Source organism: Bartonella machadoae, from assembly GCF_022559585.1.
Taxonomy (GTDB): domain Bacteria; phylum Pseudomonadota; class Alphaproteobacteria; order Rhizobiales; family Rhizobiaceae; genus Bartonella; species Bartonella machadoae.
This window is the reverse complement of the sequence record NZ_CP087114.1, coordinates 166237-223907: the sequence shown is the minus strand read 5'-3', so window position 1 is coordinate 223907 and position 57671 is coordinate 166237. Positions and strand designations below refer to the sequence as shown.

The 57671-nt window shown below is 38.3% G+C and carries 35 protein-coding genes and 4 pseudogenes (1 of these 39 running past the window's edge); 10 read left to right on the top strand and 29 right to left on the bottom strand.

Features of this window, described 5'->3' with window-relative positions; genetic code table 11:
• The first annotated feature begins 190 nt into the window (after positions 1–190).
• The 4 genes from ugpB to LNM86_RS01120 all read left to right on the top strand — a co-directional run bounded on the left by ugpB (position 191) and on the right by LNM86_RS01120 (position 4417).
• The gene (ugpB, locus tag LNM86_RS01135; RefSeq protein WP_241438088.1) at positions 191–1516 is read left to right on the top strand and encodes a sn-glycerol-3-phosphate ABC transporter substrate-binding protein UgpB; all 1326 of its coding nucleotides are present in this window, start codon (positions 191–193) and stop codon (positions 1514–1516) included.
• Positions 1517–1621: 105 nt separating this feature from the next.
• Positions 1622–2506: a sn-glycerol-3-phosphate ABC transporter permease UgpA gene (ugpA, locus tag LNM86_RS01130; protein WP_241438087.1), complete on the top strand. Its 885-nt coding sequence runs from the start codon at positions 1622–1624 to the stop codon at positions 2504–2506.
• A 10-nt stretch (positions 2507–2516) separates the two neighbouring features.
• Positions 2517–3368: a sn-glycerol-3-phosphate ABC transporter permease UgpE gene (gene ugpE / locus LNM86_RS01125; RefSeq protein WP_241438086.1), complete on the top strand. Its 852-nt coding sequence runs from the start codon at positions 2517–2519 to the stop codon at positions 3366–3368.
• Between the two features lie 2 nt (positions 3369–3370).
• Positions 3371–4417: a sn-glycerol-3-phosphate import ATP-binding protein UgpC gene (locus tag LNM86_RS01120; RefSeq protein ID WP_241438085.1), complete on the top strand. Its 1047-nt coding sequence runs from the start codon at positions 3371–3373 to the stop codon at positions 4415–4417.
• A 99-nt stretch (positions 4418–4516) separates the two neighbouring features.
• On the opposite strand, the gene LNM86_RS01115 is transcribed toward LNM86_RS01120, so the two are convergent.
• From LNM86_RS01115 to LNM86_RS01090, 6 genes are all read right to left on the bottom strand, one after another.
• Entirely contained in the window at positions 4517–5239 is a 723-nt protein-coding gene (locus tag LNM86_RS01115) for a glycerophosphodiester phosphodiesterase (RefSeq protein WP_241438084.1), read from the bottom strand.
• A 179-nt stretch (positions 5240–5418) separates the two neighbouring features.
• Positions 5419–6972 (bottom strand): glutamine-hydrolyzing GMP synthase, encoded by a 1554-nt coding sequence (guaA, locus tag LNM86_RS01110; RefSeq protein WP_241439037.1) that lies wholly within the window; start codon positions 6970–6972, stop codon positions 5419–5421.
• 133 nt (positions 6973–7105) lie between these two features.
• The gene (locus LNM86_RS01105; RefSeq protein ID WP_241438083.1) at positions 7106–8392 is read right to left on the bottom strand and encodes an RsmB/NOP family class I SAM-dependent RNA methyltransferase; all 1287 of its coding nucleotides are present in this window, start codon (positions 8390–8392) and stop codon (positions 7106–7108) included.
• Between the two features lie 1071 nt (positions 8393–9463).
• Entirely contained in the window at positions 9464–10963 is a 1500-nt protein-coding gene (gene guaB, locus LNM86_RS01100) for an IMP dehydrogenase (protein WP_241438082.1), read from the bottom strand.
• A 148-nt stretch (positions 10964–11111) separates the two neighbouring features.
• Positions 11112–12683, bottom strand: a complete 1572-nt coding sequence (locus LNM86_RS01095) for a phospholipase D family protein (protein ID WP_241438081.1) — start codon at positions 12681–12683, stop codon at positions 11112–11114.
• Between the two features lie 425 nt (positions 12684–13108).
• Positions 13109–14494, bottom strand: coding sequence for a sigma-54-dependent transcriptional regulator (locus tag LNM86_RS01090; protein WP_241438080.1), 1386 nt, complete (start codon positions 14492–14494; stop codon positions 13109–13111).
• A gap of 253 nt (positions 14495–14747) precedes the next feature.
• Here LNM86_RS01090 and omp10 point away from each other — a divergent pair, with 253 nt between their 5' ends.
• Positions 14748–15107: an outer membrane lipoprotein Omp10 gene (gene omp10 / locus LNM86_RS01085; protein ID WP_241438079.1), complete on the top strand. Its 360-nt coding sequence runs from the start codon at positions 14748–14750 to the stop codon at positions 15105–15107.
• Positions 15108–15363: 256 nt separating this feature from the next.
• Here omp10 and LNM86_RS01080 read toward each other — a convergent pair whose 3' ends face one another.
• Both LNM86_RS01080 and galU read right to left on the bottom strand, forming a co-directional pair.
• Positions 15364–16356 carry a KpsF/GutQ family sugar-phosphate isomerase gene (locus tag LNM86_RS01080; protein WP_241438078.1) on the bottom strand — a complete coding sequence of 331 codons (993 nt, stop codon included), beginning with the start codon at positions 16354–16356 and terminating at the stop codon, positions 15364–15366.
• A 40-nt stretch (positions 16357–16396) separates the two neighbouring features.
• Positions 16397–17287 carry a UTP--glucose-1-phosphate uridylyltransferase GalU gene (galU, locus tag LNM86_RS01075; RefSeq protein ID WP_241438077.1) on the bottom strand — a complete coding sequence of 297 codons (891 nt, stop codon included), beginning with the start codon at positions 17285–17287 and terminating at the stop codon, positions 16397–16399.
• 266 nt (positions 17288–17553) lie between these two features.
• On the opposite strand from galU, the gene LNM86_RS01070 reads away from it, so the two are divergent.
• Positions 17554–18810, top strand: coding sequence for a lytic murein transglycosylase (locus LNM86_RS01070; protein ID WP_241438076.1), 1257 nt, complete (start codon positions 17554–17556; stop codon positions 18808–18810).
• Between the two features lie 15 nt (positions 18811–18825).
• Positions 18826–19893, top strand: coding sequence for an SGNH/GDSL hydrolase family protein (locus tag LNM86_RS01065; protein ID WP_241438075.1), 1068 nt, complete (start codon positions 18826–18828; stop codon positions 19891–19893).
• A gap of 114 nt (positions 19894–20007) precedes the next feature.
• Here LNM86_RS01065 and LNM86_RS01060 read toward each other — a convergent pair.
• Both LNM86_RS01060 and LNM86_RS01055 read right to left on the bottom strand, forming a co-directional pair.
• Positions 20008–20648, bottom strand: a pseudogene (locus LNM86_RS01060) (integrase); the annotation flags it as partial.
• Between the two features lie 184 nt (positions 20649–20832).
• Positions 20833–22857, bottom strand: coding sequence for a M3 family metallopeptidase (locus LNM86_RS01055; RefSeq protein ID WP_241438074.1), 2025 nt, complete (start codon positions 22855–22857; stop codon positions 20833–20835).
• Between the two features lie 346 nt (positions 22858–23203).
• Between LNM86_RS01055 and mgtE the strand changes: the two genes are divergently transcribed.
• The 3 genes from mgtE to ppa all read left to right on the top strand — a co-directional run bounded on the left by mgtE (position 23204) and on the right by ppa (position 27835).
• Entirely contained in the window at positions 23204–24580 is a 1377-nt protein-coding gene (gene mgtE, locus LNM86_RS01050; RefSeq protein ID WP_241438073.1) for a magnesium transporter, read from the top strand.
• Positions 24581–25411: 831 nt separating this feature from the next.
• Positions 25412–27238, top strand: coding sequence for a translational GTPase TypA (typA, locus tag LNM86_RS01045; RefSeq protein ID WP_241438072.1), 1827 nt, complete (start codon positions 25412–25414; stop codon positions 27236–27238).
• Positions 27239–27304: 66 nt separating this feature from the next.
• Entirely contained in the window at positions 27305–27835 is a 531-nt protein-coding gene (gene ppa / locus LNM86_RS01040) for an inorganic diphosphatase (protein WP_241438071.1), read from the top strand.
• A gap of 41 nt (positions 27836–27876) precedes the next feature.
• On the opposite strand, the gene LNM86_RS01035 is transcribed toward ppa, so the two are convergent.
• The 19 genes and pseudogenes from LNM86_RS01035 to LNM86_RS00950 form a co-directional block, all read right to left on the bottom strand.
• A complete protein-coding gene (locus LNM86_RS01035) occupies positions 27877–28197 on the bottom strand; it encodes a DUF167 domain-containing protein (protein WP_241438070.1) in 321 nt (106 codons plus the stop codon).
• Positions 28198–28220: 23 nt separating this feature from the next.
• Positions 28221–28514: a YggT family protein gene (locus LNM86_RS01030; RefSeq protein WP_241438069.1), complete on the bottom strand. Its 294-nt coding sequence runs from the start codon at positions 28512–28514 to the stop codon at positions 28221–28223.
• Positions 28515–28862: 348 nt separating this feature from the next.
• Positions 28863–29423 (bottom strand): invasion associated locus B family protein, encoded by a 561-nt coding sequence (locus tag LNM86_RS01025; protein WP_241438068.1) that lies wholly within the window; start codon positions 29421–29423, stop codon positions 28863–28865.
• A gap of 110 nt (positions 29424–29533) precedes the next feature.
• Positions 29534–30058, bottom strand: coding sequence for an RNA pyrophosphohydrolase (locus tag LNM86_RS01020; RefSeq protein ID WP_241438067.1), 525 nt, complete (start codon positions 30056–30058; stop codon positions 29534–29536).
• A 31-nt stretch (positions 30059–30089) separates the two neighbouring features.
• Positions 30090–31400, bottom strand: a complete 1311-nt coding sequence (locus tag LNM86_RS01015) for a S41 family peptidase (RefSeq protein ID WP_241438066.1) — start codon at positions 31398–31400, stop codon at positions 30090–30092.
• Positions 31390–32673, bottom strand: coding sequence for a murein hydrolase activator EnvC family protein (locus LNM86_RS01010; protein ID WP_241438065.1), 1284 nt, complete (start codon positions 32671–32673; stop codon positions 31390–31392). Before LNM86_RS01010 ends, LNM86_RS01015 begins: the two co-directional genes overlap by 11 nt.
• Positions 32674–32769: 96 nt before the next feature.
• Positions 32770–33252 carry a 23S rRNA (pseudouridine(1915)-N(3))-methyltransferase RlmH gene (gene rlmH, locus LNM86_RS01005; RefSeq protein WP_241438064.1) on the bottom strand — a complete coding sequence of 161 codons (483 nt, stop codon included), beginning with the start codon at positions 33250–33252 and terminating at the stop codon, positions 32770–32772.
• A gap of 1 nt (position 33253) precedes the next feature.
• Positions 33254–33697: a ribosome silencing factor gene (rsfS, locus tag LNM86_RS01000; RefSeq protein WP_241439036.1), complete on the bottom strand. Its 444-nt coding sequence runs from the start codon at positions 33695–33697 to the stop codon at positions 33254–33256.
• A gap of 41 nt (positions 33698–33738) precedes the next feature.
• On the bottom strand, positions 33739–34332 hold the full coding sequence (locus LNM86_RS00995) for a nicotinate-nucleotide adenylyltransferase (protein ID WP_241439034.1): 594 nt from the start codon (positions 34330–34332) through the stop codon (positions 33739–33741).
• Positions 34333–34361: 29 nt separating this feature from the next.
• Positions 34362–35618 (bottom strand): glutamate-5-semialdehyde dehydrogenase, encoded by a 1257-nt coding sequence (locus LNM86_RS00990; protein ID WP_241438063.1) that lies wholly within the window; start codon positions 35616–35618, stop codon positions 34362–34364.
• A 49-nt stretch (positions 35619–35667) separates the two neighbouring features.
• Positions 35668–36807: a glutamate 5-kinase gene (proB, locus tag LNM86_RS00985; protein ID WP_241439033.1), complete on the bottom strand. Its 1140-nt coding sequence runs from the start codon at positions 36805–36807 to the stop codon at positions 35668–35670.
• Between the two features lie 5 nt (positions 36808–36812).
• Complete coding sequence (gene obgE, locus LNM86_RS00980; protein WP_241438062.1) at positions 36813–37835, bottom strand: GTPase ObgE; 1023 nt, start codon at positions 37833–37835, stop codon at positions 36813–36815.
• Positions 37836–38005: 170 nt separating this feature from the next.
• Positions 38006–38734, bottom strand: a complete 729-nt coding sequence (locus LNM86_RS00975) for an RlmE family RNA methyltransferase (protein ID WP_241438061.1) — start codon at positions 38732–38734, stop codon at positions 38006–38008.
• Between the two features lie 33 nt (positions 38735–38767).
• Positions 38768–40069, bottom strand: a complete 1302-nt coding sequence (locus LNM86_RS00970) for a Ppx/GppA phosphatase family protein (RefSeq protein WP_241438060.1) — start codon at positions 40067–40069, stop codon at positions 38768–38770.
• 882 nt (positions 40070–40951) lie between these two features.
• Positions 40952–41548, bottom strand: coding sequence for an invasion associated locus B family protein (locus LNM86_RS00965; RefSeq protein ID WP_241438059.1), 597 nt, complete (start codon positions 41546–41548; stop codon positions 40952–40954).
• A pseudogene (locus LNM86_RS13060) lies at positions 41545–42600 on the bottom strand (Vomp family autotransporter); the annotation flags it as partial. The gene LNM86_RS00965 and the pseudogene LNM86_RS13060, both read right to left, overlap by 4 nt.
• Positions 42601–42852: 252 nt before the next feature.
• Positions 42853–52200, bottom strand: a pseudogene (locus tag LNM86_RS00960) (hypothetical protein); the annotation flags it as partial.
• A gap of 1510 nt (positions 52201–53710) precedes the next feature.
• Positions 53711–54197, bottom strand: a pseudogene (locus LNM86_RS00955) (YadA-like family protein); the annotation flags it as partial.
• Positions 54198–55178: 981 nt separating this feature from the next.
• Positions 55179–57671 carry the 3' end of a Vomp family autotransporter gene (locus LNM86_RS00950; RefSeq protein ID WP_241438057.1) on the bottom strand. The gene runs 11880 nt beyond the window's last position, so only the last 2493 of its 14373 coding nucleotides appear in the window; its start codon lies off the right edge, out of view — the gene reads right to left on this strand; its stop codon occupies positions 55179–55181.

Genomic DNA, 57671 nt, shown 5'->3' with positions numbered 1-57671 from the left:
TATCATTATTAATATACAATCATTCTGATAAAGGAAAAATTGTAGGTTTCAACAAATTCGTTTGACCTTTTGGTGGTTCCTGTTTAAATGAATCAACATATTTCTGAAACAAAACTGTCATGGCATGTTCATGTGTAATACTATAAATCTGGGGAAACCCTGTATTTCATCACTTCAAAAAGGGGGATCCATGAATCGTTTTTATCTTTCTATAGCAACATTTACGGTTGCTATCAGCATGGCAACAGTGGGTTTTGCGCAAACAACAATTAGTTTTTGGCATTCCATGAGCGGTGAACTAGGAAAACAAACTGAACATCTTATTAACGACTTTAATGCCAGCCAATCTGATTACAAAGTTGTTCCTTCATTTCGTGGTGAATATGAAGAAGGCATGGTTTCACTCATAGCAGCATTTCGCGGAAAGCAACAACCCGTTCTTGCCCAAATTTATGAAATTGGTACCGGAACAATGATGGCTGCCAAAGGTGCTGTTTATCCCATTTATCAACTTATGGCTGATACAAAACAAGAATTCGATCCTACTGATTATTTACCTGCTATCAGTGGTTACTATTCTGATGTTCAGGGGCGAATGCTTTCTATGCCATTCAATGCTTCAACACCAATCCTTTATTATAATAAAGATATCTTTAAAAAAGCAGGACTTGATCCCGAGACCCCCCCTAAAACATGGCAAGATGTAGAAAAATTTTCCAAAAAAATTCTTGAAACTAAAGCGGCAAGTTGTGGTTTTACAATGTCTTATGCCTCTCAATGGATTGGTATAGAAAATTTTTCGGCATTACATAATGTCCCTTTTGGAACAAAAGAAAATGGTTTTGGTGGACTCGATTCAAAGCTTACCTTTAATGGGCCTTTACAGGTGCGCATGTGGACTGATCTTAAAAAATGGTCTGATCAAGGTATTTTCCGCTACGGTGGTCCTGCCGGCGCATTAGATTCAACACCAATGTTTATGACACAAAATTGTGCCATCTTCATGCAATCTTCAGGGTCTCGTGCTGGAATCCTTTCAGAAGCGCAATTCAATGTTGGATTTGCTCTACTGCCCTACTATGATGACGTAAAAGATGCGCCTCAAAATTCAATTATTGGTGGTGCCTCTATTTGGGTTTTGAAAGGCCATACCTCTAAAGAATATGAAGGCGCTGCTGCTTTTCTTAAATATCTCTCAAGAGCAGATAATCAAGCTAAATGGCACCAGATAACAGGTTACCTTCCAACAACAAAGGCTGCTTATGAACTGAGTAAAAAACAGCATTACTACGATAAAAACGCCGGTGCCGATATTGCCATTAAACAGATTAATCTTAACCCACCAACTGTTAATTCAAAGGGCATAAGATTTGGTAACTTACCACAAATTCGTTCTATTCTTGATCAAGAATTAGAAGCTGTCCTTAGTGGTTCAAAGACACCAAAAGCTGGATTAGATGAAACCGTTAAACGTGGTAATAAACTCTTACGTGAATTTGAAAAAGCCAACCATTAAGGTGTCGTTGTTATTATAAATATCAAAAATTTAACCAAACAGTCAGACCCTTTTCGTTCTTTTTTATTCACTCTTCTAAACTCTTTGTATTAAAGAACCCTCTGAATGCAAGAAAAACAAGTATATTTTAAAAACAGTTTGCTTTCCTATTGGCTGCTTTTACCTCAACTCATTGTGACTTTTTTGTTTTTCTTGTGGCCTGCTGCTCAAGCAATAAAATCGTCTTTCGAGCGTGAAGATCCTTTTGGATTTACAACAACCTTTATTGGTTTTGAAAATTATGTAACAATTCTCTCTGATCCAGCTTATCTAAAATCACTTCTTACAACTGCAATCTTTTCTATTTCGGTTACTGCCGTTTCAATGTCGCTATCGCTTCTTTTTGCTGTCTGCGTTGATCGTGTCATCCGCACAAAAAAAGCTTATACAACGCTTTTACTTTGGCCTTATGCTGTTGCTCCAGTATTAGCAGGTATTTTATGGTTGTTTATCTTTCATCCAACTATTGGCGTCATCCCTTTTCTTTTAGAGAAAATCGGTATCGTATGGAATTATCGTATCAATGGCACTCACGCAATGATCCTTATTGTGATTGCAGCCAGCTGGAAACAAATTTCTTATAATTTTCTTTTTTTTCTTGCCGGACTCCAGTCTATTCCACGTTCCCAAATAGAGGCAGCCGCAATTGATGGTGCTAGCCCTTTTAAGCGATTTTGGACTGTGGTTTTTCCACAGATTTCACCAACAACTTTTTTTCTTCTTATCGTCAATATTAACTATGTTATGTTTGATACATTTGGTATCATTGATAACATAACCTCTGGTGGTCCTGCGCGTGCAACAAGTACCCTCGTCTACAAAGTGTATGATGATGGTTTTAAAAATCAAATAATAGGTGCATCAGCAGCACAATCAACAATATTAATGTTGATGGTTATTGTTTTAACGTTTATTCAGTTTCGCTGGATTGAACGTCGTGTGCAATATTAGGAAGCGAATTATGGTTGAAAATCGCCCTATTCTAAAATTTCTCACCCATCTCATTCTCATTGTTGGTATTCTTATTATTTGCTTTCCAGTTTATGTTGCAATCATTGCGTCAACCCATAGTTCAGCAGCATTTAGCTCAGAAATACTCCCTCTTTTACCGGGAAAGCACGCTCTAGAGAATTATAAAATGATCTTTGGTGATGGTCTTGCGCAACTTGGCTTGCCAAAGCTGTGGCCACTTTTAATAAACTCACTCATTATGGCACTTGGTATTAGTATTGGAAAAATTATTATTTCGCTCTTTTCTGCTTATGCAATTGTTTACATGCGCTTCCCTTTTCGAAAAACTGCTTTTGCTCTTATTTTTATCACTTTAATGCTTCCCGTCGAAGTGCGTATTATTCCAACATATGCAGTTGTCGCACAATTAGGCATGATAAATACCTATGGTGGTATGATTATTCCACTTATTGCATCAGCAACTGCTACATTTTTATTTCGACAGTTTTTTTTAACTGTTCCTGATGAACTCTTAGAGGCTGCTCGTGTTGATGGGGCTGGACCATTTAAATTTTTTAAAGATATTCTCCTTCCTCTTAGCAAAAGCAATATCGCCGCTTTATTTATTATTATGTTCATTTATGGGTGGATACAGTATCTTTGGCCTCTTATCGTGACAACTGATCAAAATCATCAAACTATTCTTATTATTCTAAAGCAACTTGTCGTAGAATCACTTCAACATGATCCTCAATGGAATATCCTTATGGCAGTATCGGTCGTTGCAATGGTCCCACCTGTTCTTGTTGTTATCTGCATGCAACAGCTTTTTATCAAAGGCCTTATTGAAACGGAGAAGTAACTGTGGCCATAATCCAGTTATCAAATATAAAAAAACAGTATGAAAACGGTATTCTGGTCATTGAGGATTTAAACTTAACGATTGCTGATAGCGAACTTCTTGTTCTTGTCGGCCCTTCAGGATGTGGTAAATCAACTTTGTTACGTATCATTGCAGGACTTGAACAAGTGACCTCAGGTGAACTCTATATTGATAACGAACGTATCAATGATCGAGAACCTGCTGATCGTGATATTGCTATGGTTTTTCAAAATTATGCCCTTTATCCCCATATGACAGTACGTGGAAACTTAGAATATGGTCTTAAAAATCGTAAAACGCCTAAAGATGAAATAAACAGACGTATTGCACACGCTGCAAAACTTTTACAAATTGAGCCATTCCTTGATCGTAAACCACGACAATTATCAGGAGGACAACGCCAACGTGTTGCAATGGGGCGCGTGATTGTCCGTCAACCACGGGTCTTTCTTTTTGATGAACCTCTCTCAAATCTCGATGCGAAATTACGGGCACAAATGTGTATTGAGATTAAAACTCTACAGCGTTCACTAGGCACAACAAGCCTGTATGTCACCCATGATCAATTAGAAGCCATGACTCTAGCCGATAGAATCGTTGTTATGAATAATGGCGCTATCGAGCAAATTGGAACACCAATGGAAATTTATGATTCCCCAGCAACAATATTTGTTGCTGATTTTATTGGTTCTCCCCCTATGAATTTTCTTGATCGCCAAACCTTAGAACAACACTTAGGTCATTCATTACCTTACAATGAAAAAACTGATCTTTTGGCCTTCAGACCAGAAGTCATCTTATTGGGAGAATATCCAGATCAAGGACCTGTCTTTCATACAGAAATTGAACTTATCAAACCTGTCGGAACAGGATGCCATGTCTTAACACGTTGGAATGATAATATTTTTACCATTGAAATAAAAGAGCGACTTACAAACGATTATGGTAAAAAACTCAGTTTCACCGTTGCTCAGCAAAATTTTCATACTTTTAATAAAACCAATGGAAAACGCACAAATAGTAACTAGAGTGAAAATCTTGATCGTATAAGAAATCTCATTAAATATTTCTTACATTCAACTCTATTTTTTAAAAAAGGCACTCTTTTGTATTATAGATGTATGCTTTTATCTCTTCGACCGCAATTGTAATGCTAAATCAGGTTGATCTGTTGTGATGTAATGTACAGGCATATCAAGCCAATACGATAACCGTGCTCTTCCATTAATTGTCCACACCCCTACAGTAAAACCAGCATCAAGCGCAGATTCAATAAAATGCCGTGAGACAGTGGAGCCATTTAAACTCAGATCAGAATACCCCAATTGTTTCCACTCAGAAAAATGATGATACATATCACCTTCAAAGCTATCAATGCATGGACCAGATGGTATTCCTGCTTCAATAAAGGGACGAAGACTTACAGGATCAAAACTAATTGCCGAAACCCGATTTTCTAAATTTCGATTTTTTATCAACGTAAGTGCTTTTTGAGATAAAATCATTTCACGTTCAACTTCACCACATGTTTTGATTTCAAGATGTAGTGCAACATTGGTTGGTGCTAAAAGATCAAGCAGTTCTTCTAATAAAGGAGGACATTCACTACTTCCTTTTACACAAAGTTGTTTGCGCGTTTCATTATCAATATCGTGAATATATCCTTCTTTGCCAACCAATTGTTCTAAATGAAAATCGTGAAAGACAACCACTTCACCACTTTTAAGCAGATGAACATCGCATTCAACTTCATCTACTCCCAATGCAATTGCATGACGAAACGCAGAAAGGGTATTTTCAGGATAAAGATGCGCTCCACCACGATGGGCAACAATTTTTTTCTTAGACATGCAAAACTTCACACTTCTCAAATTTCAATCATTGGTTAATTTATAATCAAGGAATGTTTTTTAAAAATCATCCCAGATCAATAACAATCTTTTTTAAATTCTCTTTTCCTGATGACTCCACTCAAATATAAAATTTTAAAATAACGCTCTCTTCTTAAAAGCTTTAGATTTTATTTCAATCATTCCCATTCAATAGTACCAGGAGGCTTTGAAGTTATATCATATACAACACGGTTAATACCTCTTACTTCGTTAATAATGCGTGCTGCTGTTTTGCTTAAAAACTCCATATTATAGGGATAAAAATCAGCAGTCATTCCGTCTACAGATGTTACAGCACGAAGAGCACAAACAAATTCATACGTGCGCCCATCGCCCATCACACCAACTGTCTGCACAGGAAGGAGAACAGCAAAAGCCTGCCAAATTTCATCATAAAGACCAGCTTTACGGATTTCATCAAGATAAATAGCATCTGCCTCACGTAAAATTTCTAATTTTTCACGCGTTACTGCACCTGGACAGCGAATCGCAAGACCGGGACCTGGAAAAGGATGACGGCCAATAAACTGCTCAGGTAATCCTAATTCTCGCCCTAGCGAACGAACTTCATCCTTAAACAGCTCACGCAAAGGCTCTACAAGTTTCATCTGCATCCGTTCTGGTAATCCACCTACATTATGATGACTTTTAATAGTTACTGACTCACCAATTGCTGAAACACTCTCAATGACATCTGGATAAAGCGTGCCCTGCGCTAAAAACTCTGCGCCTCCAATCTTTTTCGTCTCCTCTTCAAAAACTTCAATAAAAAGACGACCAATCGTTTTGCGCTTTTTTTCTGGATCTGTTTCTCCTTCTAAAGCATTGAGAAACAGATTGGCGGCATCAACATGAATAAGCTCTATATTATAATGATCTCGGAATAATGTAAGAACTTCTTCCGCCTCATTCTTGCGCATCAACCCATGATCAACAAAAATACAGGTCAGTTGATCTCCTATTGCTTCATGAAGAAACACAGCCACAACGGATGAATCCACACCACCGGAAAGACCACAAATAACACGGTTTTTGCCAACTTTTTTCCGTATCGTAGCAATTGCCTGCTCACGATAAGAGGCCATTGACCAATTACCTTTAAGACCAGAGATTTTATAAACAAAATTTTGCAAAAGCTTTGCACCATCCGGTGTGTGAACAACTTCAGGGTGAAACTGCACTGCGTAAAAGCGTCTTTTTTCATCAGCAATAGCTGCATAGGGTGCTCCTTTTGACGTTCCTATGACATGAAAACCCTCTGGTAAAGCTGTTACACGATCACCATGGCTCATCCATACTTGATAACAAGAGCCTTTTTCCCATACACCGTCAAAAAGTGCACTCTCCTCTTGCACTTCTAAAAAAGCGCGTCCAAATTCACGCTCATCGCCAACTTCAACTTTTCCTCCAAGCTGAATACACATCACTTGTTCACCATAACAAATACCAAGAATTGGGATCCCCATTTCAAAAACTTCTATCGGAACACGTGGCGAGCCAACATCAATAACAGAATAAGGACTCCCTGATAAAATAATAGCTTTAGGTTTCTGCTTAAGACCTTCTAGAGCGGACTGAAAAGGAATAATTTCACAATAGACACCCATTGCTCGCACCCGCCGGGCAATAAGTTGTGTTACTTGTGAACCAAAATCAATAATAAGAACAGTGTCTGGATGTGCTATGCTCATAGGAAACCAATCAATCATTATAAAAGGAAACTCATAAGACTTATTATTCAATCTTTCTCTTTTCACAAGCCTATCCACTTGAGAAAAATATTTTTCTTATAAAATTTAAGATAAAAAATGCGAAAAACATATATCAATGCTTTTTTTGCAACACAGACAAAAAGAAACCGTCTGTTTTTGTTGTTGCTGGTGATAAGGTGAGACCATAATTTGAAAAGATCGGCTGCACTGGTGAAAAATGAAAATGTTTCTGCCAAAGTACACGCATATTTACGGGATAAAAATCGGGATGTTGTTGAAGAAAATGAGAAATTTGTTCCTCATTTTCATCCACAAAAAGAGAGCATGTAATATAGACTAAACGCCCATTTGGTTTAAGATAATCTATAGCCTCCTTCAAAATAGCCTTCTGTTCCGTTTGACGTTGTCTTACTTGCTCTAATGTCAAACGCCATTTCGTATCTGGCCGCCGCCGCCATGTTCCTGTTCCACTGCATGGTGCATCTAATAAAACTCTATCCATTCGACCTACTAACGGCTTTAATTCCGTTACATGACCTCGTGGCTGTACATTACAAACACCAGCGCGCCGTAGACGATCAAAAATAGGAGCGAAACGGACTTTACTGGAATCATAAGCATAAATTTGCCCCTGATTCTGCATACTGGCCGCTAAAGCCAACGTTTTACCACCAGCCCCAGCACAATAATCTAATACCTGCATACCTGCTTTTGCTTCGACAAGATAAGCAACAATCTGAGACCCCAAATCTTGTATTTCAAAGTCTCCCCTTTGAAAGGCACTTTCAACTTGAACATTGGGATGACGGTCAAACTTTTCTATTGGCGCAATTCTTAAAGCTTGCGGAAACCATGAGATTGACTGAACTTTGTTTTTTGCTAATTCCTTAAGCACCTTCTCCGGCGTTGCCTTTAAGCTATTCACGCGTAAATCTAACGAAGGACGCGTTGCTAATGCAGCTGCTTCAATGACCCAATTATCTGTACATAAAGGAAGAAGGTGCGGTTGACACCATTGAGGAATATCACCACGAATATAATCTGGCGCATCAGCTAATTGTCGTTTTTGCCATGATTGACGCTGTCTAACCCCTAAGGGCTGCGGTGCAAATCGATCTCCTTCTAATTCACTATCAATTTGTTCAATGGTCATTTTTCCAGTGTCTAATAGGGTACCAAAAACAATATCCCTCACATCATCACTCTCCATGCGCCATTGTAAAGAATAACGTCGCCTTAAAACATCATAAACAATTGTACCAATTGCTGCACGATCACTTGCTCCAGCAAAACGATGCGAAAGCCCCCAAGATTTTAAAACTTCCCCAGCAGGGCAATGTCGCGTTTCTATCTCTTGTAGAATATCTATTGCCGCACGCAAACGCCCACCTAAGCGCATTCATTTCTCCGATTTGAATTCTTATAAGTCTTTAAATAATATGGAAAATTACCTTTATAAACTTTAATTTTTTTCAAAAAAAATTTACATTAATTTACATTAAAAGATTAATGATTCTGATTATCGTTTTATAGCATTTCAAATTCTTTATTTCATATACTTATCATTCACATTCTTGTCACTTACAATATATATGATATATGCACTTCTTCTATACTGCAACGCATTGATTTATAATGATAACTTACTGTTTTGCATGTTGAATTAGACCCCCGAATATTGTAAGATTCTCTTATTTTAAATCCTCTTAGTTGAATCAATCTAAACTATATTTTTGCAAGTCATAAGCGGGGCTGTCATGTGGATAAAAAACCCTAAAGAAAGGTGTAAAAATGCCTTTAATGAATCATCTAAATACCAAGAACTTTCGCAACATTGGGAGCCGGTAAAGAGTATGATGGTGCCGGTTTATTACTACAAAACAGTATAAATTCTTAGAGTCTTTTTGCCAATATGCGTATGCAACAATTCTCAAAGCTTTATGATTTGAGAAATTCATTTTTCATAGCACTGCTATAAAAAACACGTAACAAAATATCTCCTCTCTTGAAAATGTTCTCTTTCTGAAAATCAGAAAAATACTGCTCTTTAAAGACCAGCATGCCCATAGTATTCCTAGCAAAATATTAACTTTTTAAAAAAGGCTTGGAACCTCTATTTGGCAAGACCGTTTTTACTGTAATGGCTTTACGCCAGATAATTTAAAAGGAGAAAACAATGAACAATAATGGAAAAACAACTTCATCTAAAAGCCGTCACAATACAATGCCCTCAAACACTGGAAAGAAATCCATGCCAAGTGATCAGGCGAACACTCGCCAACGCGCGTCAAAAACGGAGCGGAAGACTACAAAAAGCTAATTCCCTTCATTTCATATAACCTTTGGAAAGAATTGGAACATAAACTTCCAATTCTTTCTTTTTGGGATTCTTATACCAAATCATCAAATAGGCAGCATCAATTTTCTCGAAAGACTTTATACTCTACAATAGAACCTTAAAGCTTCCACCTCAAACAGGTCTTCGGTAATTTGGACTCTCCCGTGTAATAGCAACATCATGTGTATGGCTTTCATGGAGTCCTGCATTGGTGATACGAACAAAAGTTGCTTTTTCACGAAATTCTGCTAGATCTTTTGCTCCAACATACCCCATTGAAGCACGTAATCCACCAGCAAGCTGGTGTAAAACCGAAGCTATCGAACCTTTATAAGCTACTTGACCCTCTACACCTTCAGGAACCAATTTAAGTTCATCACGCACTTCGTCTTGAAAATAACGATCTGCCGATCCCCTTGCCATAGCACCAACAGATCCCATACCGCGATAGGCTTTAAAAGACCGCCCTTGATAAAGATAAACTTCACCTGGGCTTTCATCTGTACCGGCTAAAAGGGAGCCAATCATAGCAGCACACGCTCCACCTGCTAAGGCTTTAGCAAAATCACCTGAAGCTTTAATGCCACCATCAGCAATGATAGGAACCCCCGCTTTTTCAGCAACTTCTGCAGCACTCATAATAGCTGCAAGTTGAGGGACACCAACACCTGCTACAATTCGTGTTGTGCAAATAGAACCAGGACCAATACCAACCTTTACGGCATCTGCACCATTATCAATTAACGCCTGTGTTGCCTCAGAAGTCGCTACATTACCAGCAATAACAGCTGTAGAACACGCCATCTTTTTGATTCGTTCAACAGTTTCTAACACACGTTGTGAATGCCCATGCGCTGTATCAATCACCAGCACATCGACACCGGCATCAATGAGTCGTTCAGCCCGTTCAATCCCATCACGCCCTACACTGCTAGCAGCTCCAACACGCAAACGACCTTGGGAATCTTTGGCTGCATTTGGATTTAATTGGGCTTTTTCAATATCCTTAACGGTTATCAAACCAACACAACGATTTTGTTCATCGACAACCAATAATTTTTCAATACGGTGATGGTGTAAAAGATACTTCGCTTCACTCAGTTGAACATTTTCACGTACCGTAATTAAATTTTCATGGGTCATTAATTCATAAATTTTCTGTTTTGGATCCGATGCAAAACGCACATCCCTATTCGTTAAAATGCCAACCAATCGTCCAGCAGTCTCACCTTTAACGTCATTTTCAACAACTGGAATACCCGAAATGCCATGCGAGCGCATCAAATCTTTTGCTTTCTCAAGTGTTGCATCTGGCCCAATTGTTACTGGATTAACAACCATACCAGACTCAAATTTTTTGACCTGACGAACTTCTTCAGCCTGCTCTGTAGGAGACATATTACGATGAATAACACCAAGACCACCAGCTTGTGCCATAGCAATTGCTAAACGTGATTCTGTTACAGTATCCATTGCAGCAGAAAGTAACGGCAAATTAAGCGTAATATCAGCGGCAATACGCGTTCTAAGATCGACTTGGCTAGGCATAACAAGAGAATGACCGGGCTGTAAAAGCACATCATCAAAAGTTAGTGCCAACGCACCCGTCCCTGTTTCAACAATCTTTGCCATAGCCAAATTCCTTTTATAACAAAATACCGCAAGGTGCTTTAAATACAACTGCGGTTCTCATACGTTGCGAATTGGCAAAAAATTATGCCATGCTACAAAAAAATGAAAAGAAAAATTAAAATAATTCTCTCATTATAGTTTATAAAATCTACAATTGTGATTCAATAGGTAACCAACTTATTATTTTAGCAAACGCACGACGCCAAAAATTGCTTTCTGGCTCAGAATCAACGCTATATTGTTTTTCGTTTTCAATAAAATCCCAATAAATACGGTTATTCTCACCTAGACGCAGATGATAACTCATTTCACCTGTTGTTTCTTCAGAAAAAAGCATATCTAACCTCGCTGTAATCGGTGCACATTCAAAAAGAATGCCCATTTCCGTATTCAACGCTGCTGATCTAGGATCAAAATTTAAAGAACCAATAAAAGCAGTTTTACGATCAACTAAAAAAGCTTTGGTGTGTAAACTTGCCTTACTGGATCGAAAAAGGCGCAATCCTCGCGGATTTCCATCCGGCTTTAATTCATAAAGCTTAACACCATTTTTTAATAACGCTTTACGATATGGTACATAACCACCATGCGCCAGTGCTACATCAGTGGCCGCTAAGGAATTCGTAAGAATTTTGACATCAACACCCTTTGAAACCAATTTGCTAAAATTCTGCGTACCTAACTTACCAGGAACAAAATAAGGTGATGTAATTTGAACTGTTTTTTTAGCCTCACCTATAACTTGTGCAAGCGCCTTCATGAGCCAATTGCCTGCTTTTTTGCGCAATGCTTTTTCCGGAGGATCAGAAAGAACAACAACTTTATCTGCTAAAAATAATCGCTTTCCCGCTTGAATAAAACTGTCAAAATTAATATGCTCTTTGACATAGTCTAAATAAACTTTTGCAACTTTGGAATCGCGAAATTCTCGTAATTTATCCTTCCAATAGCGAAAGTCGCTTGCACTTTTAGGAAAAACCAAAGTATGAATTGGTAAAACGACAGCACTATTCCAAAAGTCATCAAAAATATTTTCCACCTTTTTAACCGAAGGACCGATGAGCATTAAATCTAAATCTCGAAAATGCGATTCTTCACCAGCATCAAAATAAGAATCCGCAAGATTGCGTCCTCCTACAAAAGCCACCCGACCATCTACAATAAAAGCCTTATTATGCATTCTACGTGTCACAGTGATTGCTCGCAATAGAATCTCTAAACCACGACGTAAACCACCCTTACGTGAGCGCCCTGGATTAAACATTCTTACCTCAATATGAGGATGTTTATCCAGGGCAATATAAGCTGGATCTCGCGCTTGCGCATTAATATCATCTAAAAGAAGACGCACCCGAACACCACGATCAGCTGCCTCTACTATTTCGCTTAGTAATAAGCGCCCTGTTAAATCATCGTCCCAAATATAATACATCAGATCAAGGCTACGCCCTGCCTGTGCTGCTCCTATCGCACGAATACAAAAAGCATCCAAATTACTGATGATGAGTGAAAGGGCATCTTTATCAACTCCTAATCCATCTGTTTCTTCTGCTAATTTACTCACTATACGATCAAACTTGGTTTCATCTTTCTTAACAGTCAATGCATAAGAACATTCCCCCCTAGCGTTTTTAACAAAACGCCCATATGTATAAATTGCCAACATAGACGCAATCAAAAAAAATGCGGTAAAACCGATAATAATCTGTAGCAGAGTCAAAGAACATCAACTTTCCATTTTTAGGTCATCACACCATCATCGATACGGACTATAATATTAAAATCAATAATACTATCTTAATCAGATAACAAAAAGAATGCCATCTCTTGCTAAAGAGAATATAAACTCAATATCAATGATTATAGAATTTTCGTTCCAGTAATAAAAAATTGTAAAAGCTATCTTTTATCTTTAATAAAGACAAATTTATCTAAAATTGTAAAAACTGAAACAAAAAAGAAAATTTAAAATAATTCAATTAAATAAAATCAATACTTATTAAGTATTAAAATTATATTCAATACCTAAATCTACAATAAACACCATTTCTTTTAAAGACAAAAATACCAGCCCCATCTTTATGAAAAGCTACTGTGCTCTTTCTGAAAATCATACCTCTTATAAATAAGAAGTTATCGTGGATGTTATTTCTGTTCTCGGCTTTTTATTTCCTTCGATTCTTCTATTTTTCGATAAAGCGTAGAGCGCCCAATATGAAGACGGCGAGCGACCTCACTCATATGTCCCTTATAATGTTCAACCGCTTTTTCAATAATATCATACTCCATCTCTGCAAAAGTTCGAACATGCCCATCCGCATTTAAAAATTGTATCGATTCTTGTTCATGATTTTTTTGAACATCATTCTCAATAATCTTTGGAACACTTATTGATGAATCCCCTATTAATTGAGGAAAATCACGAACAGTTAGCAATGGCCCCTCGCTTAACAAAACCGCACGAAATAGAAAGTTTTCAAGCTCATCCCGATTACCAGGCCAATCATACTGCATAAGCAATGAGAGAGCTGATCCTGATAAACCATGGACATGTGATCGCCCTGTTTCCATGACAATGTGATCAATCAAACGTTGCGTAAGCTCTGGAAAATCATCCCTTAATTCCCGCAAAGCAGGAACACTGATCGATAATTGGGAAAGCTGTTCAAACAAACTGTGCGAAAAATAATCCTCTTTAATCAGATCTGAAAGCCGCGACGTTGAAAGAGCTATAATACGAAAAGAAGGAGGATTATTCTTTGTTGCCTTTTCTCTCTCTTGAAGATAATTTGCGAAACGTTTTTGCTGTATGGGTTCAAGCCGATCAACATCACAAAGACAAAGTGTCCCTTTCTCAAGAGAAGAGACCAATGGTAGAAATTCTTTAAACCATTGGCGATTTTCTTCTTCTGGATCAACAATAGCTGAACATTGGAAGCGAACAAAAGTCCCCTCCGATGACAAACCCTCATGATGAATAATGCGTGCTAATATTTCGCGACCAGTGCCACTTTCACCTTCTATCAAAAGATTCTGTAAAGAATTCGCCGCTTTTCTCGATTGTTCTAAAACTGTTTGCATTGGTCGACTTTTTACAAAGAGATCAGAAAATCGCAAGTGATTCTCATTTTTTCGCCGAATATAAGAAACCTCACGCTTCAATGCAGAAATAAGAGCAATAATATCTAAAGTAACTCTCAATCGTAATGACGTTACTGGATAAATCCAATAATCAATGGCTCCTGCTGTTAAAGCTTTCTGGAGTACATTCTGATTCTCTTGTTGTGCTATCACAACAATAGGAACAGAAACACCAGCAACTCTAATCATTTTAATCAAATCACCTACACTCAAATCACTCATGGCAACATCAAGGAGTGCAAGCACAATATTTCTACGTCTGTGTAAAAGATCAATCGTACGTAAACCATTTTCTGCTTCAATAACTCGGTGACCAAAACCTCGAAGCATTGCAGAAAGCTCTATACGTTTTCCATAATCTTCACTCGCAACAAGAATGGGACCAACCATAATTTTAATAATCTCCTTTGAGACTACTAAACGGCTTAATGTAAAAATTGTTGTAAACCATAAGAAATATTTAGCCTCTTGTGTTTTATCTACGATATTTCATCAAGCTGTTAATTAAATACAACATTAAGGCATTTTTTTCCATTTTTTTGCTTTTCATTGATTTTCATCAATTTTTTTATATTGACTCATAGAATAATTTAATAATGTTATAGAAGCTAAAGAACAAAGTAACACAAATAGAGTAGAATAAATGAAACAGTCCTGCCGTATTTTATATCTTATGATCATCGCTTTGGTGCTAAGTGCCTGTGGTTCTTCACACTATTACGGGCAAAATATATCAACTGGAATTGATGGGAAATGGGTTGATGAAAACGGTATTATTTCTTCTTTTCATAATGGTGTTTTTGAAACACGTGCAGCGGATACAGAAGAAAAATTGTCAGAAGGTACATATAATTATGTGAGTTCCCAACAGATAGACATTGAAATACGTTCCATTCTCCGTGGAACAATATCTAAAGTCAATTGTATGATATCACGCGATGCAATACATCTTTTCTGTACACCACAGATAGGTTCACAATTTTCTCTTAAGAGAAAATTTTAGATAAAAAAGCTAAAGTTACTCTTCAAAACAGGGTATGTACACACATCTTCAGGAGGTATGAACTCTCCTCCTGATGCATGGTTTTCTCTAAAATACAAGAAAGACTGATACCGCACTTTGACAACAAAACCTGCAAATATTATAGAAGATACGGATAACTTTTTTCTGAGAAACTTGTTACGGTGCAACAAAGTTTTGTTCTTTTATTGCTGAATCTGTTTTATTCTAAAAAGCTTTATTCGATGTCTATACCAGCTTATGCTGCACCAATACGCAAAAGATCATGAAAATGAACAATTCCTACCGGTTTTTTGTTCTCAACCACAAAAAAAGCACCAATGTGATGATCATTAATAAAAGCTGTCGCTGCCCCAACCAGTGTTTTTGGTTCCAAAATTTTAGGATTTTTTGTCATCACTTCATCAACATTAAATTGTGATAAGTTCAAGTGCATGTTGCGTGCAAGATCACCATCGGTCACAATCCCAATTAACTCACTTTTTTGATTCACAACGCCAACACAACCAAAATGTTTTTCAACCAAAACATGCATCGCTTCAGTCATATTTGTTCCCTGTGCAACTAAAGGAATACAATCTCCTTCATGCATAATGTCTCGCACATATTTCAAATTTGCACCAAGAGAACCACCAGGATGATAAATTTTGAAATCTGTTGCCGTAAAACCACGCATTTCTAAAAGAGCAACAGCTAATGCATCCCCCATCGCTAATTGCATAATTGTTGAAGTGGTAGGAGCAAGTCCGTGTGGACACGCCTCCTCTATCTTTGGCAATAAAAGTACGATATCAGCTTGTCGTCCTAATACAGAGTGCTCACCCGATGTCATAGCAATAAGTGGGATGCGAAAACGCGCAGCATGATTAATAATGCCGCTTAATTCCAAAGTTTCACCAGACCACGACAAAGCAAGAATGACATCATCGGGTCCAATCATGCCAAGATCACCATGATTGGCTTCTGCAGCGTGAACAAAAAAAGCAGGCGTTCCCGTTGAAGCTAAGGTTGCAGCAATTTTTGTTCCTATGTGACCGCTCTTCCCAAGACCAGTAATCACCACATGACCATTCGCATTTCTAATCGTTTGAACAGCCGTTGCAAAAGAAGAAGAAAGACTTCCCAAAAGAGCTGTTTCAAGAGCTTTTATCCCTTGTTTTTCACTCGCAAGTGTTTTTAGTGCTGATGTAACAGCATTCTGCAAAGCTATATGAGGAACTTTTCTTGCCATAATCGAATTTGATAAATGAAATTAAATGAGAGATCTACAATCATTTTGTAATTTTAATGATTTCTAGTAATTTTTTTAATGAAGCATAAACTTGGCTATGCATATCAGCTCGTGCTAAAGAAAATGCAACATTGGCTTCAATGAAACCAGCTTTCGAACCACAATCGAAGGTCAGTCCTTCTAACTGGAAACCAAAAAAGTCCTGTTCATTGGAGAGCCTTACCATTGCATCTGTTAATTGAATTTCATTTCCCGCTCCGCGTTCTTGATTGGAGAGAATATCAAAAATTTCTGGTTGCAAAATATAACGTCCATTAATGTATAAATTCGATGGGGCTGTTCCTTTTGTTGGTTTTTCTACCATTTTGGTAATTTTAAAACCGTTTGCAATCTGTTTGCCTCGTCCAACAATACCATATTTATGCGCTTCTCTAGGATCACACTCTTGAACAGCAATAATATTTCCTCCACCGGTTTTCTCATAAAGATTGATCATCTCAGAAAGACAACCCTTCTTAGCTTGTATAAGCATATCCGGTAACAATAAAGCGAAAGGCTCATTTCCAACCAATTCACGCGCGCACCAAACAGCATGCCCTAGCCCTAAAGGCTGCTGTTGACGCGTAAAAGAAGTTGTTCCTGGTGGTGGCTGTAAACTGTGTAAATGCTCAAGCTCTTCTTTTTTCCCACGTTTTGCAAGAGTTGTATATAACTCAACTTGGGCATCAAAGTAATCTTCAATAACGGCTTTGTTACGTCCAGTAATAAAAATAAAATGTTCAATACCAGCTTCACGCGCCTCATCTACAATATATTGAATCACCGGCTTATCAACAATTGTCAGCATTTCTTTAGGAATTGTTTTTGTTGCTGGAAGAAAACGTGTTCCAAGACCCGCAACAGGAAATACTGCTTTCCGGATTTTACCCACTCTCACCTTACCCTTTCTTATTTATCGTATCATTTCCTGTTTTCAGTTAACATAGTTTTTATTAAATGGTAAAAAAGATATCTTATTGTTTTGATTGCAAATATAAAGAGATGTAAAAATATGATAATTTATTGGGAATCTTCCTGCAAAACAAACAATCCGTTTTAGTCTTTCTTATTCATTTGATAATATCATCGATAACACCAAATAAAAGAATGAAACTCTTGCACATAAAAATACTCAAATGATTGAGGGGGAATTTAAAAATGCAAAAGACAAAACCTAAAACTTTCTCTTCTCCCAAAAAATTGATAAATTGGAAAACTTTTATTATAGGTTTAGCCGCTCTTCTTTCAGCTTTTTTAATGTTTTTTACATCATTTTTACAGGCTGATAATAGTTTTAAATATTGGATTAAAGAGTTTAAAAAAACAGCCATAGCCAATAATATCTCCCCTGCTACGTTTGATATGGCTTTTAAAACCGTTACGGCAATCGATCCAGACGTTTTAAAAAAAGCTGCATATCAACCAGAATTTGTTGATCATCCATGGAACTATTTCGATAACCGTATTCATAATTTTGCAATTTTAGAGGGGCAGCGTCAAGCTCAAAAATGGAAAAACTGGCTTCCTCAAATTGAAAAACGTTTTGGTGTTGACCGTAATATTCTCCTCGCTATTTGGTCAATGGAAAGCAATTATGGAAAAATTTTAGCAAATAAAACTGTTATGCGTGATACCATTCGTTCTCTCGCAACCCTAGCCTATGCTGATCAAAAACGTGCAAAATACGCGCGCGCGCAACTCATTGCTGCAATGAAAATTCTCCAAAGTGGTGAAATTAAACGTGCACAACTTACTGGATCTTGGGCGGGCGCAATGGGACATACGCAATTTATTCCAAGCAGTTATCTCGCTTATGCTATTGATATGGATGGGGATGGACGACGTGATATCTGGAATTCTGTTCCTGATGCCCTCGCAACTACTGCTAACCTGCTCCACATGAATGGTTGGCAATCTAACCTCCTTTGGGGTGTAGAAGTTAAATTGCCAAAAGGCAAAAATCTTCCAGATCATTGGCATTCCTTTGAGCAATGGGCAAAGCTAGGCGTAAAACACGCAAATGGGCAGCCTTTACCTTCATCATCAGAACAAGCAATATTGAAATATCCAGATGGACTAAAGGGGCCTATATTCTTAGTAACAAAAAATTTCTTTGTGCTGAAACGTTATAATAATGCGGACCGCTATGCTTTAGCGGTCGCCCTTCTTGCTAACCGTATTGCTGGACAACCTGGACTCATTCAGGATTGGCAACGACCATTCAAACCCCTTACTTTTCATGAACGCAAAGAACTGCAATCGCGCTTAATGGCGCTTGGCTATTATAAAGGAGAAATTGATGGCAAAATTGGCACTGCCTCTCGAAAAGCGCTTCAAGCTTTTCAAAGGCGGCACGGCTTAACGACAAATGGATATCCAACCCATGAAGTCCTCTTTCTTCTTAGAAAACAATAATTTGGAGTAAAGTGATTGTTTTATTTACGCCAAATATATTTAATCTGCCTGTTTTTCTCTCTCTTTTTTGTGAGTGTTATACAACCCTCGCCAAGTCAAGCGACAAATTTTTTTAAGTGGTTGTTAGAACATAACAAACAAGAGCAACCACAACAACATCCGCAAATTATAGAACAAAAGAGATACAAACCACAAAAAAGGATTGTAATACAAAAAAAAACACAACAGCGAAAAGAAGAAAATGCAAAACGTATTCTCGTCATAGGGGATTTTGTCGCTTCTGCTGTTGCCGAAGCGCTTAAGATGTCTTTTATGGATAAGAGTGATCTTATCGTCATAAATCATGCAATATCAAATTCTGGTTTGGTCCGCACCGATCAAACCTCTTGGAAAAATAATATTTCTACGCTCATTGAGAATGATAGGCCTGACGCTATTATCGTGGTGATTGGAGCCAATGATAATCAACCAATAACAACGTCTCATGGCATATTCAATACAATGCAGGCAGAATGGTTCAGTCTCTATAAGCAAAGAGTTTTTGAAATTGCTGAAGTCCTTCATACTTCAGGAAAACCATGGATATGGATGGGACAACCTGCTTTTGGAGATGAGAATTTGACACAAAAAATGAAAATTCTCAATGAACTCTACAAGCAAGAAACAGAAAGGGCTGGAGGATATTTTATCGGTGTTTGGGATGGTTTTATTGATGAACAAGGGCAATTTTCTTTTTCAGGTTATGATATAAATGGAAAAGTCGTAAGATTACGCACCCATGATGGTATCAATTTTACCTCTGAAGGAAAGAGAAAACTTGCTTCTTATGTAGAAAAAAAATTGGAAAATATTTTAAATTTTCATACACTTACTCATGAAAATTCACTTTTGATCAATATCAACACTTCAAATATTCCGCAAGAAATACAAAATATTGAACGTCAAGCTCCAATAAGCCTTCATGATATGGCACAACAAAATACTGGATTACTCAATAAAATAGATCAAAACTTTATAAAAAGATCATGGCTTCCAGAAAACGGTCATCAAAAAGACCGTGCTGATAATTTTTCTTTCCCCTGATACCTTTAAAATTCAAAATCTTCGTTTGCTCTACAAATGAAGATTTTACTTATATAACCATAATGGAGGAGCAATTGGCATAAAGCGCAATCGCAGGAAAGAACATAACAACGGTATGGCCTTATATACCATTCTCTCTTTCTCATCCATTACTGGGCTCTTAATGGCTTTATGACATTGTTTTCCTAAAAGTGCGCATACTTTTTCTGTTGCTTGTAAAGCAAAATCCAATCCCAATGCGGCAGCATGTTTGAAATAAATATTGAGATGGGTAAAAATTCTATTAGCTGTCGCAGATTTTGTAGCCCAATAAGGGCAAGCGTGTCGCGTATATCTTGTTCATGTTATTTCTGAAACAGCGAGGCAGCCTCATTTAGGGAGGATATGAAGGTGAAAACCAATCTCCATCCTTATCATCTCCTTTTTGTGCTACTTTACGACTTTCAAAAGCATCCACAGCAATGGCTTTGAGATAATAAAGATTACGCAATTAACTCATAGTTTTGTTTCTCATATTTGTTAATGATGGGATCATGCCCCTCATGCAAAACAGAACACCATTGTGTTGCACATTCACGGGCTTTTTTTAAGAAACCTTTCTTAAAGCACCTAATCCCATTTCACACCACCGCCCGTGGATGGTATGTTGGTCAATCCTTTGAGCATTACCATTTTTCCACTTGTGAAGGAACAAACCATTCTTCTCTTTGACCTGCCCCCAATGTTGCAACAGCCCTTGCATTTAGGCGATTTATTAAAAGCGTTTTATACCTTTCTTTTCAGGTTTTTATCCACATGATCATCCCATTTGTGATGTGCGAGGAGAGAGTTTTAATTGATTCAATGCCAGCAGAATTGAAATGAGAGAAACTTAGGATATCGCATCTCTCATTCAACAGGAAAAACGATAAGTTATCTTTAAAATCAATATCTTATTTCTTACAACCCACGTTTTTTTATCATGGCTTCTGGTGATGGTAACCGCCCCCGAAAGGCTTTATAGAGTCCCTCTGGATCATGACTTCCCCCAGCAGAATAGATAAAACGCTTTAGGCGATCAGCAAGTTCTGAATCAAAAACATTCCCCGTTTCTTCAAAAGCTTGAAAAGCATCAGCATCAAGGACTTCCGACCACATATAAGAATAGTAACCAGCAGCATAACCATCCCCTGAAAATATATGCGAAAAATGGGTAGGACGGTGACGCATGATGATGGTATTGGGCATTTGCAACTTTTCTAATTCTTGGCGCTCAAATAGTGTTGGATCAGTTACTGTTTTTCCCTGATGAAAAGCCATATCTACAAGAGCCGATGAGGTAAACTCAACCGCAGCAAAACCAGCATTAAATTTCTGTGCGGATAAAACTTTATCCATCAATGTTTGTGGCATAGGAAGCCCTGTTTTTACATGTGTAGCATACGATTTTAAAATCTCTGGTACAGTTAACCAATGTTCATAAAGTTGAGAAGGAAGTTCAACAAAATCACGCGAAACAGATGTTCCTGATACAGATGGCCATGTTACATCAGAAAGCAAACCATGTAATGCATGACCAAATTCATGGAAGAGTGTCCGTGCATCATCAAGTGATAAAAGTGCAACCTCTTCTTTGGGGGGCTTAGCAAAATTACAAACATTGTAGATAATAGGTTTTTGTCCACCATTCAATTTATGTTGCGATTGTAAATTACTCATCCATGCACCAGATCTTTTTGAAGGACGTGCAAAATAATCACCGATAAAATGCCCTAGCAGGCTTCCATCAGATTTTCTTACTTCCCACAAACGTGCATCAGGATGCCAAAGTGGAATAGCGTTCTTTTCTTCAAATGTAATACCAAAAAGCTTTTCTGCCACCCCAAAAGCTGCTTCAATGATGCGATCAAGCTGGAAATAATATTTAATTTCAGATCCATCGAAAGAGAATTTTTCAGAACGAAGTTTTTCAGCGTAATAGCGCCAATCCCAAGCTTCTAAAGTCTCATTGCTTCCCTGATTATGTGCAAAATTTTGCAATTCTATTTGTTCGCTAGAAGCTTTAACTCTTGCACGTTCCCATACAGGGGTGAGTAGACCCATAACCGCATCAACACTTTTTGCCATAGTATTATCAAGTTTCAAATCTGCAAAAGAGTTATATCCTAATAATTTAGCCTTCTCATCACGAAGCGCTATAATCTCTAAAATAATTGACCGATTATCATTCTCGTTGTCATTCTCACCACGTTTAGACCACGCTTGAAAAGCTACTTCCCGTAAATCACGGCGATGAGAAAATTTTAAAAAAGGATCAATCATTGAGCGTGCCAATGTTAATGCATAGGCTCCCTCATGTCCTCTTTCACGCGCAACTTCCTTCATTGAAGCAATAAGGTCTTCAGGCAAACCAGACAAATCTGTTTGTTCTAAAAATAAAACCCATTCAGCTTCATCTTTTAAAACATGTTGACCAAAAGTAGCATTTAAAAAAGCAAGCTTCTCATTAATCTCAACAAGCCGCTTTTTATCCTCTTCATTAAGTTTTGCACCATTACAAACAAACTTTTTCCACCATAATTCAAGAACACGTGTTGTTTCACTATCATACATGCCTTGTTGTGATTGTTTATAAAGCACATCTACTTTCGCAAATATCCGTGCATCCATCATAATTTTCGAAGAATAGCGAGAAAGCTTTACAACAAACTCTTGTTCTAACTGTTGAATCAACGCATTACTATCTGCGCTCGAACGCAAGAAAAAGATTGAACAGGCACGATCAAGCGCTTTTCCAGAAAGCTCAAAAGGCTGTAAAAAATTCTCAAGTGTCGCTGGTTCTTGAACCGTTGCAATTGTCTCTAGCTCTTGTTCTGCTTCTTGAAGAGCCTGTTCAAAAGCGGGTCTAAAATCTTCATCACTTATTGAAGAAAAATCAGGAAGCCCTGAAAATCCCTTCCAGTCCAAAACTGCTTCTTTTGTCATAATATTCTCTCTCTCCATTATGAATTTGATGTATATAATTTACCTTTACGACACAAATTGATAATATACTAAAATTATTGTGTGCGTTGCAAAATGCTTTTCAGATTTCTCTTTTAAAAGCAAACATCCAGCATATTTTTCTTATAAGAAGATAAAAAAATGAAAATTTCTATATGTCTTATTCATGAAATTGTTTATAATCCGTAATCTATCCTTGACTTTATTTCCAATATTAACAATTGAATAACTACAATCGGGGAGGTTTTTTTTAAATCTTCCATAACTTTTGTTATACCTATCCATGATATAAATTTATATTCTCCAATCCTTCGGAAGGTACTTTGTTATGACTGAAATTAAAACGACCTTCGACTTCAAAAATTCTTCACCTGAAGTTATCGCCGAGGAATTAAAAAATCTTCATTTTGCTGACTCGATTGATATCATCAATGATCTCGATATCACAGAGCGTGTAGCTATTCTTAGCCTTTTACCTCTTGATTACACCATTGAACTGTTTGACAAACCAGAACTTGAGCAACCAGCAGCTATTCTTGAGCTTCTTCCTATTAACCGTTCAGTTGAAATTCTTGACGGTATGTCCGCTGATGCTGCTGCCGATGTTTTTCAAGAAATGGATAAAGAAACCCGTACTAGGCTTTATGCGTTGCTCAAACCTTTAACACGCGCTGAACTAAAAAAACTGACCAGTTACCCTGATCATACAGCCGGTGCGATGATGACCACAGAGTTTATAGCAATCCCCGCAAACTGGACGGTAAAAAGAACTCTGGATTACATTCGTGATGTTGAACGAACACGCGAAACTGTTTATACGAGCTATGTCATTGATCCTAAAACAGGTACTCTTCTCAAGGCTGTTTCGCTGCGTAGCCTTATCCTTGCCTCACCTGATGATCAAATTCTCAATATTTCTACACATGATACACCTATTACAATATCTCCCCTTACACATCATGAAGATATTGCACGTCTTTTTCAACGCCATGACCTTCTCTCTGTACCAGTTATCGATGATAGTAATCATGTCATCGGTATTGTGACCGTCGATGACGTACTTGATACAATGGTTGAGGAAATGAGTGAAGATGCTTATAAATTTGGGGGTATGGAAGCTCTTGATAAACCCTATATGCAAATCAACTTTCTAGGAATGATGAAAAAACGTGGTGGTTGGCTCGCACTGCTTTTTCTTGGTGAAATGCTAACAGCAAGCGCTATGCAATATTTCGAAACAGAACTTGAAAAAGTCATCACTCTCACTCTGTTTATCCCTCTCATTATGAGTTCTGGAGGAAACTCGGGTTCGCAAGCAACATCTCTTATTATTCGTGCTTTAGCTTTACGTGAGCTCACACTCAAAGACTGGTGGAAAATTATCCTCCGTGAAATTCCAGCAGGGATATCTCTTGGCCTTTTGCTTGGACTTATTGGAATGGTGCGTATTGCACTTTGGCAAGAACTCGGTATTTACAATTATGGTGAACATTGGGTTTTTATTGCCATAACAGTGGGTGCAGCTTTGGTTGGAATTGTTACCTTTGGTTCTTTATCCGGCTCCATGCTTCCCTTTATTCTTAAACGTTTTGGATTTGATCCAGCAAGCGCTTCAGCTCCTCTTGTAGCAACTTTAGTGGATGTTATGGGAATCGTGATCTATTTTTCTGTTGCCTCCTTTATTTTATCTGGAACTCTGCTCTAATATGGGAAGCAAAAACTCACCTCATACAACTTAAAATCTTTGCTCTGTAAGCAGTGTGTGAACAAAACATTGTTTTTTAAAATATAAAAAAGCACCATACATTTTAAATAAATTCTTTTAATATTGTCATAGTTCATTATTCCAAATGCTTCACTTATGAGTAAGCATAAAATATTCAATGAAGAGTCAAAAAGAAATTTTAGAGTCCAACGAATATATGTTAACGTATTCTCTAAAGAAAAAACAAAGATAACATAAAGAAAAATGGATGTTTGTTAACATTCTCATTGCCATCATTCAATATTACAAATGTTCTTGCATTAAGACCGTTTATGAAGGGCATATCACGTCCTTTCTCAAATCTCATTTATGCATACAAAACTTTCCTTCTTAACAAGATGAAAATAAATATTTTTTAATTCATAATAAAGTGCATATAAATAAATAAGAAAATGATATTATAAACGAGCAAATTACAGTATTTTTCTCTATCGTATGCCTCATATAAAATGCTTACATATTTAAAGGTTTTGGAAAAGTTCTTCAAACGAACAGAACAGCAAAAATCTTTTATACAAAATTGCAGATCTTAAAAGATTTACCCTTAAATCGATTAAAAAGCCCCGAAACTAAAGATAATACTTCAAAAAATATAATGAAATCAATAATCACTTAATTCTTTACTGTAAGATGCAGCAATTGATTGAATTGTTTTTCTTATCCCTCTTCCAAAATTATAAAAAAACATGTAAAAGGTTGTGTAAGAGTAAGGTAAGGAACGCAAAGGCGTTGCCTCAAGTGAAATTTCATTAAACGAAAAGAAGAAAATTTATGCAATTGCGTAATATCGCCATCATTGCCCATGTTGACCATGGCAAAACAACACTCGTAGACGAACTTCTCAAACAATCAGGAAACTTTCGTGATAACCAGCGTACCAGCGAACGTATGATGGATTCAAATGACATCGAAAAAGAACGTGGAATTACAATTCTAGCAAAAGTCACCTCCGTTGTTTGGAAAGATACCAGAATTAACATTGTTGATACACCAGGTCACGCTGATTTTGGTGGAGAAGTTGAACGTATTTTAAACATGGTTGACGGCGCAATTGTGCTTGTTGATGCTGCTGAAGGTCCAATGCCACAAACGAAATTTGTCGTTGGAAAAGCATTGAAAGTAGGTTTACGTCCAATTGTTGCTATCAATAAAATTGATCGTGCTGATGCACGAGCTGATGAAGTTATCAATGAGGTTTTTGATCTTTTTGCTGCTCTTGATGCAACCGATGAACAACTTGATTTTCCCATTCTTTATGGATCAGGTCGTGATGGATGGATGGCTGAATCTCCTGAAGGCCCGAAAGATCAGGGACTTGCTCCTTTGTTTGATCTTGTCACCCGCCATGTCCCTTCCCCTCATGTCGCGGAGGGACCATTTCGTATGATCGGAACTATTCTTGAGGCAGATCCATTTCTTGGGCGAATTATTACAGGGCGCATTCATTCGGGCTCTATAAAACCCAATCAAAGTGTTAAAGTGCTTGGGCAAGATGGAAAACTTCTCGAAACTGGACGTATTTCAAAAATTTTGGCATTTCGTGGGTTGGAAAGACAACCTATTGAAGAAAGTGTTGCCGGTGATATTGTAGCAATTGCCGGTCTACAAAAAGGTACCGTTGCCGATACTTTCTGTGATCCTACAGTCAATGAACCTCTTACTGCTCAACCAATTGATCCCCCCACTGTTACTATGAGCTTTCTCGTCAATGATAGCCCTCTTGCCGGAACCGAAGGCGATAAAGTAACAAGCCGTGTCATCCGTGATCGTTTGTTAAAAGAAGCTGAAGGCAATGTAGCCCTTAAAATTGAAGAATCGGCAGATAAAGATTCTTTTTACGTTTCAGGACGAGGAGAATTACAACTTGCCGTTCTTATTGAAAATATGCGCCGTGAAGGATTTGAGCTTAGTGTTTCACGGCCACGCGTTGTGATGCAAAAAGATGAAAACGGAACAACCCTTGAACCAATCGAAGAAGTTGTTATCGATGTTGATGAGGAATATTCCGGAACTGTTGTGCAAAAAATGTCCGAACGTAAAGGTGAAATGGTTGAATTACGCCCTTCTGGAGGTAATCGTGTCCGTCTTGTCTTTTATGCACCAACGCGAGGACTCATTGGTTATCAATCCGAGCTTTTAACTGATACACGTGGCACTGCCATTATGAATCGCCTTTTTCATGCCTATGAACCTTATAAAGGGGATATTAGTGGTCGCGTTAATGGTGTTATGATTTCAAATGATAACGGTGAATCTGTCGCTTATGCTCTTTTTAATCTTGAAGATCGTGGACCTATGGTGATCGATGCCGGTGTTAAAGTCTATCAAGGCATGATTATTGGTATACACTCACGTGATAACGATTTAGAAGTGAATGTGTTAAAAGGAAAAAAGCTAACCAATATGCGTGCTTCTGGAAAAGATGAAGCCGTAAAATTAACTCCCCCGCTTAAAATGACATTAGAACGTGCTCTAGCTTGGATACAAGATGATGAACTTGTAGAAGTAACTCCTAAAAATATTCGTTTACGCAAACTCTATTTAGATCCCAATGAACGCAAACGTTTTGAAAAAACACGTGCATCAATTTCAAACTAATTTTATGACTTTCTCCGTCGAATATTTTATTGTACTTAGCTTCATTACTCCAGAAAGGATGTTTCCATGAATATTAAAGAAATCCCTGTTGGGAAAAATCCACCAGAAGATATCAATGTTATTGTAGAGGTTTCTCTTGGTGGTCAACCAATAAAATATGAGATGGACAAAAAATCGGAAGCATTATTTGTTGATCGTTTTCTTCATACATCAATGGTCTATCCAGGAAATTATGGCTTTGTCCCGCATACACTTTCAGATGATGGTGATCCTATTGATGTACTTATCTGTAATACCCGTCCACTGATCCCAGGTTGTGTTATTAATGTTTGTCCTATCGGTGCTCTCATGATGGAGGATGATGGTGGTAAAGATGAAAAAATTATTGCTGTTCCTACCCCAAAATTAACAAAACGCTATATCAATATTCGTAACTATACAGATCTTCCTGAAATCACCCTTAAACAAATTGAACACTTCTTTGAACATTACAAAGATCTCGAACCTGGGAAATGGGCTAAAATTGAAGGTTGGCGGGATAAAGATTTTGCCCATGAACTCATTAAGCAAGCGATTGATCGCAACAAAAAAATATAACCACGGCAAAAAATAAAGCCTATCTTTTAAAATAGGCTTTTTTACTTTGAGAGATCATCTTCTAAAGATCGCCATATCTGCTTTAGCTTTTCCAAATGTGTTGAAAAATAAAGTTGCTTGTAACGAGATGTTGCACCGCTTTTTAGACAAATAGAAGAAGATGGAACTTTCCATTGCTTCGATAAAAATTGAATGAGAGCCTTATTTGCCTTTCCATCTTCAGGAACAGCACGGAGGCGTATAACCAAATATTGCTTTCCGTCATCCCTACACTTAACTCCCATTATTCTATCAACGGAAGCCTTTGGAGTGAGATGTACAAATAAACTCAAGCCATGATTATCATCATTTTGATAAAACATTTTCTGTATCTTACACAGTATTTTTATAGATACATGCCGGCATAAGCGCGCCACATGAAAGTACGAATAAAATAAATAATGAGAAAAACTACAATAGGTGAAATATCAATTGTTCCAAAATTTGGTAAAACCCGCCGGACACGACTTAGAATTGGCTCTGTCAATCGGTATAAAAAGCTCCCTATTAGAATAACAAAGCGCTTTCGTGCATTTATGATATTAAAGACACACAACCAAGAAAAAATGACACTTACAATTAAAATATCTATATAAATATTAAAAATGAGATCTATCACCTGAAGCAACGCATAAACCATGTTTTATTCCTCTTTTAATCAAAGAAACAAAAGGGTGTATAGAGAGCTTTCATTAAAATAAGCCTATTGATGGGACAATGGTGTCGTACTCCAATGTTCCTTTTTCCATAAATAGAAAATCCAAATACCAAAACTCTTCATCTCTATTATAATGATGGGAAACCTCATAAAAAATATGAGAAAAAAAGAACTCACTAAAACAGAAAAAACAGCGAATAATCTGAGAACCTTTAAATAAAACTCTAAAAGCCCCTTACATAATAATCTCATCGTTTTAACTGTAAGTCTGTTACAAAAAACGCTTAAATTAAAGACGACCTTTAAAGGTCGTCTTTGTTATTTTTAAAATTATTTCTGCAACGCAGTCAAACGATTAAGAGCATTGCTAAAACCATTCAACTGAACAAATAAATCATTCAAAGGTGGTTCACCTGGAGCGGCAATTGTCATAGCCATTTTCAAATGCTTTCCAGCGCGTAAAGCTGCCACGTAACTTTTATCAAAGACTATGGGAACAATACAACCTGCTGATGTGCACGTCCGAACACTGGTTTCGATAGTAGCCTTTCCTTCATCAACTTGTAAACGAACAGGCTTAGAGACTAAAACGCCAAAAGGAATCGTCAAATTACCAGATACCACACCATCAGCATTAAGAAGGACATTCATAGCTACAATAACACGACCTTGCTCATTTACTTCTTGGCGGTACATAAAACAAATCTTTTTCCCCTCTTGTATAACACAATTAACAGTCCACAAGCCGAAAGTTTCAGACAAAGAAGAGGCACCGTTTGGTAATGTAGCTGCTGCGGGTTTAGCTGCGGCAGGTTTTGAATCTGATGCAAATGCCACAGAAGAAATACTCAAGAGAGTAAAAAATATAAGTAAATTCAATAACTTTTTCATTTTATATTCCAGTTTTTTACATAAAAGAGAAACATGCTCATTATCTTTTAATAATTATACATATATAAAAACATCTTAATAAAAAAGACCTTTCTATAATTGTATAGCTTTTATAATCGCTTGAGGCTACCTCGAAATTCATTAACAACTTTCCTATAAACATGCTTTTTAAAAGAAATCACAATCGAAGGCAGCGTTTCCAGATCAATCCATTTCCACTGGTCGAATTCTGCTTTATGACCATCCGGCGGGGGATTCGTCATGATTTCAGAAAGATCTCCCGTAAATTGAAAAGCAAACCATTTTTGTATTTGTCCACGATATCTGTTGCTTAATTTACACCCAACAAGTTCTTGTGGAAAATCATAAGTGAACCAATTTTTTGCTTCCTTAATCAATTTTACAGATCGAATACCCGTTTCTTCGTAAAGCTCACGACATGCCGCATCTAATGGCTCTTCATTCTCATCAATTCCTCCTTGAGGAAGCTGCCAACGATGAGGCATTTCGGCGATAGGATGATCGGACGTCATTAAACGACGTCCAACCCAAACTTTACCTGCATGATTAAAGACAGCAATTCCAACGCATCGGCGATAAGGAAGAGCTTCTAAACTAACTTGTGCATTATCCATGCAATGATCCTCAAGCTGTATATTCCCTTTTTCACTTTAAAATATCCTTATTGGGGTCTGGTGGAAAAGCTGCATGCGCCATTTCACCCCGTAACAGCTTATAAGCTTCATGCAATTGAACATCATCCTTTGGGTCTTGTGGAACAAAAGCAGCTGAACCAGATCCTTTCTTGCTTTCTCGCTTCCCTTTGATATGCCCTTTTAATGTCGATTCACCAATCTTTACATCATAACCTTTATATTTTTCAGGAAGGGGTTGCTCTACAAGAATATCAGGTGTAATTCCAGTCCCTTGAATTGAAGTGCCTGACGGCGTGTAATAAAGCGCAGTCGTTAAACGTAAAGCACCATTTTCACCTAAAGGGATAATCGTTTGAACAGATCCCTTACCAAAAGATTGCGTCCCTAAAATCGTAGCACGACGATGATCTTGTAGTGCACCCGCAACAATTTCAGAAGCACTTGCCGAACCACCATTAATAAGCACAATGAGAGGCTTTCCATCAATAATATCTCCTGGCTTAGCATCAAATCTCGTCACGTCACTCTTCTTACGTCCACGGGTTGAGACAATCTCACCTTTATTGAGAAAAGCACTCGAAACGCTTACTGCCTGATCTAAAAGACCACCAGGATTAAGCCGTAAATCAAGAACATATCCCTTTAACTTATCTTGAGGAATTTTCGACTGAATATCTTTAATTGCGGCCTGAAGATTGCCAAAAGTCTGCTCAGAAAACTGAATAATTCTTACATATCCAATATCATTCTCAACGCGATATTTTACCGCTTTTACTTTGATGATATCACGAACAACCTTAATTTCAAGCGGCTTATCAACACCAGAACGAATAATTGTCAACGCTATGGGTGCTCCAGGAGCTCCCCGCATCTTATTAACAGCTTCATTCAATGTTTGACCATTCGTCTCTACACCATCAATTTTTGAAATGAGATCCCCTGCTAAAATACCCGCTTTTGAAGCAGGTGTATCATCCATTGGGGAAACAACTTTAATTAAGCCTTTCTCCATGGTAACTTCAATACCTAGACCTCCGAATTCTCCCTTCGTAGAATCCCGCATCTCCTTAGCTTCTTGTGCATTCATATAAGATGAATGGGGATCAAGCGATGTGAGCATCCCATTGACAGCATTTTCAATAAGCTTCTTATCATCTGGCACCGTCACATATTGCATACGGACGCGTTCAAAAATATCGCCAAATAAAGCCAACTCTTTATAAACATCATTTTCATTATTGGCAGCAACAGACTGCACCATTATCATTGAACAGGCGCCGAGCAATACCCCAGCGACCAAAAGAATAACTTTACGAATCATTTTGGTTCCTTCTCGTTTTTTCAGTCCGCCACCAAGGAGTTGGATTTACAGGTCTCCCCTGCTTGCGAAACTCAATGTAAAGCATTGGAGCCGTTTTGCCTATATCCAATGCAACACTGTTCGCAACAAATTGCATTCCCATCGTTCCAAGGGGTTCACCGGCAAGAACAAACTGTCCCTGACTTACGTTAATTTTTGACATCCCAATAAGAATGATATGATAACCATTGCCGACATTGAGAATAATTAATTGTCCATAAGAACGAAATGGCCCAGCAAAAGCAACAAGAGCATCAGTAGGAGATATAACAATGGCAGATGCTTCTGTTTCAATCATTTCACCAAAGCGCGTCATCTGTGAACCATTATGCGCATGCTGCACACGTTTTCCTAAAACAGGTAAAAGTAAAGAACCTTTTCGATTTTCAAAATTCGATTGCTCTAACAACTGTAAATTTTTCTGTAACTGTCTTGAGACATCAGAGCTCTGTTTTGATTGACGATCAAGCTCTAAAATCAACTCCTCTAAAGAGCGCGCTTGTTTAGCAAGAGCAATGTTCTTTTGTTGTTGCTCTGTAAGCTCTTCTTCTGATCTTTGTTGTAACTTAGCTTTTTTGTCTAATAAAAGCTCTAAATGCTTTTTCTGTTCTGCTTGCTTTTGCATTTTAGCCTTTAACGCTGTATACTCCGTGGTAATTGAATTGGTTAAATAGGTCAACTCCTTCAGACTTTCTGTTAAAGCGCGTGTTTTCTCTTGCATTTGAGGGATAACAGCCCCTAATAAAACAGAACTACGGACAGAAGTTAATACATCTTCAGGTCTCACTAAAAGAGCAGGAGCGGGATTTAACCCCATACGTTCTAAAATGGCAAGAACTTCCGCAAATTCTGCACGACGATTTTTCAGATTTTGTTGAACTTGCACCCGCTTTTTTATCATTTTTTTTAGCTTTTCTTCTCTTTCAGCAATATCACCTGCTACGGCACGTTCTGCTTTAGCAACCTTGATGAGTGCATCACTTAAAGCACGCTGATCTTTTTTTAAAACTTCAACTTGACGCTCAAGGAAAGCAACCCGCTCACGCGAAAGTGAAATATTCTGGTGAATCTCTTTTAACGCTCTCTGTGCTTCTTCTGCACTCCTTACTGTATCTTCAGCATGTGATATAGAAAAACAAAAAAATAGACTCAAGAACAACACGAAAAATAGCATAAATTCTTCATATAAATGTTGCACCTTTCTATGAAGAAGATTTCCCATTTGCCCAACCATTAAGCATCATCACATAAATGAGTGATGCTTTAAATGACGTCAACTAAAACAATATTAATAAATACACAAATAAGTGCTAAAAATTGTCTAAAAATATTAAACGCGATGATAAGGGTGGTTACTGGCAATCGTTACAGCACGATAAAGTTGTTCAGCAAGAAGTATACGTGCAATTTGATGCGGCCACGTCATAAAACCAAAAGACAAAAGAAAATCAGCACGGCTTCTTATCTGTTCATTATGCCCATCAGGCCCCCCTAAAGCAATGATCAAATCATGGACACCTTCATCACGATAGAAACCTAACTTTTCAGCAAAAGCAGATGATGAAATCGATTTTCCACGCTCATCAAGCACAATTAATCGGCACTTGTCAGGCAAAAATTCGATAAGCTTTCTCCCCTCTTCTTCCATGCGCTGACATGCTGTCTGCGCACGACTTTCTAATATCTCTTGTAATTTTTTGAAATGAAATCCCACAACTCCAGAACTTTTAGAAAAACGATCCAAATAATGGTGAAACAATGTGTGTTCTGCTCCCATCTTCATGCGACCAACAGCAAAAATAGAAATTTGCATGTTAATGATCTCCAAAGAGAACCGATTTTGTATTGTTTACATCAGGAGCAAGCCACATTTTTTCTAAATTGTAAAAGAGACGAATTTCTGGACGAAAAAGATGAACAATGATATCACCTGTATCAATCAATACCCAATCACCCGTATCTAACCCTTCTACACTTGCAAGACCATATCCACTGTCTTTCCAAGTGCCTAACAAATGATCCGCAATAGCAGTAACATGGCGTTGTGAATGTGCTGAAGCTATGACCATGTAATCAGCCAAAGATGATTTACCCTGAATATCAATGGAAACAATATCTTCTGCTTTGCTATCCTCTAAACTTTTGAGAATGATTTTGAGACCATCGCTTACAGAAAAGATTCTTTTTTCTGTCGCAGGTGCAATACTGTAAGAGTATTTTTGTGAAATATTTTTCAGACCAATATCCTTTCTTATTATTTAAATCATAGGGGAAAGAGAAGCAGAATCTTACAAAATATTCAAGAAAAATTATTCTCCTTTAAACGAAGTTTCGTTGAAGACTGAAAAGACAAAGGGCCATGTAAATAAGTCCAAGCCGGTGGTTTCATAAAAGGTAATCGTATACTTTCTCTCTCATCCAAACGAAAAGAACGGTAAATATGTGCCATAGGAGAAGAAAGTGCTGACATATGCGCAAAAGGACGATCAACAATTGCAATCGGAAGCATGGAGACAATAGCACGCCATCGATACCAATGATGTATCGTTGCAAAACTGTCTGCACCCATCACCCACACAAAACGGACACCACGACAATGTGTGAGAATATGAGAAATCGTATCTATTGATACTTTACTACCTATTGCCTGTTCAAAACCCGTTACACGAATCTTTGGATGATCAACGCGTTCAATACTTAGCCGCATTCTCTCATCTAAAGAAGGTAAATGTGTACAATCCTTTAAGGGGTTTCCTGGAGTTACCATCCACCATAATTGATCAAGATGTAAACGCCGAATTGCGCTTTTTGCAACAAGAAGATGTCCAGCATGCGGCGGATTAAAAGACCCACCAAAAAGACCAACAATATTGGACTTTTCAACATGTGGCATGCGATCTTTCCAAGGAAAAAACAGATTTTTCAAGGCCTAACCTGCCCATTTCCTTTAATATGATACTGAAATGATGTCAGCTGTTCAACACCAATTGGACCACGTGCATGCATTTTTCCTGTTGCAATACCAATTTCTGCTCCAAAACCAAATTCACCTCCATCAGCAAATTGCGTAGATGCATTATGAAGTAAAATAGCTGAATCCAAACGATTAAAAAATATTTTTACCACCCTCATATCCTCAGCAATAATCGATTCTGTATGCCCCGATGAATAACGTTGAATATGCGCAATGGCTCCCTCAATACCTTGAACTGTTTTGACAGAAAGAATTGCATCAAGATATTCATGCGACCAATCTTCTTCAGAGGCTAATTTAACATCTGGTAGGAGAGAAACAATATCCTCTGTTGCACGAATTTCACATCCCTTTTCTTGTAAAGCAATGAGAACAGGAAGAAACTTTTTTAATGCTTGTCGGTCAATGAGAACTGTTTCAACAGCGCCACATATACCGGTTCTGCGCAACTTTGCATTTATAACAATCTTACGCGCCATATCTAAATCTGCTGATTGATCAATATAGATATGACAGAGCCCTTCTAAATGGGCAAAGGTTGGAACACGTGCATCAGACTGCACGCGTGCAACAAGGCTTTTTCCACCACGAGGTATAATCACATCAATCGTACCATCCAATCCTTTAAGCATTTCTCCAACAGCATTCCGATCTGTCGTTCCAACCATTTGAATTGCATCTTTAGGAAAATCAGCTTTTTCCAATCCTCTCACCAACGCACAATGGAGCGCATGAGCAGAATGAAAACTATCTGACCCACCACGTAAAATTGCAGCATTTCCAGCCTTTAAACATAAAGCGCTTGCATCAATTGTCACATTTGGTCGACTTTCATAAATGATGCCAATGACACCAAGAGGTGTACGGACACGACTAATATGAAGCCCATTTGGACGTGTCCATTCATCCATCACTTGTCCAACTGGATCAGGTAAAGAAGCAATATGACGCACACTCTCTATGATTGCATCCAAACGCAATTCATCTAACTTAAGCCTATCAACCATGGCTGCATTTAAATTATTCTGAACAGCGTTCGCTAAATCTTGACGATTAGCCTGTAAAATTTCAGCTGATTGATCCTCTAAACTCAAAGCTATCGCTTCTAATGCCTTATTCTTTTGTTCAGAAGACATAACAGCTAGTTCCGCAGCAGCATGACGCGCTTTTTTCCCCATGTCTTTCATTTGTTCTTTTAAAGCCATAGTATCATCCATTCTGCAAAAGCAATAAACAAAGTAAAAGATAACTTTTTTAAGCAGAATCGGTCAAGCATCGTAAAACCATATCATTACGATGCACCATAGCAGAGCGCGCTTCATATCCAAGGATAAATGCAATTTCTTCGCTTTTACACCCCATAATGCGTACAACTTCATCTTTGCCATAACTCACAAGTCCACGAGCAATCTCAATTCCATTTATATCAACAATCGCAACCGTATCTCCGCGATTGAATCTTCCCTCAACAGCAATAACTCCTGCTGCTAATAATGATTTTCCAGATTTAAGAGCCTTCACTGCTCCCTGATCAATCGTTAAAATACCCGATGGTTCTAAATGACCAGAAATCCAAATTTTCCAAGCATTAACAGGTTTTTCACTCGCAGCAAAAAAACTGCTGCGCTCCCCCTTTTCAAGGGACGAAAGAGGATTCATACGCTTGCCTGAAGTAATGACCATCGCTGTTCCAGCGGAATTCGCTATTTTTCCAGCATCTAATTTGGTCTTCATTCCCCCACGAGAAAGCTCTGAAGCAGCTCCATCTGCCATTTTTTCGATATCACTCGTGATTGATGCAACAAAAGGGATAAATTCAGCCGTAGGATCACGATGAGGAGATTTCGTATAAAGGCCATCAATATCTGATAAAAGTATCAAAAGATCTGAACCCATCATTGTTGCTACCCGTGCCGCTAAACGATCATTATCACCATAGCGAATTTCACTTGTTGCTACAGTATCATTTTCATTGATAACCGGCACAGCTCCAAAACGCAAAAGGACATTAATTGTAGCACGTGCATTGAGATAACGCCGTCGCTCTTCCGTATCGAAAAGAGTGAGTAAAATTTGACCCGTCTTTAATCCATATTGAGCAAACGCATCGCCATATGTTTTGGATAATTCAATTTGTCCTAAAGCAGCACACGCCTGACTCTCTTCTAATTTCAAAGCTCCCTTAGGGAGCTGGAGCAATGTTCTTCCTAAAGCAATCGCACCTGAAGACACCAATAAAATCTCAATACCTTTTTGACGTAACTTGGCAACATCACTTACCAAACTGTTGAGCCATTCAGCCCGTAAACCTGTCTGAGGATCAACCAAAAGCGCAGATCCAATTTTGATTACAATGCGTTTATAATGTGCAAGTTTTTGCAATCCAACTGCCATCTTCATCAATCCTGCTTTACTCTGTCATCATCATTTTTGCGTGCCATTTCAATGATATGTGCGATAGCACGGAGCACATTTTCTAAACCTTCACGACTGACCGCAGAAAACATCATCACAGATTTACCCGTTACCTTTTGCAAAATCTCTTGTTTAGCTTTTCGTTCTTCAATAGTGAGAGTATCTATCTGACTTAAAGCTATAATTTCTGTCTTATTACTTAAGTTATTCCCATATGCCTCTAATTCCTTACGCACAATCTGGTACGCTTTTGCCACATCTTCTTCTTGAGCAGAAACCAAATGGAGTAAAACACCACAGCGTTCAACATGCCCTAAAAAACGATCTCCAATTCCTATACCTTCATGAGCCCCTTCAATGAGACCAGGAATATCAGCCAAAACAAATTCACGTGCATCAATGCGTGCAACACCAAGATGAGGATGCAGAGTGGTAAAAGGATAATCAGCAATTTTTGGTTTTGCAGCTGTTACTGATGCTAAAAAAGTTGACTTTCCAGCATTCGGCAAACCAACAATTCCACCATCAGCAATTAACTTCAAACGAAGCCACAATGTGCGCTCTTCACCAGCTAAACCAGGATTTGCACGACGAGGTGCCCGATTCGTAGAGGTCGTAAAATGAAGATTCCCAAAACCACCGTTCCCTCCTTTTGCAAGACGGTAACGTTGTCCCACTTGTGTTAAATCACAGATTAGCGTTTCATTATCTTCTTCAAAAATTTGTGTCCCAACCGGTACTCTAAGAATGATATCATCACCCTTTTCACCCGACATATTACGCCCCTTACCATGTCCTCCTGTTTTTGCTCTAAAATGCTGCTGATAGCGATAATCGATTAGCGTGTTCAGTCCATCAACAACAACAGCCCAAACATCACCACCGCGTCCTCCATTCCCTCCATCAGGCCCACCAAATTCAATAAATTTTTCACGACGAAAGGAGACTGCTCCTGCCCCCCCATTCCCAGAACGAATATAAACTTTAGCTTGATCAAGAAATTTCATTGGAAATACTCACTGAGGAATCAATCCTTCTGCCTCTATAGGTAACGTATCAGTTTTACCAGTTTTTCATTATTGACAAAAGAAAAACTGCCCATAATGTCATCAACAACTATTCGCAAATACCCTTATATTCTTAATATATCAATACACTTCAATCTTCTGGAAAAAAGCTATTGTTGCACTTCTGTTTTACCCTTAAAATTTAAAGCTAAAAGGTAAAGCTCTACGGATTCTGATCGGCTTGCAGGTGGTTTGACATGATGAACTGTTTTGAAATTCTGTTTTAATGTTGTGAGAAGGGTGTTTTCCGCTCCACCTTGAAAGGCTTTTGCTAAAAAATGTCCTCCAGGCTTAAGAACTGAAAGAGCAAACTCAGCAGCAACTTCACATAAATGAATCGTCCTTAAATGATCCGTCTGACGATGACCTGTTGTTGGTGCTGCCATATCAGAAAGCACCACATCCGGCTTTGTCCCTAAGGCATCAGTTAATTTCTGTGGTGCATCTGCATGCAAAAAATCCATTTGCAACATTACAACTCCAGGTAATGGGTCAACAGGCAAATAATCAATGCCCACAACACTCGGTTTTTTATCACTGGAGCCAACTACACGTACAGCGACCTGACACCATCCTCCCGGAGCCGTACCTAAGTCAATAATCTTTTGACCTTTTTTGAGAAACTTATAACGCTCATTAATTTCAATTAATTTATAAGCCGCACGCGACCGATAACCATCTACTTTAGACTGATGAACATAAGGATCATTTAGATGCCTTTCTAACCACCGCCGTGACGACGCTTTAATGGTTCCTGCTTTCTTCTTTACACGTTGATATAATTCATGTGAGCCTGAACCACCGTATCCACCAGCTGGTGTTTTTATCGTTTTTTTCATCGTTATTCATTGTCTCCGTCTTTTGATAATCTGCTAACGTCTGAAACGTTTTCCTTTCCTATATCGACACCATACACCATCGCGTAACATCAACTCTATCAAAATTCCTTCTCTCAAACCACGATCAGCAACTCTTAATCGTCGACTGGGCCAAACTTCTCGAATAACATCTAAAATTGCACAACCAGCTAAAATTAAATCTGCTCTTTCTCGTCCAATACAAGGATTAGTTGCACGTTTTTTTATATCCCATGACAATACACGCTCCACCATAAGTGTAATGTCTGCATCATCCATCCAAATACCATCAACTTGTCTTCGGTCATAACGTTCTAAATTAAGATACATTCCCGCTAAAGTTGTAATCGTTCCAGAAGTTCCCAAAAGATGAAACTTTGACCCTTGAGCAAGAGTCCCCAATTGATGACGTTCTGAAAAATTATTTAACAAATTTCGCACATAACTTTTCATTTTCTCAAAATCGTCTAAACTACCATTACTGCCTCCAAAGCGTTCAGCAAGCGTGACAACACCAACAGGAAGAGAAGTCCATGCCGTAATTTGTTCTGTTAAACGTAAAGAACGCTTTTTGGAAACATCAAGAAGCACAATTTCTGATGAACCTCCTCCAATATCAAAAAGCACAATTGCATCGGTATTCGGTTCAACAAGCGTACCACAACCTGAAACAGCAAAACGTGCTTCGGTTTCCTGATCAACAATTTCTAATTCAAGACCAGTCTCATCCAAAACGCGTTGAATAAAATGTTTCCCATTTTTTGCCAAACGGCAAGCTTCCGTTGCAACTAAACGATAACGTTTAATACGCCTCTGCTTTAGCTTTAAATGACAAATCTTTAATGCTTCAATCGCACGATCCATTGCTTGTGTATGAAGAAAACCGTTATTTACTAAACCTTCTCCTAATCGTACAATACGTGAAAAAGCATCAACAACATGAAAATACCCTGGTTTACTAGGAGATGCGATAAGAAGACGACAATTGTTCGTTCCCAAATCAAGTGCAGCATAAAGAGGCGGCGATTTCAAACGAGAAAACTGTGGAAGAAAAGTTGTTTTTGAGCCTTTTGCTTTCTTAATACCTATAGTTGCTCGACCATTAAATTCAAAAGTTGTATCCGATTGAATAGGCTTCTGTTTACGACGTCTTCTTCGTTGTTGGTGCTTTATATCAACGGAAAGGGAATCCCTTCCTGTCTGTAACAAAGCAGAGTGATTATGATGACTAGCGCTGTGATCATAGAATTGCTTTGCTTTGATATCATGCGCTCTTCCTTTCTTTGATTCTTTTGAATCATAATCTAATGGGGTCATTTTCCTTATTCCTTGAGCGTTTTCCCCCAATAAATAAACGCAAAACTCCTTGTGTTCATAACTAAATAAAGTAACAATGCGGCATTAAATTATAAATATCAAGAAAACATTCCTTACTTTTCTCTTATCAGAAGTGTCCACGCTCATGTCATTTAGCTTTCTGAATAATTTTTGTTTTTTTTAAAAAAATCGACTTTCTCTTTATAAGCTTGAAACTATAAATTCATTAATGACGTCTATATCCATTTTTGTAAGTAAGTAACTGCTCTTTAGTCATTCATATCGAGATGTATCTCTATTGTAAAAAAGATAAATTTATACTCTTCGAGAATTTTAAGCTATCATTGCTCCTTTATATTCGCGGCATAATAATACTGTAATTGCATTTTACAAAGTAACTCAACTCTTAGTATCGCAATCACCAAACTCCATAACTACAAAAAGTATGACAGTATTTTAATTGGAAGTTATTGATGTCAAATGAGCCTAAACACTTTTTCGCAATAGGATTTTAGACAAAGAGAAATCAAGAGTGCGTTAGAGTATTTTCTTTTATAAAGAGAGACGCTGGTTATTTTTTCTATAAGCATTAAATTGGTATGAAATTTTTACAAAGATAAAACTAACCGACCATTTGTTCAAAGGAACTATATTGCTCTTGTAAATCCCGTGGAGAAATTCTAATTTTTATTCTTCATTTTCTGTTATAGATAAATAATTTATTGAAATTTTACACCCGTAAAATACGACCTCAATTGAACAAGGCATTTCTCTATTATACTCTACAAATTACTAAATTACTGCATTTTTTCTTTAAATCTGAAAATACAAAACAATATTATTTATGGACAAATAAGCTCTTTTAAAACCGCTCTATACAGGTTATCGTTGTAAAGAATTAAGTGCTGCACTTAACCCTTCAAATGGTACAGTAAAAGAAAACACCTTTCCTTCTTTAATCTTATAGGAAATACGTATTTTTTTGTTTTGTTCTATTTGTTTGCTTAAAACTGGTCCTACAGGCGATTGTGCCAAACAGATGGTTTCATTACACTGCGTATAACGAATAAGGATAGGTTTTTTAACACCTTCTACAAAAATTTGAATAGGAATATTTATATCAGTATTTGGTAATGTTCGGAAAAGCATTACTGCTTGACCATTTTTGGTAGAAACAAGAGACCAACTAAAAACCGTATTATCATTCTGATCATGAACCGTCTGCGTTACATTGCATATTCCTTGCTTAAGTTTTTGTTTTTCATCACAAATCAATGTCCAATAATCAAATTGCATAATAATGCGACGCGTTTCACCAGGCTCTCCTTTGGGAACGGATAATTGTGGTGGGTGCACTGTATAAACATCCTTTTTCTCATTAGCAAAACTCGCGCCCTTGCCTATAAAGGCAAGGACAAACAGAATAATTACAAAAATATTTTGCTTCTTTATAGTGATATGCATCTTTTTCATCATCATCTCAGTCTCAGAGTAATACCTGCGCCTATTCCAAAATGACCACCTGCACTTGTGACTGATAAATTAGAGCGGATATTACCATCTTCAGAGGTATAACCTGCACCAATAGCAAACGCGGATTGACTACGCCATAAACCTGTACCAAATGAAACACTTAAAGATCCTGGTATATCATAGTAACGTAAGTTAGAAACCGCCAAACCAATAGCCGCTGCTTGCCTTGCCTCTTTGCGAACATCCTCAACAGCATAGCTTAACGTCTCAAACTTCATGTCTGTATAGGATTTTGCTTCGTTAACACCTTTATTGACAAGACTACCCACTTGATCATCCGTATATTTCTTCGCATCATCAAGAACTATCTTCATCTGATCTTTAGTATAATCATGTAACTGACCACCATTGACTGCTTGCTTAGAGCCTGTTTCAATCTTGCCGTCCGCTACATTGTCTATCAAAACCGGATCACTCTCATTGCCACCTACTAACGTGATGCTATTGGTCTTTTTACCATCTGCACCTTTGTCATAGTTAACAGCTCCATCCGTTACCGCAGTTTCAATATCTTGGACATGTTTATCAAGCGTATCTACCCTGTTCTCAACCTTCGTTACCCTTTCATTCGTTTCCCATAGCTGACCTCCATTCACTGCATCTTGTGAGCCAGCTTTGATCTCTCCATTCGCTATATTGGTAATATGAGACGCTTCACCATTATGACTTGCATCATACGCTCCTTGCTCCTCATTCCAATGCAAACTATTCTTATCTATATTATCAGAGACATCCTTAATACGGTTGTTGATATTCGTCATACTCTCACTGACAGTATTAAAGGCACCCGCGACATCATGGCTCTCCTTCGTAGAGGAACTCCCATCAGAATTAAATTGGGCAACATTGAATGTCGGTGCAGTCCAACTACCATTCTCATACTTAGCTCCACCACCAAAATAGGTCGCAAGGGTCGTATTCAGAGCATAAAGCTGATTACCTGTGATCGCTTCCGTTGAGCCCTCAGAAATATCGCCATCTAAAAGGGATTTCAGTTTGCTCTTGCTTCTGTCAGATCCCTGCCCATGAAGCGCTACAAAGGCGTTCTCTTCATCACTCCACAACAATGCATTCTGCTCAACTTTATCAGAATTATCAGAAAGCTCTTTATGAAGCTTCTTGAAGGAACTGCTTACACCCGCAAAGGCAGCTGTAATATCTGGATAACTCTCTTCTTTTGAACTGCCATCATCATTGAAGGTCAGAACTTTGAAACTTGGTGGAGTCCACTTGCCATCTGCAAACTGTGCATCGCCACCAAAATAAGTCGCTAGCGTCTTATTCAATGAATAAAGCTGACCACCATTTACTGCTTCTGTCGAGCTTTCAGAGAGAATTGCTGCTTTTACACCAGAAAGACTACGTGCATCACCATTACTGTTGGCAATTGTTATTGCTGTACCTTCTTTCTCCGCACCAATCTTGATAACCTTGGTCGTCTCATCCTGCTTAACAAGACTATCACTGACAACTTGGTTAATCTCTTTGGTAATCTCATCCTTAACATTCGTAATTCTATTATTCACATTGCTAAATGAACTACCTACTCCAGCAAAAGCTGAGGCAACATCATGATAGGTCTCATCAGAAACCTTCCCTTCTTCTTCAAAGCTCTTAACCGTAAATTTAGGAGCAGTCCATACACCACCTTCATACTTAGCACCACCACCAAAGGATTTAGCTATATCCGTAGCGGCTGTTTCAAGATTGGTAGACACGGTGCTTACATGTTGATTGGTCGCAAAAAGCTGTGAACCATTCACCGCTTGCGTCGATTCTTCCGAAAGCGCACCAGATTTTACTCCAGACAACGTCCGCGATGCGCCATCAACATTCGCAAGCTTAACTTCAGTACCACTCTTTTCACCTCCTATACTGATAACATGTGTCTCTTCATTCTGCTTAACAAGGCTGTCTCCAACGACTTTTTTAATCTCAGTCTTAAGCTCTTTATGAATATTCGTGAATGAACTTCCTACACCTGCAAAAGCTTCCGCTACAGTCTTATAGCTCTTCTCTTCAACTGCACTGCCATCTTCTTTGACAACATTAACCTTGAAATCAGGTTTATGCCATTCGCCATTCGCATATCCAGCTCCACCTCCTAAATAGGTCGCTAGCGTATTACTCATGGAATAAAGCTGAGAGCCATTTACTGCTTCCGTCGATCCTTCTGCAATATCGCCATTGGCAAGAAACTTAATCTTGCTGTTGGTTTTTTTGCCGCCTTTTTCACCATGCGTTGCTACAAACGCTCCTTCGTCCTTGTTCCAGTTCAAAGAATCCTGTGCAACACTTTCAGAAACATCCTTAATCCGATCATTGACATTTTTGATGTTCTCATCAAGTCCTGAGAAGGCTGAACCAACATCTTTAAATGCATGCTTTTCTACATGACCATCTTTAGAAACCTTAGATAATTGATAGGTTGGTCCTGTAAATGCACCATTCTTAAATCCTGCATCACCACCCAAGAATTTCGCAACATCCTGGGAAATCGTATTAATCTGACCACCTGTAACAACATCATGTGAACCCTCAGAAAGCTGGCCATTGGCAACATTATGTAAACCAACAGGAGACGAATCTTTACCTTTTCCAAACGTCACACTACCATAATTGGTATTACCATCTGATCCTTTATCATAAAGAACAACAGCGGATTCTTCAGACTGAAGACTGTTCGAAAGATCTTTCAAACCTTTATCAAGCTGACCCTTATTAACAGCTTCATTATCATTCGCTGCTGCTTTCACGCCTGAAAGAATCCGATCTTTATTATCCTTATCGGCAATAGTGATTGTCGTACCATCCTGTTCGCCTCCAATCTTGATAACCTTGGTCTTCTCATCCTGCTTAACAAGACTGTCTTTAACTACTTGGCTAATCTTATTCTTAACTTCATTATGAATGTTTGTGAAAGAACTGCCCACACCTGCAAACGCTTCGGCTACACTACCATAGCTTTGCTCTTCAACTGCACTGCCATCTTCTTTGACAATATTAACCTTGAAACTTGGTGCTTTCCAACTTCCATTTTCATAGCTAGCATCACCACCAAAATACGCCGCAACTTCATTACCCAATGCATGAAGCTGTTGACCTGCCACAGCATCCGTAGAGCTCGCAGAAATATCACCATTCTGAAGAGACGTAATCTTACTGTTGGTTTTTTCACCGTCTTTACCATGCGTTGCTACAAATGCTTTGTCTTCATCACTCCACAATAATGCGTTCTGCTTAATATTTTCAGAAACCTCCGTATTGCCCTGAGTAACTTCTTTATGCAGGTTCTTAAAAGAGGTACCTATCCCCTCAAAAGCAGCTGCTACACTACCATAGCTTTGCTCTTCAACTGCACTGCCATCTTCTTTGACAGTCTTAAGCGTGAATTTTGGTGCAATCCATGTGCCATTCTTGTAGCTAGCATTACCACCAAAATACGCCGCAACATCATTACCCAATGCATGAAGCTGTTGACCTGCCACAGCATCCGTAGAGCTCGCAGAAATATCCCCATTCTGAAGAGACGTAATCTTACTGTTGGTTTTTGCACCATCTTTACCATGCGTTGCTACAAATGCTCCTGCTTCCTTGTTCCAGTTCAAAGAATCCTGTGCAACACTTTCAGAAACATCCTTAATCCGATCATTGACATTTTTGATGTTCTCATCAAGTCCTGAGAAGGCTAAACCAACATCTTTAAATTCAGCCTTTTCCACTTTGCCATCTTGAGAAACCTTAGATAATTTATAGGTTGGTCCTGTAAAGATACCATCCTTAAATGCTGCATCACCACCAAAATATTGAGCAAGTGTAGTATTTAAAGAATAAAGCTGAGAACCATTAACAGCTTCCGTGGAACTTGCTGAAATATCACCATTGGCAAGGAACTTAATCTTGCTGTTGGTTTTTTCACCGTCTTTACCATGCGTTGCTACAAACGCTCCTGCTTCCTTATTCCAGTTCAAAGAATCCTGTGTAACACTTTCAGAAACATCCTTAATCCGATCATTGACATTTTGAATGTTCTTATCAAGTCCTTCAAAGGCTGAACCAACATTCTTAAAATCAGTAGTTTCCACTGTGCCATCTTGAGAAACCTTAGATAATTGATAAGTTGGTTCTTTAAGACTACCTTCACTGAAGGTCGCACCACCACCGAAATACTTCGCAACTTCAGTGCCCAATGTATGAAGCTGTGAACCATTGATTGCATCATGAGATGATGAAGAAACTACACCATTAGCAACATTATGAAGTCCTACAGGTGTCTTATCTTTATCCTTACCGCCTAAAGTCACACTCGCATAATCAATACTGTTATTGTCATCAGCTTTTTTATCATAATGAACAACAGCAGAATCTTCAGACTGAAGACTGTTGGAAAGCTTCTCCAAACTTTTATCGAGTTGCCCCTTATTAACAGCCTGATTATCTTGTGTTGCTTCCTTCACACCAGAAAGAGCTCGTGCCTCACCACTCTTATTAGCAATATTGATTTCACTACCTTCTACTTCTTTACCAATCTTAATAACCTTGGTCGTCTCATCCTGCTTAACAAGACTATCACTGACCACTTGGCTAATCTCTTTGGTAATCTCATTCTTAACATTCGTAATTCTATTATCAACATTTGTAAATGAACTACCTACTCCAGCAAAGGCTGAGGTAACATCTGAGTAATCTTTATCTTCTGTTGTCCCACCTTCTTTGAAGCTCTTAACCGTAAACTTAGGAGCCGTCCATTTGCCACCATCATAGTTAGCATTACCACCAAGAAACTTGGCAACCTCGCTTCCCAATTGATGAAGCTGTTGACCTGCCACAGCATCCGTGGAGCTCGCAGAAATATCACCATTCTTAAGAGAGGTAATCTTACTGTTTTGTTTATCCTCTCCATGCGTCGCGACAAAAGCATTCGCAGTTTTACTCCAGTTCAAAGAATCCTGTGCAACACCTTGAGAGACTTCCTTAATCCGATTATTGACATTCTTGATGTTCTTATCAAGTCCTTCAAAGGCTGAGCCAACATTCTTAAAATCAGTAGTTTCCACTGTGCCATCTTGAGAAACCTGAGATAATTGATAGGTTGGTCCTGTAAATGCACCATCCTTAAATCCTGCACTGCCACCGAAATACTTAGCAACTTCGGTGCCCAATGTATGAAGCTGTGAACCATTGATTGCATCATGAGATGATGAAGAAACTACACCATTAGCAACATTATGAAGTCCTACAGGTGTCTTATCTTTATCCTTACCGCCTAAAGTCACACTCGCATAATTAATACTGTTATTGTCATCAGCTTTTTTATCATAATGAACAACAGCAGAATCTTCAGACTGAAGACTGTTGGAAAGCTTCTCCAAACTTTTATCAAGTTGCCCCTTATTAACAGCCTGATTATCTTGTGTTGCTTCCTTCACACCAGAAATAGTGCGTAACCCATTTTTGCTGTTGGCAATATTAATTTCACTGCCTTCTACTTCTTTACCAATAGTAATAAGATTTGTTTTTTCATCTTGCTTAACAAGACTATCTCCAACAACTTTGTCAATCTCACTCTTAACTTCTTTACGCAGATTCTTAAAAGAGGTACCTATACCCTCAAAAGCAGCTGCTACACTACCATAGCTTTGTTCTTCAACATCACTACCGTCATCCTTGACAGTCTTAACCTTGAAACTTGGTGCAATCAATTTGCCATTCTCATACTTAGCATCACCACCAAAATATTTCGCAACTTCACTACCCAATTGATGAAGCTGTTGACCTGCTACAGCATCCGTGGACTTCTCATTAATTTCTCCATTCTGAAGAGCAGTAATCTTGCTGTTACTTTTTTCTCCTTCTTTTTCACCATGCATTGCTACAAAGGCGCTTTTTGTCTTATCCCACAACAACGCGTCACCTTGAACTTCTTGCTTAATATTCGTGATCTTTTCAGTAAGTTCATTAAACTTATTCGTCAAATTGTTATTAACATTTGTAAAAGAGGTACCTACACCAGCAAACGCAGTTGTTACATCATGATAGGTTGCATCAGAAACTTTGCCCTCTTTATCGACAGCCTGAACCGTAAACTTAGGAGCTGTCCATTCGCCATCCTTGTAGCTCGCATTCCCACCAAGATATGACGCAACTTCATTGCCCAATTTATGGAGCTGTTGACCGGCAACAGCATCCGTGGAGCCCTCATTAATTGCTCCATTCTGCAGAGACGTTATCTTGCTGTTGGTTTTTGTACCGTCTTTTTCACCATGCGTTGCTACAAACGCTCCTGCTTTCTTGTTCCAGTTCAAAGAATCCTGTGCAACACCTTGAGAGACTTCCTTAATCCGATTATTGACATTCTTGATGTTCTTATCAAGTCCTTCAAAGGCTGAGCCAACATTCTTAAAATCAGTAGTTTTCACTGTGCCATCTTGAGAAACCTGAGATAATTGATAGGTTGGTTCTTTAAGACTACCTTCACTGAAGGTCGCACCACCACCGAAATACTTAGCAACTTCGGTGCCCAATGTATGAAGCTGTTGACCTGCTACTGCATCCGTGGAATTCTCATTAATTGCACCATTCTGAAGAGAAGTAATCTTGCTACTGCTTTTTTCTTCTCCATGCGTTGCAACAAAGGCATTCGCAGTTTCATTCCAGTTTAAAGAGTCACTCTTTGCATCAGAAATCTCTTTGTTAATCTTTTTTGCAACATTCGTGAATGAATTACCTACTCCTTCAAAAGCAGCCGCTACATTAGTATAGTCTTTATCTTCCGTTTGCCCATTTTCCTTGATGCCTTTAACCTTAAATGTAGGTGCGGTCCACTCTCCTTTCGTATTATAGCCGGCACCACCACCAAAATAGGTTGCAAACTGCTTATTCAATGAATAAAGCTGAGAACCATTCACTGCATCCGTTGAGAGACTACTAACAACCCCATCCTTTAGAGAGGTAATCTTGCTGTTGGTTTTTTTGCTTCCTTTTTCTCCATGCGTTGCTACAAAAGCACCTACATCTTTGTCCCACAACAACGCATCTCCTTGAACTTCCTGCTTAATATTCGCGATATTTTGAGTAAGTTCATTAAACTTTTTCGTTATATTGGTATTAACATTCGCAAAAGAGGTGCCTACTCCAGCAAAAGCCGTCGCTACATCATGATAAGTCGCTTCTTTAGAGCTACCATCAGCATTAACTATATTAAGCTTAAAATCAGGCTCGCTTAATTTTCCATTCTCGTATTTAGCGCTACCGCCAAAGTAAGATGCAACCTTGCTGCCTAATGTATGAAGCTGCGAACCTGTTACTGCCTCTTTTGAAGTTTCTGAGAGAGTACCATCTTTCACACCACTAAGCGTACGTGTTTCTCCTTTCTTATTAGAAACATCTATTAAATTGCCATTTTCTTTCAAACCAATGGTAATTTTACCTGTTTCGCTATCATGCTGTACAAGGTTGTTTTCTGTAACGTTTGTGATCTGTGTATTAATTTTTTTAATCTCTTTGGTAATCTCATTTTTTACATTCGTGAATGAATTACCTACTCCTTCAAAAGCACTGGCGACATCATGATAAGTCTCTTCTTCAGAGTTACCATCATCCTTAAAAGCTTTAAGCTTAAATGTTGGTTCTTTCCAACTCCCATCTTCATTATATGCAGCATTCTTATCAAAATAATGCACAATATTTTTGTTTAGAGAATAAATCTGGGAGCCATTTACAGCATCCGTTGAATCTTTGGAAACAACCCCATTCTGAAGAGAGGTAATCTTGCTGTTGTTTTTTTTGCTATCTTCTTTACCATGCATTGCGGCAAAGGCGCTTTTCTCCTCATCCCACAACAATGCGTTACCTTGAACAGCGGTAATTTCTTTTTCAACCTTTTTGGTAAGCTCATTTTTTACATTCGTAATTTCATTTTTTACATTCGTAAAAGAAGTACCTACACCAGCAAAGGCTGAGACTACGTCATCGTAAGACGCATCAGAAACATCGTTTATTGAATTAAATTGCTTAAGCTTAAATTTTGGCGCAACCCATTTGCCTCCATCATATTTAGCTTCACTATCAAGTGACGTGGCAACTTCGCTACCCAACTGATGAAGCTGTGAACCATTTACCGCCTCGTTTGAATCTTTAGAGATTTCCCCACCTATCAAACCTGCAATCGTTCGGCTCTCGTTATCCTTGTTTTGGAGATTGATTACATTGCCATCTTTTTCTTGACCAATGGTGATAGACTTTGTTGCATTATCCCACTTAACAACACTCTCACCTTCAAATTTTTGAATTACATTATTAACTTGTTCTGTAAATTTCTTCTGAATAGTTGTGAAAGTGGTACCAACACCCGCAAATGCATCTGCTACATTATCATAGCTATTCTCTTCTTCAGTACCATCATCCTTGATGGTTTTAAATTTAAATTTTGGATAGTCCCAGTTTCCATTCCCAAAATCAGCACCACCACCAAAGAACGTAGCCATCCTAGTACCTAACATATACATCTGGCTACCATTTATGGCCTCAGTTGAATTTTGAGTTTGAGCTCCACCTGCAACAAACCTAATTGTGCTGCTTGTTTTTTGTCCTTCTTTGCCATCTGCTTTGTGATGTGTTGCGACAAAGGCCTGTTCTTTATCACTCCATAACAAAGAATCTCCTTGAACAGTAGCAATCTCATTCTTAATTTCATTCTTAATATTCTTTAATGAATTACCTACCCCTTTAAAAGCACTGGTGACATCATGATAAGTCGCTTCAGAAACACCATCAGCATTAACTATATTAAGCTTAAAATCAGGCTCGCTCAATTGACCATTCTTGTATTCAGCACCACCACCAAAGTAAGATGCAACCTTGCTACCGAGAGAATAAAGCTGTGAACCACTGATTGCATCATGGGATTCTGAAGAGATTGCACCGTCGGCAACATTGTGAATACCTACCTGTACCTTATCTTTATCTTTACCACCTAAAGTAACACTCGCATAATTAATGCCACCTTTTTCGCCTTCTTTCTTATCGTAATGAACGACAGCAGAATCATCAGACTGAAGATTGTTGGAAAGCCTCTTTAAACTTTCATCAAGTTGCCCCTTGTTAACAGCATCTGTATTATCACTACCTTCTGCAACTCCTGTTATCTTTCTACCGCCAGCGTCAATGCCAGAAGTGGTTATTTTCGGACCACCGTTAATTACTAAGCCCGTTTCATCTAAGGTGTTTTTTCCTACTTGTATTTTCTCTGCTTGTACTGTACCTACTGTAATACCTCTAGCTAAATCAAATTTTACCTTATTGTCGTTTTCTCCTTTTGTAAGCGTAATATTTGTACTTCCAGCTTCTAAATCCACTGGATTGCTTGAATTAACATTCGTTGTATTTTTACCATTAACAGAAAGATCCCAACTTGGGGTTATAGAGCTTTGTAGAGCTTTTAGCTGTGCCACGTTGACCGCATCTGTGTCTTCAGTACCAGCAGCAACACCTACAATCTGTCTGGTTTTTCCGTCCTTAATACTACCAATACTGAGTGCAGCAAGAGTGCTTCGCCATATCTTATCCTCTGCGATTGAGTTCCTTCTAGTACTAGGATCATAACCTGCAATACCAGCGCCAACATCAGATATGGATTCCAAACCCAAAGCAACAGAATCTTCAATCAATGCTTTTGCGTTTGTACCAATAGCAATCCCGTGACGGGAACCTTTACCAATTTCTGCGTTTGTACCAATAGCAATCCCATAAGAGGATTTTGCATCAATTTTTGCGTTTGTACCAATAGCAAACGCATACAAGGAACCTTCATCAATTTTTGCGTTCATACCAACAGCAAGCGAATACAAGGCATCTTCAATAGTTGCGTTTTTACCAATAGCAATCCCATAAGAGGAATCTTTATCAACATGGGCGTTGTTACCAAGTGCAATTGAATCTTGTGCAGCAGCAACGGGATCTGTAAAATCTGTATTGGTGGTGTTAATTTTTAAGCCTTTTATAGCTGCTGCTTCTCGTACTGCTTTTAACTGCGCCACATTCACCGCATCTGTATCTTCAGAACCAGCAGAAACACCTGTAATCTGCCGTGTTTTTCCGCTCTCAACATTCCCAACACTAAGTGCTGCCAAGCTACTTTCCCAAACATGATCGCCTGCTGTTTTTGCTTTACCTGTTAGAGGATTATAACCCAAAACGCCACGTTTACGATTAGATACAGAATATGCTCCCAGAGCTACAGCCTCTTCAAGAGTAGCCTGTGCTTCTGTCCCAATAGCAACAGCACTCTTAGCGCCTTCTTCAACAAGAGATTTGATCCCTACCGCCAATGAATTTTCAGCTTTCGCAGTTGCAAGCCCACCAAATGCGAGAGCAGATATAGCAGATGCCTCTGATCCTATACCAATAGCAATACTTGCCTGGTCCTTTGCAAGCGCAGAAACACCAAAGGCTATTGCTCCCCCTCCTTTTGCTGTCGCACCGGCACCAAAAGCCGTTGAATAATTACCCGAAGCATAAGATCCACACCCTGTCGCAAAAGAATAAACACCAAAAGCCCGAGGTAGAATATTACCAGCTCCACCAGTAAGAGCACCCATATAACCACTCGTAGGACCAGCCAAACCATTACCAGTCCACGGAATCTGCTGTGTCATAGAACCATAAGGATTACGATTATAATACACTTGATTGGTAATAAATCTATTATACTGCGTCTCCGCACTTAGCCCAACACCTCCAGTGAGCAATGTTCCATCGCGACCAACAATTCTATCCACACCACAAAAATCATCATCACCAGAGAAGACAATGCTTCCATGGCTACCAAAAGGATAAGCTACATTAGGAGAATTATCGCTGCGGATAATTGCTCCTGTTATCGATAAATTGGAAGAAAAAACAGGAGAAACGCTTGATAAAAGTGTTGCCATTGCAGTTCCCAACGCAACTGCTTTAATCAAAGATGACTGAACAGGAAAATAACTTAAAACCGTGGTATAGATTTTTTTCATAACAAATTCTCCAGGTAAGAAAATATATTTTAGAACATAAAAAAAACACATTTCAGCGCTAGAGGTGATGTATTGGTGTGATTTTTGCTTGTTCTTTATGAAATTTGGATTTGTTGAAGAGGTAGAAAGAGGAGATGAAAGCTTTGGTAAGGTTTTTATTTTTCCATCTTAAACTGAGGCGTTTTTTTCACTGATGTTTTTAGGGTGATCGATAGTGAAAAATGAGATAAATACGAGAAAAGTGTCTTTGTTTGTTGAATTTGTGCTTCATGATCTTTAAAGAAATAGTTTGCTTTGTATGTTTATGGGAAGGGTTGAGTGCCTATCATGAGTTCATTGTGTTCTTATCGTAAAGATAGGTAACATGGCTCGATGTTTCAGGATTATTTTTTTGAAGCACTTGAAATAAGTTGTATGGATTTTCATAACCACCTGCACCTCCCCTTGCGATAAGTTTCTTACTTCTTATCAAAATGAGTCTTAATTAATAGCTTTTATAAACTCTTAAGAAGAAAAGCAAGAAGAAAATGAATTTAATTATTTTTACAGAATGAGTCTTTTCAATTTATGTAACCATGAAATACCATTATAATTTTGAAATTTATCGCTTTATTGCATATGTTGTAGACTTATAGAGAGGTTTTTGTTTCATCGTTTTTTGTAGTTCCTTTTGATCAAAATGAGTCTTATTAATCATTAAGACGACTCCGTACCTTATGATTTGTGCAGCTGTGTACAAAGAAAATGGTAAAATAGGATTTTTATTTTTGACAGTATCTCCCCAATGGATATTTTCTATCAAGGGAATTATAAAATACATGCCTTAAAATTGTGATTGGATGACGTACTCTATCCGTTTTGCTTAGAGAGATTACTTTATATTTCTAAAATTTTTATTAAAGTGCTTCGTATTTCTTACTAAAATCACTCTCACAAAGATTATTCCTATAGAATATATTATTATGGAGTTTTCTATATATTACTCTATCATTTTCTATGAAAAATATTGCTTTATCTATCATATAAACTTTCGCCCTTGCCTCATAAGACAAGGGCGAGAATTCGGTTAAATTGTCGTTTTTTGTATTATCTGGTGTTATTGTAACTTCAGAGTTATTCCACCACCAACTCCCCAATGACCTCCGGCACTGGTTGCTGATAAATTAGAACGAATCTTGCCATCTTCAGATGGTATAACCTGCACCAAAAGCAAATGCAGATTGACCACGCCACAGACCACCACCAAATGAAACACTTAAAGATCCTGGATCGTCGAAGTAACGTAAGTTAGAGACTGCTAAACCAATAGCTGCTGCTTGTCTTGTCTCTTTGCGAACATACTCAACAGCATAACTTAACGCCTCAAACTTCATATCTGTATAGGCTTTTGCTTCGTTAACACCATTATTGACAAGACTACCCACTTGCTCATCCGTATATTTCTTCGCATCTTCAAGAACTATCTTCATCTGACCCTCAGTGTAATCATGCAACTGACCACCATTTACCGCTTGCTTAGAGCCTGTTTCAATCTTGCCATCCGCTATATCGTCCATCAAAAATGGGACACTCTCATCATAACCTGCTGAATCCATTGACTCGTCGGACATCTCAAGAGAACTTTCATCGTCTACATCATCGAGAGAACGAGAGAATTTTGCTGCAGGCACCATGTCCATAAAAGGAAAGCCATCTGAAACATTTTCCCATTCATCTTGGGACTGAGAATAAATGATATAGACAGAAAGAGGACATCTTTGTGCACCGTTATTAAATGTAGTACGCTTAGGACGCAATAAAGTATTTATTGCGAGAGAAATTTGAGTTTTTTGCTAAATAATTTAGAGATTTTTGTGTAGAATTATTGCGTTTTTTCTGTAAAAATAGATGATACACACTTGGGCTTTAGATTTTTGTCCGTTGGTATGCTCTGAGATGGAATAACAGCAGTTTTGTAATTTTTTTATGACCTACTTCCCCCACTTTGCGAAAAAGTCATTGAACTTAAAAACTACCTCTGTCCTATAAGCTATTAAAAAGAAACACACGGAAAAAATTAACTTATTTTTAACAATTGTTCATTTTGATTCATGAATGATTATTAAATTCATAGCCTCATTGGTCGCTCTGTAGGCTTTGTAGAGGAATATTGATTGTATGGTTATGCTTTTTAAACGCCCTCATTTTGATTAGAGTGCATTTTACTTAATTACTGTTGCTACTACATACAAATAAATAGAGTCGTAAAAAATGGGACTTTTTTAATCATATCCTCTAATAGATATTTCTATTAATGAAATTATAAAACATGCACTTTTAATGCTGTACGATTATGCATATTATTCATTATTATATGTATATAAAAATGTTTTTGGCATTTGTAAATTGTAGTGAAAATACTTCCATTTAACTAAAAACAGATTCACTAAAATTATTATACAAAATATACTTTTATGAACTTTGTAAGTATACTGCTCTATAACTTTCTGTATAAAATATTATTTTTTTAGATATAAAACATTCGCCTTTGTCCGATCAGACAAAGGCGAATGTACTTTTTACTGTTAGTTAAGCGTTATCCTCAATCCAGCACCTACGCCCCAACGACCTCCAGCACTGGTAGCAGATACGTTAGAACGGATTCTGCCATCTTCAGAAGTATAACCTGCACCAAAAGCAATCGCAGATTGGTTATACCATAAACCACTACCAAATGAAATACTTAGCTTTCCAGGTGTATCATCGTAACTTAAGTTAGAAACCGCCAAACCAATAGCCGCTGCTTGCCTTGCCTCTTTGCGAACATCCTCAACAGCATAGCTTAACGTCTCAAACTTCATGTCTGTATAGGATTTTGCTTCGTTAACACCTTTATTGACAAGACTACCCACTTGATCATCCGTATATTTCTTCGCATCATCAAGAACTATCTTCATCTGATCTTTAGTATAATCATGTAACTGACCACCATTGACTGCTTGCTTAGAGCCTGTTTCAATCTTGCCGTCCGCTACATTGTCTATCAAAACCGGATCACTCTCATTGCCACCTACTAACGTGATGCTATTGGTCTTTTTACCATCTGCACCTTTGTCATAGTTAACAGCTCCATCCGTTACCGCTATTTCAATATCTTGGACATGTTTATCAAGCGTATCTACCCTGTTCTCAACCTTCGTTACCCTTTCATTCGTTTCCCATAGCTGACCTCCATTCACAGCATCTTGTGAGCCAGCTTTGATCTCTCCATTCGCTATATTGGTAATATGAGACGCTTCACCATTATGACTTGCATCATACGCTCCTTGCTCCTCATTCCAATGCAAACTATTCTTATCTATATTATCAGAGACATCCTTAATACGGTTGTTGATATTCGTCATACTCTCACTGACAGTATTAAAGGCACCCGCGACATCATGGCTCTCCTTCGTAGAGGAACTCCCATCAGAATTAAATTGGGCAACATTGAAACTAGGAGGCGTCCATACACCATTCTCATACTTAGCTCCACCACCAAAATAGGTCGCAAGGGTCGTATTCAGAGCATAAAGCTGATTACCTGTGACCGCTTCCGTCGAGCCTTCAGAAATATCACCATCTAAAAGGGATTTCAGTTTGCTCTTGCTTCTGTCAGATCCCTGCCCATGAAGCGCTACAAAGGCGTTCTCTTCATCGCTCCACAACAATGCATTCTGCTCAACTTTATCAGAATTATCAGAAAGCTCTTTATGAAGCTTCTTGAAGGAACTGCTTACACCCGCAAAGGCAGCTGTAATATCTGGATAACTCTCTTCTTTTGAACTGCCATCATCATTGAAGGTCAGAACTTTGAAACTTGGTGGAGTCCACTTGCCATCTGCAAACTGTGCATCGCCACCAAAATAAGTCGCTAGCGTCTTATTCAATGAATAAAGCTGACCACCATTTACTGCTTCTGTCGAGCTTTCAGAGAGAATTGCTGCTTTTACACCAGAAAGACTACGTGCATCACCATTACTGTTGGCAATTGTTATTGCTGTACCTTCTTTCTCCGCACCAATCTTGATAACCTTGGTCGTCTCATCCTGCTTAACAAGACTATCACTGACAACTTGGTTAATCTCTTTGGTAATCTCATCCTTAACATTCGTAATTCTATTATTCACATTGCTAAATGAACTACCTACTCCAGCAAAAGCTGAGGCAACATCATGATAGGTCTCATCAGAAACCTTCCCTTCTTCTTCAAAGCTCTTAACCGTAAATTTAGGAGCAGTCCATACACCACCTTCATACTTAGCACCACCACCAAAGGATTTAGCTATATCCGTAGCGGCTGTTTCAAGATTGGTAGACACGGTGCTTACATGTTGATTGGTCGCAAAAAGCTGTGAACCATTCACCGCTTGCGTCGATTCTTCCGAAAGCGCACCAGATTTTACTCCAGACAACGTCCGCGATGCGCCATCAACATTCGCAAGCTTAACTTCAGTACCACTCTTTTCACCTCCTATACTGATAACATGTGTCTCTTCATTCTGCTTAACAAGGCTGTCTCCAACGACTTTTTTAATCTCAGTCTTAAGCTCTTTATGAATATTCGTGAATGAACTTCCTACACCTGCAAAAGCTTCCGCTACAGTCTTATAGCTCTTCTCTTCAACTGCACTGCCATCTTCTTTGACAACATTAACCTTGAAATCAGGTTTATGCCATTCGCCATTCGCATATCCAGCTCCACCTCCTAAATAGGCCGCTAGCGTATTATTCATGGAATAAAGCTGAGAGCCATTTACTGCTTCCGTCGATTCTTTCGAAAGTACACCAGATTTCACTCCAGACAAGGTCCGCGATGCATCTCCACTATTGGCAATACTAATGATACTGCCGCCTTTCTCTGCTCCTATCTTGATAACTTTGGTATCAGCATCCTGCTTAACAAGACTGTCTCCAACGACTTTTTTAATCTCAGTCTTAAGCTCTTTATGAATATTCGTGAATGAACTTCCTACACCTGCAAAGGCTTCCGCTACAGTCTTATAGCTCTTCTCTTCAACTGCACTGCCATCTTCTTT

Excerpts from the sequence above, each read along its gene's own strand:
- ugpB (WP_241438088.1), top strand. The coding sequence starts at position 191 with ATGAATCGTTTTTATCTTTCTATAGCAACATTTACGGTTGCTATCAGC.
- ugpA (WP_241438087.1), top strand. The coding sequence starts at position 1,622 with ATGCAAGAAAAACAAGTATATTTTAAAAACAGTTTGCTTTCCTATTGG.
- ugpE (WP_241438086.1), top strand. The coding sequence starts at position 2,517 with ATGGTTGAAAATCGCCCTATTCTAAAATTTCTCACCCATCTCATTCTC.
- LNM86_RS01115 (WP_241438084.1), bottom strand. The coding sequence starts at position 5,239 with ATGTCTAAGAAAAAAATTGTTGCCCATCGTGGTGGAGCGCATCTTTAT.
- guaA (WP_241439037.1), bottom strand. The coding sequence starts at position 6,972 with ATGAGCATAGCACATCCAGACACTGTTCTTATTATTGATTTTGGTTCA.
- LNM86_RS01105 (WP_241438083.1), bottom strand. The coding sequence starts at position 8,392 with ATGCGCTTAGGTGGGCGTTTGCGTGCGGCAATAGATATTCTACAAGAG.
- guaB (WP_241438082.1), bottom strand. The coding sequence starts at position 10,963 with ATGGCAAAGATTGTTGAAACAGGGACGGGTGCGTTGGCACTAACTTTT.
- LNM86_RS01090 (WP_241438080.1), bottom strand. The coding sequence starts at position 14,494 with ATGGTTGGTCCCATTCTTGTTGCGAGTGAAGATTATGGAAAACGTATA.
- omp10 (WP_241438079.1), top strand. The coding sequence starts at position 14,748 with ATGAAACAGTCCTGCCGTATTTTATATCTTATGATCATCGCTTTGGTG.
- LNM86_RS01080 (WP_241438078.1), bottom strand. The coding sequence starts at position 16,356 with ATGGCAAGAAAAGTTCCTCATATAGCTTTGCAGAATGCTGTTACATCA.
- LNM86_RS01070 (WP_241438076.1), top strand. The coding sequence starts at position 17,554 with ATGCAAAAGACAAAACCTAAAACTTTCTCTTCTCCCAAAAAATTGATA.
- LNM86_RS01055 (WP_241438074.1), bottom strand. The coding sequence starts at position 22,857 with ATGACAAAAGAAGCAGTTTTGGACTGGAAGGGATTTTCAGGGCTTCCT.
- mgtE (WP_241438073.1), top strand. The coding sequence starts at position 23,204 with ATGACTGAAATTAAAACGACCTTCGACTTCAAAAATTCTTCACCTGAA.
- typA (WP_241438072.1), top strand. The coding sequence starts at position 25,412 with ATGCAATTGCGTAATATCGCCATCATTGCCCATGTTGACCATGGCAAA.
- ppa (WP_241438071.1), top strand. The coding sequence starts at position 27,305 with ATGAATATTAAAGAAATCCCTGTTGGGAAAAATCCACCAGAAGATATC.
- LNM86_RS01035 (WP_241438070.1), bottom strand. The coding sequence starts at position 28,197 with ATGTTTTATCAAAATGATGATAATCATGGCTTGAGTTTATTTGTACAT.
- LNM86_RS01030 (WP_241438069.1), bottom strand. The coding sequence starts at position 28,514 with ATGGTTTATGCGTTGCTTCAGGTGATAGATCTCATTTTTAATATTTAT.
- LNM86_RS01025 (WP_241438068.1), bottom strand. The coding sequence starts at position 29,423 with ATGAAAAAGTTATTGAATTTACTTATATTTTTTACTCTCTTGAGTATT.
- LNM86_RS01020 (WP_241438067.1), bottom strand. The coding sequence starts at position 30,058 with ATGGATAATGCACAAGTTAGTTTAGAAGCTCTTCCTTATCGCCGATGC.
- LNM86_RS01015 (WP_241438066.1), bottom strand. The coding sequence starts at position 31,400 with ATGATTCGTAAAGTTATTCTTTTGGTCGCTGGGGTATTGCTCGGCGCC.
- LNM86_RS01010 (WP_241438065.1), bottom strand. The coding sequence starts at position 32,673 with ATGGTTGGGCAAATGGGAAATCTTCTTCATAGAAAGGTGCAACATTTA.
- rlmH (WP_241438064.1), bottom strand. The coding sequence starts at position 33,252 with ATGCAAATTTCTATTTTTGCTGTTGGTCGCATGAAGATGGGAGCAGAA.
- LNM86_RS00995 (WP_241439034.1), bottom strand. The coding sequence starts at position 34,332 with ATGCCACATGTTGAAAAGTCCAATATTGTTGGTCTTTTTGGTGGGTCT.
- LNM86_RS00990 (WP_241438063.1), bottom strand. The coding sequence starts at position 35,618 with ATGGCTTTAAAAGAACAAATGAAAGACATGGGGAAAAAAGCGCGTCAT.
- proB (WP_241439033.1), bottom strand. The coding sequence starts at position 36,807 with ATGGCAGTTGGATTGCAAAAACTTGCACATTATAAACGCATTGTAATC.
- obgE (WP_241438062.1), bottom strand. The coding sequence starts at position 37,835 with ATGAAATTTCTTGATCAAGCTAAAGTTTATATTCGTTCTGGGAATGGG.
- LNM86_RS00975 (WP_241438061.1), bottom strand. The coding sequence starts at position 38,734 with ATGAAAAAAACGATAAAAACACCAGCTGGTGGATACGGTGGTTCAGGC.
- LNM86_RS00970 (WP_241438060.1), bottom strand. The coding sequence starts at position 40,069 with ATGACCCCATTAGATTATGATTCAAAAGAATCAAAGAAAGGAAGAGCG.
- LNM86_RS00965 (WP_241438059.1), bottom strand. The coding sequence starts at position 41,548 with ATGATGATGAAAAAGATGCATATCACTATAAAGAAGCAAAATATTTTT.